This window comes from Inquilinus limosus DSM 16000, assembly GCF_000423185.1.
In the GTDB taxonomy this organism is placed as follows: Bacteria; Pseudomonadota; Alphaproteobacteria; order DSM-16000; family Inquilinaceae; genus Inquilinus; species Inquilinus limosus.
Map to the genome: position 1 here is coordinate 54,996 of NZ_AUHM01000014.1, position 55,250 is coordinate 110,245.

The 55,250-nt window shown below is 71.0% G+C and carries 54 protein-coding genes (2 of these 54 cut by a window edge); 25 read left to right on the plus strand and 29 right to left on the minus strand.

Annotated features, from left to right (window positions below; translation table 11 throughout):
* Positions 1–624: the 5' portion of a Bug family tripartite tricarboxylate transporter substrate binding protein gene (locus tag G537_RS0114635; RefSeq protein WP_034851761.1), read on the minus strand. The gene continues 372 nt to the left of window position 1, outside the view; the window shows 624 of its 996 coding nt (coding positions 1–624); its start codon is at positions 622–624; its stop codon lies off the left edge, out of view.
* Between the two features lie 225 nt (positions 625–849).
* Here G537_RS0114635 and G537_RS38055 point away from each other — a divergent pair, with 225 nt between their 5' ends.
* Positions 850–1,794, plus strand: coding sequence for a methylenetetrahydrofolate reductase (locus G537_RS38055; RefSeq protein ID WP_051248430.1), 945 nt, complete (start codon positions 850–852; stop codon positions 1,792–1,794).
* Positions 1,795–1,964: 170 nt separating this feature from the next.
* On the opposite strand, the gene G537_RS38060 is transcribed toward G537_RS38055, so the two are convergent.
* From G537_RS38060 to G537_RS38065, 6 genes are all read right to left on the minus strand, one after another.
* The gene (locus tag G537_RS38060) at positions 1,965–3,419 is read right to left on the minus strand and encodes an ABC transporter ATP-binding protein (protein WP_051248431.1); all 1,455 of its coding nucleotides are present in this window, start codon (positions 3,417–3,419) and stop codon (positions 1,965–1,967) included.
* The gene (locus G537_RS0114650) at positions 3,416–4,228 is read right to left on the minus strand and encodes an ABC transporter permease (protein WP_026870755.1); all 813 of its coding nucleotides are present in this window, start codon (positions 4,226–4,228) and stop codon (positions 3,416–3,418) included. The genes G537_RS38060 and G537_RS0114650 overlap by 4 nt, the downstream gene beginning before the upstream one ends.
* Complete coding sequence (locus tag G537_RS0114655) at positions 4,225–5,163, minus strand: ABC transporter permease (protein ID WP_026870756.1); 939 nt, start codon at positions 5,161–5,163, stop codon at positions 4,225–4,227. Before G537_RS0114655 ends, G537_RS0114650 begins: the two co-directional genes overlap by 4 nt.
* Before the next feature lie 5 nt (positions 5,164–5,168).
* Positions 5,169–6,692, minus strand: coding sequence for an ABC transporter substrate-binding protein (locus G537_RS0114660; protein ID WP_026870757.1), 1,524 nt, complete (start codon positions 6,690–6,692; stop codon positions 5,169–5,171).
* Positions 6,693–6,861: 169 nt separating this feature from the next.
* Positions 6,862–7,509 carry a dethiobiotin synthase gene (gene bioD, locus G537_RS0114665; protein ID WP_026870758.1) on the minus strand — a complete coding sequence of 216 codons (648 nt, stop codon included), beginning with the start codon at positions 7,507–7,509 and terminating at the stop codon, positions 6,862–6,864.
* Positions 7,510–7,682: 173 nt separating this feature from the next.
* A complete protein-coding gene (locus G537_RS38065; protein ID WP_051248432.1) occupies positions 7,683–8,720 on the minus strand; it encodes a GlxA family transcriptional regulator in 1,038 nt (345 codons plus the stop codon).
* A 225-nt stretch (positions 8,721–8,945) separates the two neighbouring features.
* On the opposite strand from G537_RS38065, the gene G537_RS0114675 reads away from it, so the two are divergent.
* From G537_RS0114675 to G537_RS0114700, 6 genes are all read left to right on the plus strand, one after another.
* Positions 8,946–10,622: a formate--tetrahydrofolate ligase gene (locus G537_RS0114675; protein ID WP_026870759.1), complete on the plus strand. Its 1,677-nt coding sequence runs from the start codon at positions 8,946–8,948 to the stop codon at positions 10,620–10,622.
* Between the two features lie 105 nt (positions 10,623–10,727).
* A complete protein-coding gene (locus tag G537_RS0114680; protein ID WP_026870760.1) occupies positions 10,728–11,294 on the plus strand; it encodes a tyrosine phosphatase family protein in 567 nt (188 codons plus the stop codon).
* A gap of 132 nt (positions 11,295–11,426) precedes the next feature.
* Positions 11,427–12,677 carry a sarcosine oxidase subunit beta family protein gene (locus tag G537_RS0114685; protein WP_026870761.1) on the plus strand — a complete coding sequence of 417 codons (1,251 nt, stop codon included), beginning with the start codon at positions 11,427–11,429 and terminating at the stop codon, positions 12,675–12,677.
* Between the two features lie 7 nt (positions 12,678–12,684).
* Positions 12,685–13,038: a sarcosine oxidase subunit delta gene (locus tag G537_RS0114690; protein WP_026870762.1), complete on the plus strand. Its 354-nt coding sequence runs from the start codon at positions 12,685–12,687 to the stop codon at positions 13,036–13,038.
* A gap of 178 nt (positions 13,039–13,216) precedes the next feature.
* Positions 13,217–16,258, plus strand: coding sequence for a sarcosine oxidase subunit alpha family protein (locus G537_RS0114695; protein WP_026870763.1), 3,042 nt, complete (start codon positions 13,217–13,219; stop codon positions 16,256–16,258).
* Entirely contained in the window at positions 16,251–16,889 is a 639-nt protein-coding gene (locus G537_RS0114700; RefSeq protein ID WP_026870764.1) for a sarcosine oxidase subunit gamma, read from the plus strand. The genes G537_RS0114695 and G537_RS0114700 overlap by 8 nt, the downstream gene beginning before the upstream one ends.
* 30 nt (positions 16,890–16,919) lie before the next feature.
* On the opposite strand, the gene G537_RS0114705 is transcribed toward G537_RS0114700, so the two are convergent.
* Positions 16,920–18,230 (minus strand): PQQ-dependent sugar dehydrogenase, encoded by a 1,311-nt coding sequence (locus tag G537_RS0114705; RefSeq protein ID WP_026870765.1) that lies wholly within the window; start codon positions 18,228–18,230, stop codon positions 16,920–16,922.
* 189 nt (positions 18,231–18,419) lie between these two features.
* On the opposite strand from G537_RS0114705, the gene G537_RS0114710 reads away from it, so the two are divergent.
* From G537_RS0114710 to G537_RS0114735, 6 genes are all read left to right on the plus strand, one after another.
* The gene (locus G537_RS0114710; RefSeq protein ID WP_026870766.1) at positions 18,420–18,779 is read left to right on the plus strand and encodes a GFA family protein; all 360 of its coding nucleotides are present in this window, start codon (positions 18,420–18,422) and stop codon (positions 18,777–18,779) included.
* Positions 18,780–18,810: 31 nt separating this feature from the next.
* The gene (locus G537_RS0114715) at positions 18,811–20,178 is read left to right on the plus strand and encodes an NAD(P)H-dependent oxidoreductase (protein ID WP_026870767.1); all 1,368 of its coding nucleotides are present in this window, start codon (positions 18,811–18,813) and stop codon (positions 20,176–20,178) included.
* Positions 20,179–20,306: 128 nt separating this feature from the next.
* Positions 20,307–20,774 carry a MarR family winged helix-turn-helix transcriptional regulator gene (locus G537_RS38070; RefSeq protein WP_034851764.1) on the plus strand — a complete coding sequence of 156 codons (468 nt, stop codon included), beginning with the start codon at positions 20,307–20,309 and terminating at the stop codon, positions 20,772–20,774.
* A 15-nt stretch (positions 20,775–20,789) separates the two neighbouring features.
* Positions 20,790–22,859: an FUSC family protein gene (locus G537_RS0114725; RefSeq protein WP_034851766.1), complete on the plus strand. Its 2,070-nt coding sequence runs from the start codon at positions 20,790–20,792 to the stop codon at positions 22,857–22,859.
* Entirely contained in the window at positions 22,856–23,053 is a 198-nt protein-coding gene (locus G537_RS0114730) for a DUF1656 domain-containing protein (RefSeq protein ID WP_026870769.1), read from the plus strand. Before G537_RS0114725 ends, G537_RS0114730 begins: the two co-directional genes overlap by 4 nt.
* 16 nt (positions 23,054–23,069) lie before the next feature.
* Positions 23,070–23,954 carry an efflux RND transporter periplasmic adaptor subunit gene (locus G537_RS0114735; RefSeq protein WP_026870770.1) on the plus strand — a complete coding sequence of 295 codons (885 nt, stop codon included), beginning with the start codon at positions 23,070–23,072 and terminating at the stop codon, positions 23,952–23,954.
* 46 nt (positions 23,955–24,000) lie between these two features.
* On the opposite strand, the gene G537_RS0114740 is transcribed toward G537_RS0114735, so the two are convergent.
* From G537_RS0114740 to G537_RS0114750, 3 genes are all read right to left on the minus strand, one after another.
* A complete protein-coding gene (locus G537_RS0114740) occupies positions 24,001–24,345 on the minus strand; it encodes a hypothetical protein (protein WP_026870771.1) in 345 nt (114 codons plus the stop codon).
* A 97-nt stretch (positions 24,346–24,442) separates the two neighbouring features.
* Entirely contained in the window at positions 24,443–26,284 is a 1,842-nt protein-coding gene (locus G537_RS0114745; RefSeq protein WP_026870772.1) for an ABC transporter ATP-binding protein, read from the minus strand.
* Positions 26,285–26,414: 130 nt separating this feature from the next.
* The gene (locus G537_RS0114750) at positions 26,415–28,016 is read right to left on the minus strand and encodes an OpgD/OpgG family glucan biosynthesis protein (RefSeq protein WP_026870773.1); all 1,602 of its coding nucleotides are present in this window, start codon (positions 28,014–28,016) and stop codon (positions 26,415–26,417) included.
* A 122-nt stretch (positions 28,017–28,138) separates the two neighbouring features.
* On the opposite strand from G537_RS0114750, the gene G537_RS0114755 reads away from it, so the two are divergent.
* The gene (locus G537_RS0114755; protein WP_026870774.1) at positions 28,139–29,125 is read left to right on the plus strand and encodes an isopenicillin N synthase family dioxygenase; all 987 of its coding nucleotides are present in this window, start codon (positions 28,139–28,141) and stop codon (positions 29,123–29,125) included.
* Between the two features lie 136 nt (positions 29,126–29,261).
* On the opposite strand, the gene G537_RS0114760 is transcribed toward G537_RS0114755, so the two are convergent.
* Entirely contained in the window at positions 29,262–29,450 is a 189-nt protein-coding gene (locus G537_RS0114760; RefSeq protein WP_026870775.1) for a DUF1674 domain-containing protein, read from the minus strand.
* Between the two features lie 93 nt (positions 29,451–29,543).
* Between G537_RS0114760 and htpX the strand changes: the two genes are divergently transcribed.
* The 4 genes from htpX to G537_RS0114780 all read left to right on the plus strand — a co-directional run bounded on the left by htpX (position 29,544) and on the right by G537_RS0114780 (position 34,120).
* The gene (gene htpX / locus G537_RS0114765) at positions 29,544–30,413 is read left to right on the plus strand and encodes a zinc metalloprotease HtpX (protein ID WP_026870776.1); all 870 of its coding nucleotides are present in this window, start codon (positions 29,544–29,546) and stop codon (positions 30,411–30,413) included.
* A 108-nt stretch (positions 30,414–30,521) separates the two neighbouring features.
* Positions 30,522–31,916, plus strand: coding sequence for an MFS transporter (locus G537_RS0114770; RefSeq protein WP_081688814.1), 1,395 nt, complete (start codon positions 30,522–30,524; stop codon positions 31,914–31,916).
* Positions 31,917–32,009: 93 nt separating this feature from the next.
* A complete protein-coding gene (locus G537_RS42070) occupies positions 32,010–33,074 on the plus strand; it encodes a DUF898 family protein (RefSeq protein ID WP_162146111.1) in 1,065 nt (354 codons plus the stop codon).
* Entirely contained in the window at positions 33,071–34,120 is a 1,050-nt protein-coding gene (locus G537_RS0114780; protein ID WP_026870778.1) for a M48 family metallopeptidase, read from the plus strand. The genes G537_RS42070 and G537_RS0114780 overlap by 4 nt, the downstream gene beginning before the upstream one ends.
* 6 nt (positions 34,121–34,126) lie before the next feature.
* Here the strand turns inward: G537_RS0114780 and purH are convergent, their stop codons facing one another.
* The 8 genes from purH to G537_RS0114820 form a co-directional block, all read right to left on the minus strand.
* Positions 34,127–35,707, minus strand: coding sequence for a bifunctional phosphoribosylaminoimidazolecarboxamide formyltransferase/IMP cyclohydrolase (gene purH / locus G537_RS0114785; RefSeq protein WP_026870779.1), 1,581 nt, complete (start codon positions 35,705–35,707; stop codon positions 34,127–34,129).
* Between the two features lie 60 nt (positions 35,708–35,767).
* Complete coding sequence (gene aac(3), locus G537_RS0114790; protein ID WP_026870780.1) at positions 35,768–36,601, minus strand: aminoglycoside 3-N-acetyltransferase; 834 nt, start codon at positions 36,599–36,601, stop codon at positions 35,768–35,770.
* A gap of 14 nt (positions 36,602–36,615) precedes the next feature.
* The gene (locus G537_RS0114795) at positions 36,616–38,280 is read right to left on the minus strand and encodes a heparinase II/III family protein (RefSeq protein WP_026870781.1); all 1,665 of its coding nucleotides are present in this window, start codon (positions 38,278–38,280) and stop codon (positions 36,616–36,618) included.
* A 3-nt stretch (positions 38,281–38,283) separates the two neighbouring features.
* A complete protein-coding gene (gene rpe / locus G537_RS0114800; RefSeq protein WP_026870782.1) occupies positions 38,284–38,949 on the minus strand; it encodes a ribulose-phosphate 3-epimerase in 666 nt (221 codons plus the stop codon).
* A gap of 104 nt (positions 38,950–39,053) precedes the next feature.
* Positions 39,054–40,001, minus strand: coding sequence for a sugar-binding protein (locus G537_RS0114805; protein WP_026870783.1), 948 nt, complete (start codon positions 39,999–40,001; stop codon positions 39,054–39,056).
* Between the two features lie 37 nt (positions 40,002–40,038).
* Entirely contained in the window at positions 40,039–41,079 is a 1,041-nt protein-coding gene (locus tag G537_RS0114810; protein ID WP_026870784.1) for an ABC transporter permease, read from the minus strand.
* On the minus strand, positions 41,079–41,819 hold the full coding sequence (locus G537_RS0114815; RefSeq protein WP_026870785.1) for an ATP-binding cassette domain-containing protein: 741 nt from the start codon (positions 41,817–41,819) through the stop codon (positions 41,079–41,081). The genes G537_RS0114810 and G537_RS0114815 overlap by 1 nt, the downstream gene beginning before the upstream one ends.
* A 117-nt stretch (positions 41,820–41,936) precedes the next feature.
* Entirely contained in the window at positions 41,937–43,274 is a 1,338-nt protein-coding gene (locus tag G537_RS0114820) for an RsmB/NOP family class I SAM-dependent RNA methyltransferase (RefSeq protein ID WP_342665209.1), read from the minus strand.
* A 60-nt stretch (positions 43,275–43,334) separates the two neighbouring features.
* Between G537_RS0114820 and G537_RS0114825 the strand changes: the two genes are divergently transcribed.
* On the plus strand, positions 43,335–43,805 hold the full coding sequence (locus G537_RS0114825; protein WP_026870787.1) for a MaoC family dehydratase: 471 nt from the start codon (positions 43,335–43,337) through the stop codon (positions 43,803–43,805).
* 139 nt (positions 43,806–43,944) lie between these two features.
* Here the strand turns inward: G537_RS0114825 and G537_RS0114830 are convergent, their stop codons facing one another.
* Complete coding sequence (locus G537_RS0114830; RefSeq protein ID WP_026870788.1) at positions 43,945–44,664, minus strand: HAD family hydrolase; 720 nt, start codon at positions 44,662–44,664, stop codon at positions 43,945–43,947.
* Positions 44,665–44,672: 8 nt separating this feature from the next.
* Complete coding sequence (locus tag G537_RS0114835; protein ID WP_026870789.1) at positions 44,673–45,311, minus strand: LysE family translocator; 639 nt, start codon at positions 45,309–45,311, stop codon at positions 44,673–44,675.
* 97 nt (positions 45,312–45,408) lie between these two features.
* On the opposite strand from G537_RS0114835, the gene G537_RS0114840 reads away from it, so the two are divergent.
* On the plus strand, positions 45,409–46,197 hold the full coding sequence (locus tag G537_RS0114840; protein ID WP_026870790.1) for a GNAT family N-acetyltransferase: 789 nt from the start codon (positions 45,409–45,411) through the stop codon (positions 46,195–46,197).
* A 148-nt stretch (positions 46,198–46,345) separates the two neighbouring features.
* Here the strand turns inward: G537_RS0114840 and G537_RS0114845 are convergent, their stop codons facing one another.
* Both G537_RS0114845 and G537_RS38080 read right to left on the minus strand, forming a co-directional pair.
* A complete protein-coding gene (locus tag G537_RS0114845) occupies positions 46,346–47,098 on the minus strand; it encodes an SDR family oxidoreductase (RefSeq protein WP_026870791.1) in 753 nt (250 codons plus the stop codon).
* Positions 47,099–47,215: 117 nt separating this feature from the next.
* Entirely contained in the window at positions 47,216–47,500 is a 285-nt protein-coding gene (locus G537_RS38080) for a hypothetical protein (RefSeq protein WP_034851770.1), read from the minus strand.
* 294 nt (positions 47,501–47,794) lie between these two features.
* On the opposite strand from G537_RS38080, the gene G537_RS0114855 reads away from it, so the two are divergent.
* Positions 47,795–48,808, plus strand: coding sequence for an ABC transporter substrate-binding protein (locus tag G537_RS0114855; RefSeq protein WP_026870792.1), 1,014 nt, complete (start codon positions 47,795–47,797; stop codon positions 48,806–48,808).
* Positions 48,809–48,820: 12 nt separating this feature from the next.
* Here G537_RS0114855 and G537_RS0114860 read toward each other — a convergent pair whose 3' ends face one another.
* Positions 48,821–49,105, minus strand: coding sequence for a hypothetical protein (locus tag G537_RS0114860; RefSeq protein ID WP_026870793.1), 285 nt, complete (start codon positions 49,103–49,105; stop codon positions 48,821–48,823).
* 242 nt (positions 49,106–49,347) lie between these two features.
* On the opposite strand from G537_RS0114860, the gene G537_RS0114865 reads away from it, so the two are divergent.
* Complete coding sequence (locus G537_RS0114865) at positions 49,348–49,758, plus strand: VOC family protein (RefSeq protein WP_026870794.1); 411 nt, start codon at positions 49,348–49,350, stop codon at positions 49,756–49,758.
* 9 nt (positions 49,759–49,767) lie between these two features.
* Here G537_RS0114865 and G537_RS0114870 read toward each other — a convergent pair whose 3' ends face one another.
* The 4 genes from G537_RS0114870 to G537_RS0114885 form a co-directional block, all read right to left on the minus strand.
* On the minus strand, positions 49,768–50,148 hold the full coding sequence (locus G537_RS0114870) for a DUF427 domain-containing protein (RefSeq protein ID WP_026870795.1): 381 nt from the start codon (positions 50,146–50,148) through the stop codon (positions 49,768–49,770).
* A gap of 68 nt (positions 50,149–50,216) precedes the next feature.
* Positions 50,217–50,864 carry an RraA family protein gene (locus tag G537_RS0114875; protein WP_026870796.1) on the minus strand — a complete coding sequence of 216 codons (648 nt, stop codon included), beginning with the start codon at positions 50,862–50,864 and terminating at the stop codon, positions 50,217–50,219.
* A 157-nt stretch (positions 50,865–51,021) separates the two neighbouring features.
* Positions 51,022–52,179: an NAD(P)/FAD-dependent oxidoreductase gene (locus G537_RS0114880; RefSeq protein ID WP_026870797.1), complete on the minus strand. Its 1,158-nt coding sequence runs from the start codon at positions 52,177–52,179 to the stop codon at positions 51,022–51,024.
* A 15-nt stretch (positions 52,180–52,194) separates the two neighbouring features.
* On the minus strand, positions 52,195–53,802 hold the full coding sequence (locus tag G537_RS0114885) for an FAD-dependent oxidoreductase (protein WP_026870798.1): 1,608 nt from the start codon (positions 53,800–53,802) through the stop codon (positions 52,195–52,197).
* A 141-nt stretch (positions 53,803–53,943) separates the two neighbouring features.
* On the opposite strand from G537_RS0114885, the gene G537_RS0114890 reads away from it, so the two are divergent.
* The 3 genes in view from G537_RS0114890 to G537_RS0114900 are tightly spaced (at most 16 nt apart) and all read left to right on the plus strand, a layout consistent with a single transcriptional unit that may run on beyond the window.
* Positions 53,944–54,564, plus strand: a complete 621-nt coding sequence (locus G537_RS0114890; RefSeq protein WP_026870799.1) for a TetR/AcrR family transcriptional regulator — start codon at positions 53,944–53,946, stop codon at positions 54,562–54,564.
* A complete protein-coding gene (locus G537_RS0114895) occupies positions 54,558–55,196 on the plus strand; it encodes a glutathione S-transferase family protein (RefSeq protein WP_026870800.1) in 639 nt (212 codons plus the stop codon). Before G537_RS0114890 ends, G537_RS0114895 begins: the two co-directional genes overlap by 7 nt.
* 16 nt (positions 55,197–55,212) lie before the next feature.
* Positions 55,213–55,250, plus strand: the 5' portion of a protein-coding gene (locus G537_RS0114900; protein WP_026870801.1) for a DUF1697 domain-containing protein. The gene runs 472 nt beyond the window's last position; only the first 38 of its 510 coding nucleotides appear in the window; the start codon lies at positions 55,213–55,215; its stop codon lies beyond the right edge, outside the window.

Here is a 55,250-nt window from a genome sequence, read left to right on the forward strand (position 1 = left end):
GACATGGCCGGCGACGACGTCGCCCAGCGCCTGGGCGCTGCCCTTGTAGGGCACATGCGTCATGCGCGAGCCGATCCGCTGCTCGAAGGCGGCGGCGGCGAGGTGGATCGAGGTGCCAAAGCCGGAGGAGGCATAGCTGTAGCGGTCCGGCTCGGCCTTCAGAAGGGCGATCAGCTCCGGCACCGACTTCGCCGGGAAGACCGGGTTGACCACCAGCAGGTTCGGCAGGGTGGCGGACAGGGAGACCGGCGCGAAGTCCTTCACCGGATCATAGGCCAGGTCCTTGTAGACCCACGGGTTGATCGCATGGGTGCTGACCGTGGCCATGCCCAGCGTGTAGCCGTCCGGCTCGGCCTTGGCCACGAGCTCGGCGCCGATGGCGCCGCCGGCGCCGGGCTTGTTCTCGACGATGAAGGGCTGGCCGAAGGTCTTGCTCATCTCGTCGGCCAGCAGGCGGCCGAACAGGTCGGTGTTCCCGCCGGGGGCGAAGGGCACGATGATGGTGACCGGCCGGCTCGGGTAGCCCGCCGCCGGATCCTGGGCGGAGGCCTGGCCGGCGGGCAGGAGGGCGGAGATCACGGCCAGGCCGGCGCACAGCGCCAGCCGCAGGGCTGTCTTGGACATGGTTTCCCCCTTCGATGATGGCGGCCTCGGGCACGGGTCCGCTTCCGCCTCCACTATGCCAAAGGACCACCATCCTGGCACGCGGGGCGGGCCGGCCTGTCGCAACGAGGCCGCGGTGTCGTCTTCCGGACAGTTCCGGTCGTCGGCGACGCAGCGCCGGGGGCCCGGCATCACCATCTTCTCTCCGAGCGCCGGTGATGGCGCCGTGCCCATGGAGGACGGTGGATGCTGGGATTCGATCGGTCGGCCGCCAAGGTTGTCTCGCTCCCGACGCCGAAGACGGCGGTCGTCGACCTGTTCCGCGATCTGTCGATCGAGACCGCGCCCGGCATCGCCGCCAAGACCGCCAGCTACGGCGCCCATCTGCCGGCCGGCACCCGGGTCTACGTCACCATGCTGCCCGGCGCCGATCTCGGCGAGATCGTGCAGACCGCGGCGCGGCTGCGCGGCGAAGGGCTGGTGCCGGTGCCGCATATCGCCGCCCGCAGCCTGCAGAGCCGAGCCCAGCTCGACGACTATCTCCGCCGCCTCGCCGGCGAGGCGGGGGTCGACCAGGCGCTGGTGATCGGCGGCGGCGTCTCCACCCCCGTCGGCCCGTTCGACCGCACCATGCAGGTGCTGGAGACGGGCCTGCTGCAGCAGCACGGCATCCGGACCATCGGCGTCGCCGGCCATCCCGAAGGCAGCAAGGACATCCCGGCGGAGGAAATCGCCCGGGCCGTGGCCGAGAAGAACGCCTATGCCAAGGCGACCGGCACGGAGATGTACATCGCCACCCAGTTCTGCTTCGACGCCGAGGCGATCATCGCCTGGGACCGTGAGCTGCGCCGCGCCGGCAACGCGCTGCCGATCCATCTCGGCCTCGCCGGCCCGGCCAAGCTGAAGAGCCTGATCCACTATGCCGCGATGTGCGGCGTCGGCCCGTCGATGCGGTTCCTGACCCGGCAGGCAATGAACATCGCCAAGCTGGCCTCGGTCTCGGTGCCGGACCGGCTGCTGACAGCGCTCGCCGACTATCGGGCCAAGGACCCAGCCTGCGACATCGCCCAGCTGCACCTCTTCGCCTTCGGCGGGCTGGAGCGGTCGGCCCGCTGGGTCAGGGCGATGCAGGAGGGCCGCTTCACCCTCGACGGCCGCGGCGGCTTCGCCACGGACGAGGCGCTGGACTAACACCAACGCCCGAAACTAACCGACCCGTCATGGCGAGCCCCGAAGGGGCGTGGCCATCCAGGGCCGCTCGCACCGGCCCCTGGATGGCCACGGCGCTGCGCGCCTCGCCATGACGGGGAAGGGATCGAAGAGTCGATCTCAAAGGCCATTGGTATAAGGCCGACCGGCCCCTAAACCGGCACCGCCAGCTCCGCCGCGCCGCGCGCCGGTACATCCTGATCCGGTCCCGCAAGCCTGAGCACCCGGGTCGAGAGCTTCTCCGCCAGGGCGAGGTCGTGGGTGACCAGGAGCACGCCCAGCCCGGTCTCGGCCACCACCTCGAGCAGCAGCTCCACCACCTCCTGCTGGCTCACCGGATCGAGGCGCGAGGTCGCCTCGTCCGCGAACAGGAACACCGGGTCCAGCAGCAGCGTCCGCAGCAGGGCGAAGCGCTGCAGCTCGCCGCCCGAGACCTGGCCCGGCAGGCGGTCGAGCAGCCCGTCCGAGAGGCGCAGCCGGGCCATCAGCCGCTCCACCCGGTCCCAGGGCTGCCGGTGCAGCCGGGCCAGGTCCTGCAGGCCCCGGCGGATCGGCTGATGCGGCGCGAAGGCGGCCGGCGGGTCCTGGTACAGCTTCTGGAACTTCAGCCGCGGCTGGCCGCCGGGCCGCTCGACCGCGCCGCCGTCCGGCTGGACCAGGCCGAGCAGGATGTTGCCGAGCGTGGTCTTGCCGCAGCCGCTGGGGCCGACCACGGCGACGATCTCGCCCGCCCGCACCTCGAGGTCGATCCCGGCGAACAGCCGGCGGCCGCCGAAGGCCTTGGCGAGGCCGCGGCCGCGCAGGACCGGGCGGCCCGAGGGCCGCGGCGCCCGGTCCGGCCAGCCCTGCGGGTCGGCGGCCAGCAGCGCCCGGCTGTAGGCGTGGCCCGGCGCCCGCAGCACCGTCTCCGCCGGGCCGGATTCGACGATCCGGCCATCCAGCATGACGCCGACGGTCCCGCCCAGCGCCCGGGCGACCGCGATGTCATGAGTGATGGTGAGCAGCAGGCGGCCGGCTTCCGCCTCATGCTTCAGCCGCGCCACGACGCTGTCGCGGAGCTGCGCGTCGAGGCCCTTGGTCGGCTCGTCGGCGATCAGCAGCGGGCTGCCGCCGGCATGGGCGATGGCGATCGCCGTGCGCTGGGCCATGCCGCCCGAGATCTGGAACGGGTAGAGCGCCTCGACACCGCCGAGCCCGACCTCCGCCAGATGCTCGCGGCCGCGCGCCTCGCTCTCCGCCCGGGGGCGCCGGTGGACGAAGCGGGGCACCTCCGATACCTGGGCGCCGATCCGCATCGTCGGGTCGAGGGCGAGCCAGGGCTCCTGCGGCAACAGCGAGATCGCGCGGCCCCAGAGCTTCCGTCGCTCAGAGGGCGACAGGGTCAGCAGGTCGGTGCCGCCGAGGCGGATCGAGCCCGTCGCCCGCAGCCCCGGCGGCAGCGTGCCCATGATCGCCTGGGCGACCAGGGATTTGCCGGACCCGCTTTCGCCCAGCAGGGTCAGCGGCCGAGCCGGGCGCAGCGACAGGTCGACCCCGGCGACGAGGGGGCCGGCGGCCGAGGCGATGCCGAGCCCGGAGACGGAGAGGCCGTGGTCGGGGGCGTTCATCGGGGGTCCTTCTGCGCGACGAGCTGCAGGCCAAGGACGAGCAGCACGATCAGGCCGGCGGGCAGCAGCGCATGCAGCGGCGCCTCGGCGTAGTAGGGCAGCAGCTCGACGATCATGCTGCCGAGCTCCGGCGTCGGCGGCTGCAGCCCGACGCTGATGGCGCTGAGGGTCGAGATCGCGATGATCGCCGTCGCCATGGCGAAGGCCGCGAGCGTGCCGATCAGCGGCGCGATCACCGGCAGGACGTGGCGGCGCAGCACATAGAAGGGGCCGAAGCCGAGCAGGGTCGCCGCCTCGACATGCGGCTGCTTCAGGACTGTCGCGGCGGTGGCGCGGGTGACGCGGTAGAATTCGACCCACAGCGTCAGGGCGAGGCCGAGATAGAGCGGCCCGAAATTGCCGGGGGCGAAGGCCAGCAGCAGCAGGACCAGCATCAGCCCGGGCAGCGCCAGGACGACGGTCGAGGCGAGGTCGGCCAGCCGTTCCACCCAGCCGCCGCGCCAGGCAGCGGCGAGGCCGAGCAGCACGCCGGGCACCGCCGCCGTCGCCATGGTCAGGACGGCCATGCCGCAGGACAGCCGGGCGCCATGGGCCAGCCGGGCCAGCAGGCTGCGGCCGTAATGGTCGGCGCCGAGCAGGTAGCCGCCGCCGACCGGCGCCAGGCTGGCGCCGAGATCCTGCGCGGCGGGGTCGGCCTCCACCAGCCAGGGTCCCAGGACGGCGAAGGCTGCCAGGGCCAGGAGGAGAGCGCCGCCGACGGTGCGCGGCCCGACCAGCCGCGGCGAGGGCGTTGGGAGGGCCATGGTCATCGCGGGCTCCTCGGGCGCGGGTCGAGCCAGGCGGTGGCGGCGTCGACCACGGCGGTGATGGCGACGAAGATCAGCCCCATGACCAGGGCCGTGCCCTGGACCATGGGAACGTCGCGCTCGATGATGGCGTGCACCAGGGCGTGGCCGATGCCGGGATAGGCGAAGATCGATTCGACCACGACGACGCCCTCGACCAGGTAGATCGCCTGCAGGCCGAGATAGGAGACGACGGGGATCGCCGCGTTGCGCAGGCCGTGGCGGCGCACCACCACCGCCTCGGGCAGCCCCTTGTGCCGGGCGAAGGCGAAGAAGGGCGATGCCGCCACGCCGGCGACCGCGTCCCGCGTCACCCGGCTCGACACGGCGGCGAGGCCGAGGCCGAGAGTCAGCGCCGGCAGCGCGAGCTCCCGCCAGGTGCCGAAGCCGGCCGGGGGCAGCCAGCCGAGCCGGATGGCGAAGACCAGCATCAGGACCAGGCCCAGCACGAAGGGCGGCAGGGCGCGCAAGGCGACGGAGCCGGCCAGCCCCAGCCGGTCGACCCAGCCCTGCGGCCGCAGGCCGGCGGCGACGCCGATCGCCGGGCCGATCAGCAGCGACAGCGCCAGCGCCGCGGCGGCGAGCCACAGGGAATAGCCGAGCTGGACCTCCAGCTCTTCGACCACGGGCGCGCCGGTGACGAGGGATCGCCCGAGGTCCAGCCGGGCCAGATCGGCGATCCATTCGGCGAACTGGGCGGGCCAGGGCCGGTCGAGGCCGAGCTCGGCCCGCACCTTCTCTGCCGCCTGCGCGTTCATGGCGTCGGGGCCGTAGCGGCCGGCGGCGATCCGCATGGCGGGGTCGCCGGGCAGGACGCGCATCAGCACGAAGCACAGGGCGCCGACGACCAGCGCCACCAGGGCGGCCTGGCCCAGACGGGGGAGGAGAAGCCGTTCCATCCGGCCTAGTCCGCCCAGCGGATGGAGGCGAGGCGGTAGTTCACCTCGAGCGGGTCGATCTCCACGCCGGTGATGCGCTTGTTGGCGACGATCGCGAGCTCCGACCAGGTGACCGGGATGCCCGGCAGCTGGTCCTGCAGGATCTCGGCGGCGCGCCGGCGCAGCGGCTGCTGCCGGTCCGGGTCGCTGGTCGCCATCAGCTGCCCGACGATGTCCAGCAGCTCCGGATCGGACCAGCCCATCGCGCCCCAGTCGCCGCCTTTCGGCCCATAGTCCTGCGTCAGCGCCCCGATCGGGTCGGGGACGACGGAGTAGAGGCGCGAGATCAGGCCGATCTCCAGCGTGCCGTCCTGGTGCCGGCTGACGATCTCCGAGCTGTTGCCGACCGACACCTTCAGGTCGATGCCGACCTCCTTGAGCTGCGCCTGCAGCGCGGTGGCGATCGGCGGCAGCTCCGGCCAATTGGCGTAGGTGACGAGGGTCGGGCTGAAACGACGGCCGTCCTGCTGCAGGATGCCGTCGCTTCCGGGTGTCCAGCCGGCCTCGGCCAGGAGGCGCCGCGCCTCCTCCAGGTCGCGCCGCAGCGGCGCCAGGTCGGGCACGTGCCAGCCGGCGAGGCCGGGCGGGAACAGCTGAGTGGCCGCCAGTTCGGGGTTGCGCAGGATCGCCTTGGCGATGCCGGCGCGGTCGACGGCGAGGCTCAGCGCCCGCCGCTCCCGGACGTCGTCGAAGAAGGGCGAGGCCGCGTTCAGCTTCAGGAGGCGCGTGCGGGGGATGGTCGCGGCGCGCACGTCGAGATCGGGGTCGCGCTTCAGCCGCGCCACCGAGACGGGCAGCATCGAGAAGGCGAGGTCGGCCTCGCCGCTCTCGGCCATCAGCGCCCGGGTCTCGCCCTGGCCGACGGCGAGATACTCGACCTCCCGGATACCCGGCTCGCCGCCCCACCAGCCGCCGGCCTCCTCGAGCTCGAGCTTCAGCGGCGGCGTCAGCGCCTTCACCCGGTACGGGCCCGAGCCGATGATCCGCGTGACCCGGCCGGCCTCGTCGTAGGAGGCCGGGGCCAGGACGATCGTGCTGAAGTTCACCAGGAAGGCGGGCAGGGCGGCGAAGGGGCGCTCCAGCCGGATGACGACGTCGCTGCCGTCATGGACGATCTCGGCGATCGGCGCCTGGGACAGGGGACCGACCCCGGCGCGGGCGCGGCGCAGGCTCGCCGCCGCCGCCTCGGCGGTGACGGGCGTGCCGTCGTGGAAGGCGGCGCCGCCGCGGATCCGGAAACGCCAAGTCAGCCCGTCGTCGGCGGCGGACCAGGACTCGGCCAGAGCCGGGGCGAGGATGCCCGTCGGATCGGCCGTGACCAGGGTCTCGGCCACCTGCATGCGGCTGAAGATGTAGCCCGACTGCGCCGGGTCGATGCCGGCGATCTCCCAGGGTCCGACGACCTTGAGCGGCCGATCCTGCGCCGAAGCGATCCCGGCCCAGAGGCCGAACGCCAGCCCGGCCGTGGCGAGAACACGCGCGATCCGCATCCCCCTTCTCCAGAATGTTATATCTTAACGTTTTCTGGAGAAGGACGAGACAAAGGTCAACAGCGGGATGCGGTCGGTATGCGGCTTGTAGGTTGGGTTCGTGCCCAGCGAACCCAACAGTATGGCCGGTGTTGCGGTGAGATGTTGGGTTCGCCAGGGCGAACCCAACCTACGCGGCCACGGCCTCCGAGACGATCTCGCCCAGCGGCGGCACGGCGTGGGCCAGCTCCTCGACCACGGCGCGGGTGACCTTCGGCAGCTCCGGAATCTCGAGGATCACCGGCACGCCGCCATGCGTCTCGATTGCGGCGCGGTTGCCGGCGTTGAGGGGGCCGTTCATCACCACCCCGGCGATCGGGATCTTGCGGTGGCGCAGCGCCTCGATGGTCAGAAGGGTGTGATTGATCGTGCCGCGGCCGCTGCGCACCACCACGATGGTGGGATAGCGCCACACCCCGAGCAGGTCGATCGCCAGGGTCGAACAGTCCAGCGGCACCATCAGCCCGCCGCCCGGCCCCTCGATCAGCAACGGCCGGGGCGAGAAGGGCGGCGTCAGCGAGGCCGGGTCGATCTCGCTCTCCTCCAGCGCCGCGGCGGCGACCGGGGCCAGCGGCGCCTGGAAGGCGTAGCGCGGGGCGTGCAGCCGGTCGGCCGACAGGCCGGTCAGGGAAGCGATGGTGGCGACGTCGCCCGGCTTCTCGGCCAAGCCGGTCTGCACCGGCTTCCAGTAGTCGGCGTCCCAGGCGGCAGCCAGGCAGGCGCAGGCGAGGGTCTTGCCGACACCGGTGTCGGTGCCGGTCACGTAGAATCGAGTCATGGGGTGCTAAGGGGCTCTGCGACGAGGCGGTCGGCGGCCAAAAGGGCCTGCCAGGTCCGGTCTACGGGCATTCGGATCCGGGATGCCGTTACGCGAAGTGACGGACTATGCACAGATCGGTCCTCCGAAGCGAGTCCCCAGTTACCGCAGCGCAGCAAAGCTGGATTGCGTCGTCAAGCGGGGACCTTCTGTCGCGCCGGCCTTTCCGGCATCGGCACCCCGCGCAGGATGGCGTTCGCCCGCTCCTCGCGCGGCGAGCGGCCGTAGAGCTGGCGGTAGCATTTCGAGAAATGCGAGGCCGAGACGAAGCCGCAGGCCAGCGCCAGGTCGACGATCGGCAGGTCGCTCTGGTTGATCAGGTGCTGGGCCCGTTCCAGCCGCAGCTCCAGGTAGTAATGCGCGGGGCTGTGGCCGAGCTGCTTGCGGAACAGCCGCTCCAGCTGCCGGCGCGACAGACCGACATGCGCCGCCAGCTCCTCCTGCGGCAGCGGCTCGGCGATGTTCGCCTCCATCAGCTCGATCGCCGCGACCAGCTTCGGGTTGTGCACGCCCAGCCGGGCGCGCAGCGGCAGGCGCTGACGGTCGTGCGGGCTGCGGATGCGGTCGACCAGGCACTGCTCCGACACTTTGGTCGCGAGATCCCGGCCCTGCCGGATCGCGATCAGATGCAGCATCATGTCGATCGCCGCGGTGCCGCCGGAACAGGTGTAGCGGTTGCGGTCGACCTCGAACAGGTCGCTCGACACCGGGATCTCCGGGAAGGTCTCGGCGAAGCCCGGCAGGTTCTCCCAATGGATGGCGCAGCGATAGCCGGCCAGGAGCCCGGCCCGGGCCAGCAGATGCGAGCCGGTGCAGAGCGCGCCGACGCCGACGCCTTGCCGTTCCGCCCGCCGCAGCCAGGCGAAGACCTCGTCATCGCGGTAGCGCTCGATGCCGAGGCCGGAGCAGGCGAAGATCATGTCGAGCGGCTTGGACACGCCGGCCTGACGGCTGAGCTCGGCCAGCGAGGTGTCGACGCCGACGCTGATGCCGTTGCTGGCCTTGACTGCCTGGCCGTCCTTGGACAGCACCATCCAGCGGTACAGCGGCTTGCCGGCCATGCGGTTGGCGATGCGCAGCGGCTCGACCGCCGAGGTGAAGGCGATCATCGAGAACTGCGGGATCAGGAGGAACCCGATGGTCTCGGTGTCGAAGGCTGGATCCTGGCCCATATATGACTGCCTCCCGGCGGGCGTTTGCGCCTTGTTGAGTGATTCGGTAGCACGGGTCGCAAATTCGACAAAGAGGCCGAATGCGACGGCTGAGGGCTGGTGCGATCCGCGCCGCGCATGGCTGGCGGCGGGAGTCGCAGCGAGGCCGGACCACGTCGCCGCAGACGCGGTCCCGCGCCGGATGCTATGGGACGATCGGCGCAAAAACTGCCTGGGGAGCACACCATGGGGGCACCGTCGGATATCGAGATCGCCCGGGCGGCGACGCTGCGGCCGATCGCCGAGGTCAGCGCGAAGCTCGGCATCCCCTCGGAAGCCCTCTACCCGTACGGCCCGCATATCGCCAAGCTGACGCCCGGCTTCGTCGACAGGCTCGACGGCCGGCTCGACGGCAAGCTGATCCTGGTCACCGCCATCACCCCGACCCCGGCGGGGGAGGGCAAGACCACCACCACGGTCGGGCTCGGCGACGGGCTGAACCGGATCGGCCGCAAGACCGCGATCTGCCTGCGCGAGCCCTCGCTCGGCCCCTGCTTCGGGGTCAAGGGCGGCGCCGCCGGCGGCGGCCGCGCCCAGGTGGTGCCGATGGAGCAGATCAACCTGCACTTCACCGGCGACTTCCACGCCATCGGCAGCGCCCACAATCTGCTGGCGGCGCTGCTGGACAACCACGTCTACTGGGGCAACGCGCTCGACATCGACACCCGCCGGGTGGCCTGGCGCCGGGTGATGGACATGAACGACCGGGCGCTGCGCTCGATCGTCACCAGCCTGGGCGGCGCGGCCAACGGCTTCCCGCGCGAGGACGGCTTCGACATCACCGTGGCGTCCGAGGTGATGGCGATCTTCTGCCTGTCGAAGGACCTGCAGGATCTGGAGCAGCGTCTGGGCCGGATCATCGTCGGCCAGAGCCGGGACCGCCGGCCGGTGACGGCGAAGGACCTGAAGGCGGACGGGCCGATGACCGTGCTGCTGAAGGACGCCTTCATGCCGAACCTGGTGCAGACGCTGGAGAACAACCCGGCCTTCGTCCATGGCGGGCCCTTCGCCAACATCGCCCATGGCTGCAACTCGGTGATCGCGACCAGGACGGCCCTGAAGCTGGCCGACTACGTCGTCACCGAGGCCGGCTTCGGCGCCGATCTCGGGGCCGAGAAGTTCTTCGACATCAAGTGCCGCAAGGCCGGGCTGAAGCCGGCGGTGGCGGTGATCGTCGCCACCGTGAGGGCGCTGAAGATGCATGGCGGCGTGGCCAAGGAGGACCTCGGGCAGGAGAATGTGGCGGCGCTGAAGAAGGGCCTGGCCAATCTCGGCCGCCACATCCGCAATGTCGGCCAGTTCGGCGTGCCGGCGGTGGTCGCGGTCAACCGCTTCGTCGCCGACACCGAGGCCGAGCTGCAGGCGGTGCGCGACTATTGCGCCGAGCACGGGGTCGAGGCCCAGATCTGCACCCATTGGTCGGACGGCAGCGCCGGGACCGTCGAGCTTGCGCGCAAGGTCGCGGACCTGGCCGAGGACGGCCATTCCCAGTTCCGCACCCTCTATGACGACGACCTGCCGCTGTGGGAGAAGATGCGGACGATCGCGACCTCGCTGTACGGCGCCGACGACATCATCGCCGACAAGCGGGTGCGCGACCAGTTCGCCCAGTACCAGAAGGGCGGCTACGGCCACTTCCCGATCTGCGTCGCAAAGACCCAGTACAGCTTCTCCACCGACCCGGCACTGAAGGGCGCGCCGTCGCACCATGTGGTGCCGGTGCGCGAGCTGCGCCTGTCCGCGGGGGCGGAGTTCCTGGTCGCGATCTGCGGCGAGATCATGACCATGCCCGGCCTGCCCAAGACCCCCGCGGCCAACGCCATCCGGCTGGACGGAGACGGGCGGGTGGAAGGGCTGTTCTGAAGGTGAGAGCACATGCCTGCTCCGCACGGCTGAGGCCCGGCATCGGCGTTTGACCCGGCCGCGGCCGGGCGGGAGAGTGCCTCGCCCGATTCCGAGGACGACCCGATGCTGCTGCACCCCGATCGCCATCTCACCGTCTGCGGCCTGGAGGAGATCGCCGGCTTCCGCGCCGCCGGCGTCACCCATGTGCTGTCGATCGCCGATCCGGGCACCCCGGCCGAGAGCTATTTCGACGGCTTCGCCCCGCATCGCCGCCTGGACCTGCGTTTCCACGACATCATCGACGAGCGGCCGGGCGAGATCCTGCCGACGCCGCAGCATGTCGCGTCGATCCTGGAGTTCGGCGATGCGATGGCGCTGGAGGGTGAGAGCCTGCGCCACCTGCTGGTGCATTGCCATATGGGCGTGTCGCGCTCGACCGCCTCGATGCTGATGCTGATCGCCCAGCGCCATCCGGGCGACGAGGCGGCGGCGGTGGCCAAGCTGGCGGCGATCCGGCCGCAGGCCTGGCCGAACACGCTGATGATCGAATACGCCGAGGCGGCGTTGGGCACCAAGGGCCGGCTGCGCCAGGCCCTGCTGCCGCAATACCGCCGGGTGGCTGCCGAGCGGCCGGAGCTGATGGCCCTGCTGCGGCAGGTCGGGCGCGAGCGCGAGATCCCGGTCGACTGAGACGGCCCCCACACGTCATCGGCGCCGTGCGGCCTTGGCGCAGGGCGACGCCTGCGTGTCGCGCCTAAGCTGGCGCCGGCCCACGCGGCTCTGCACCATGCCCACGCTCACCCCGGACCGGCCATCGGATCGATGTCGCGTTATTCCATCTTCACCCTCGCGCGCAACGCGTTCTCGCACCACGAAGGCTGGCAGAAGGCCTGGCGCTCCCCCGACCCCAAGCCGGCCTACGACGTGGTCATCGTCGGCGGCGGCGGCCACGGCCTGGCCACCGCCTACTACCTGGCGAAGGAGCACGGCATCACCAATGTCGCGGTGCTGGAGAAGGGCTGGATCGGCGGCGGCAATACCGGCCGCAACACCACCATCGTCCGCTCCAACTACCTGTTCGACGCCTCCGCCTTCATCTACGAGCACGCGCTGAAGCTGTGGGAGGGCCTGTCGGCCGACCTCAACTACAACGTGATGTTCAGCCAGCGCGGCGTGATGAACATCTGCCACGACCCGCATGAGGCGCGCGAGCTGAAGCGGCGGCTGCACGCCAACCGGCTGAACGGCATCGACAGCGACTGGCTGGACCGCGAGCAGGTGCTGGAGTTCTGCCCGGTGCTGAACCCGGACCCGACCATCCGCTTCCCGGTCTATGGCGGCACGGTGCAGCGACGGGCCGGCACGGCGCGGCACGACGCGGTTGCCTGGGGCTATGCCCGCGGCGCCGACGCCCGCGGCGTCGACATCATCCAGAACTGCGAGGTCACGGGCTTCCGCACCGAGCACGGGCGCGTCGTCGGGGTCGAGACCACGCGCGGATACATCGGCGCCGGCAAGGTCGGGGTGGTGGCGGCCGGACACAGCTCGGTCCTCGCCAACCTCGCCGGCTTCCGCCTGCCGCTGGAGAGCCATCCGCTGCAGGCGCTGGTGTCGGAGCCGATCAAGCCGGTGATCGACTGCGTCGTGATGTCGAACGCGGTGCACGCCTATGTCAGCCAGTCCGACAAGGGCGAGCTGGTGATCGGCGCCGGCATCGACGGCTATGTCTCCTATTCCCAGCGCGGCGGCTTCGCGATCATCGAGGAGACGCTGGCGGCGATCGTCGAGATGTTCCCGATCTTCAGCCGCATGCGGATGCTGCGGCAGTGGGGCGGCATCGTCGACGTGGCGCCGGACGCCAGCCCGATCATCGGCAAGACCCCGGTCGAGAACCTGTTCATCAACTGCGGCTGGGGCACCGGCGGGTTCAAGGCCACGCCCGGTTCGGGCCATGTCTTCGCCCACACCATCGCCCGCGGCGAGCCGAACGAGATCGCCGCGCCCTTCGCGCTGGACCGCTTCGCCTCCGGCGCGCTGGTGGCCGAGCACGGCGCCGCCGCCGTGGCGCATTGAGGTAGCCATGTTCCTGATCGACTGCCCCTGGTGCGGACCGCGGGACCAACGCGAATTCCGCTGCGGCGGCGAGGCCCATATCCGCCGCCCGACGGCGCCGGCGGAGCTGAGCGACGCGGAATGGGCGGACTACGTCTTCATGCGCTCCAACCCCAAGGGGCTGCATTACGAGCGCTGGGTCCACATCCATGGCTGCCGGCGCTGGTTCAACGTCGCCCGCCACACCGCGACCGACGAGATCCTGGCGGTCTACGGCCCGGGCGAGCCGCCGCCGGCGATCGAGGGCCAGCCCGTCCCGACCCCGTCCGGCGAGCCGGCGCGGGGCACCGCCAACCTGCCGCTGGTGGATCCGGCGGGATGAGAGGGGTGTCGACATCGCGTGACCTCTCCCGCGAGCGGGAGAGGTCGGAACCGCGGCAGCGGTTCCGGGTGAGGGGAATTCCCTCCGCCTGTGCCAGCCCTCACCCGGACATCCTGGCGGATGTCCGACCTCTCCCGCCCCGCGGGAGAGGTAAAGCACATGAACGGCAGTCGTTACGATGACCCAACGCTACCGCCTGGTCGGCCGCGGCGCCGATATCGATCGCAGCCAGAGCGTCGCCTTCGCCTTCGACGGCAGGTCCTATCGCGGCTATGAGGGCGACACGCTGGCCTCGGCCCTGCTGGCCAACGGCGTCCACCTGCTGGGCCGCAGCTTCAAGTACCACCGGCCGCGCGGCGTGATCTCGGCCGGGCCGGAGGAGCCGAACGCCCTGGTCCAGCTGGGACCCGACGCGGCGCGGACCGACCCGAACACCCGCGCCACCCAGGTCGAGATCTTCGACGGCCTGGTGGCGCGCAGCCAGAACCGCTGGCCGTCGCTGCGCTTCGACCTGAACGCGGTCAACGACCTGTTCGCGCCGCTGATCCCGGCCGGCTTCTACTACAAGACCTTCATGTGGCCACGGTCGCCCAAGGCCTGGATGGTTTATGAGCGGTTCATCCGCAAGGCGGCCGGCCTCGGCGTCTCGCCGCGCCAGCCTGACCCCGACCGCTACGACCATGTGAACGCCCATTGCGACGTGCTGGTGGTCGGCGGCGGCATCGCCGGGCTCGGCGCCGCCCTGGCGGCAGCGCGCGCCGGTGCCCGGGTGATCCTGGCCGAGGACCAAGCCCGCTTCGGCGGCTGGCTCAGGGCCGAGCCGACGGCGTCGATCGGCGAGGCCGGCGCGCTCGACTGGGTCGAGGCGACGGTGGCCGAGCTGGCGTCGATGCCGGACGTTCGCGTCCTGCCGCGCACCACCGCCTTCGGCTATTACGGCCACAACTGGCTCGGCCTGCTGGAGCGGGTGACCGACCACATCGCGCCGCATGCGGTGCCGGTGGGCACGCCGCGGCAGCGGCTGTGGAAGGTGCGGGCCAAGCAGGTGGTGCTGGCCACCGGCACGATCGAGCGCAGCCTGGTCTTCGCCGAGAACGACCGGCCGGGCATCCTCCTGGCCGGTGCCGCCCGGGCCTATCTGCACCGCTGGGGCGTGAAGGTGGGCGAGCGCGTCGTGGTCGCGACCGCGGACGACAGCGCCTATGCCACCGCCCTCGACCTCGCCGCGGCCGGCGTCGCCGTGCCGGCGATCGTCGATGTCCGGCCGGATGCGGACGGGCCGCTGGTCCGCGCGGCGCGGGCCGCCGGCCTGCCGGTCTATGCCGGCCACGCCGTGGTCGGCACCTCCGGCCGTCTCAGGGTGAACGAGGTGCGGCTGATGCCGCTGGCCGCCGACGGTCGGTCGGTGCGGCGCGGGGCCGAGACCACCATCGCCTGCGACGCCGTCGCCATGTCCGGCGGCTGGAACCCGGTGCTGAACCTGCAGTCGCAGTCGCGCGGCCGGCTGCGCTGGGACGAGGCGCGGGCCACCTTCATGCCCGGCCAGTCCTTCCAGGCCGAGCGCTCGGCCGGGGGCTGCGCCGGCACCATCCGCTTCGCCGATGCGCTGCAGGAGGGCCTCGTCGCCGGCGCCGCCGCGGCCTCGGCCGCCGGGCTGACCGCGGTGGCGGTGCCGGTGCCGCCGGTCGAGACCGCGCAGGAGGAGCCGGAGGCGGGCGAGGGCCGGCCGCTGTGGTCGGTGCCGTCGGACCGCCCGGCGAATGCCGTGCGGGCCTTCGTCGATTTCCAGAACGACGTCACCGCCAAGGACCTGAAGCTGGCGCTGCGCGAGGGCTTCGTCTCGGTCGAGCACGTCAAGCGCTACACCACCACCGGCATGGCGACCGACCAGGGCAAGACAGGCAACGTCAACGCCCTCGGCATCGTCGCCGAGACCATGGGCAAAACGATCCCGGAGATCGGCGTCACCACCTTCCGCCCGCCCTACACCCCGGTCACCTTCGGCGCCATCGCCGGGCGCGGGGTCAAGGCCCTCTACGCCCCGATCCGCCGCACCCCGATGCATGGCTGGGCCGAGAAGCACGGCGCGGTGTTCGAGAATGTCGGCGGCGGCTGGAAGCGTGCCTGGTACTTCCCGAAGCCGGGCGAGGACATGCACGCCGCGGTGAACCGCGAGGTCAAGGCGGCGCGCACCTCGGTCGGCGTGATGGACGCGACCACCCTCGGCAAGATCGACGTCAAGGGGCCGGACGCGGCGGAGTTTCTGAACCGCGTCTACACCAACGCCTGGTCGAAGCTCGCCATCGGCGGCTGCCGCTACGGGCTGATGCTGGGCGAGGACGGGATGGTCAAGGACGACGGCGTCACCACGCGCCTCGCCGAGGACCATTTCCATATGACCACCACGACCGGCGGCGCCGCCACCATCCTCGCCTGGCTCGAGGAATGGCTGCAGACGGAGTGGCCGGACCTCAAGGTCTTCCTGACCTCGGTCACCGAGCAATGGGCGGTCGCCACCATCTCCGGCCCGAAGTGCCGGGAGCTGCTGTCGCGCCTGACCGATCTCGACCTGTCGAACGAGGCCTTCCCGCATCTGACCATGCGCGAGGGCACGGTGGCCGGGCTGCCGGCGCGGGTGTTCCGCATCTCCTTCACCGGCGAGCTGTCCTACGAGATCAACGTCCCGGCGGCCTATGGCCTGGCGCTGATGGAGGCGATCGAGGCGGCGGGGCAGGGGCTCGACCTCGTGCCCTACGGCACCGAGGCGATGCATGTGCTGCGCGCCGAGAAGGGCTTCATCATCGTCGGCCAGGAGACGGACGGCACCATCACCCCGGGCGACCTGGGCATGGACTGGATCGTCGGCAAGAAGAAGCCGGACTTCATCGGCAAGCGCTCGCTCGACCGCGCCGACACGGCACGGGCGGACCGCAAGCAGCTGGTCGGCCTGCTGACCGACGACCCGAAGCTGGTGCTGGAGGAGGGGGCGCAGATCGTCGATACGGCGACGCCCGGCGCCCCGCCGGTGCCGATGCTGGGCCATGTGACCTCGAGCTACTGGAGCCCGAACCTGGGCCGCTCGATCGCTCTTGCTTTGGTCAAGGGCGGGCTGGGGCGGTTCGACGGCACGGTCCACATCGCCATGCCCGACCGCACCATCCCGGCCAAGGTGGTGAAGCCGGTCTTCGTCGACCCCGAGGGAGGGCGCCTGCATGCCTGACACCGTGTCCCTTCAGGCCGGCGCCCCGGCCGCGGTCCCGGCCCGGCGTTCGGCGACGGCGGGGCTGGTCCGGCCGCTGGTGGCGCCGGCGAATCCGGGCGTGCGCCTGGCCGAGATCGCGCATGAGGCCAAGCTGAACCTGCGCGGCGACCTGTCCGACCCCGGCTTCGGCGCGGCCGTGGCCGGCGCCCTCGGGCTCGACCTGCCGGCGCGGCCCGGCATCGCCGCGGGCGACGGCGTCGCGGCGCTGTGGCTCGGCCCGACCGAATGGCTGGTGGTCGGCGGGGTGGACCGCGAGGCCGACCTCGCCGCCCGGCTGCGGGACGCGCTGGCCGGCCGGCATGCCGCTGTCACCAACGTCACCGACAACTGGACGGTGATCGCGCTGGCCGGGCCGAAGGCGCTGGACGTGCTCGCCAAGGGCTGCCCGCTGGACCTGCATCCACGATCCTTCCCGGCGGGGTCGGTGGCGCAGAGCATGATCGCCCAGGCCGACGTCATCCTGCACCGCACCGACGATGCCGACGGCGCGCCGCGGCTGCGGATCTATGTCCGCCGGTCTTTCGCCCAGTATCTCTGGGACTGGCTGGCCGATGCGGCGCTGGAATACGGGGTCGGCGAGGCCGGGTAGGGCGCCGCGCCCGGGTCATCGGCCTACCCCCTACCCTCCGGGCGCCCCCGTGACCCGCCAGATCACGTCGCCCACGTCGTCCGCCACCAGCAGCGAGCCGTCCGGGCCGATGGTCACCCCCACCGGCCGTCCGTAGGAGGCGCGCTCGTCGGGCGACAGGAAGCCGGTCAGGATATCGCGCACGGGCCCGACGGGACGTCCGTTGACGAACGGCACGAAGACGACCCTGTAGCCGCTCAGCTTGCTGCGGTTCCAGGAACCGTGCTGTCCGATCGCCATTCCATCGGGGAAGCCGGGCAGCGTGCCGGCCGGAAGCCAGCACAGGCCCAGCGACGCCGTGTGCCCGCCCAACGCGAAGTCCGGGGTGATGGCCGATGCGACCAGCGCCGGGTCCTGCGGCACCCGGTCGTCCACGATCCTGTCCCAATAGCAATAGGGCCAGCCGTAGAAGCCGCCGTCGCGCACCGATGTCAGATAGTCGGGGGGCGTCTCGTCACCCAGCCCGTCGCGCTCGTTCACCACCGTCCAGAGCGACCCCGTCGTCGGCTCCCACGCCATGCCGACAGGATTGCGCAGGCCGGAGGCGAAGATGCGGACATTGCCGCTCTCGAGGTCCAGCTCGTGGATGGCGGCCCGGCCCTCCTCTGCCGCCATCCCGTGTTCCGCGATGTTGCTGAGCGAGCCGACTCCGACATAGAGCTTCCGCCCGTCGGGGCTCGCCAGCAGGCTCCGCGTCCAGTGCCCGCCGCCCTTGAACTCCGCCAGCCTGCGCCCCGCTGCGCTGATCCGTGTGTCTCCGGGCGCGTACGGAAACGCCACCACGCCGTCGGTGTTGCCGACATAGAGCGTATCGCCGAGCTGCGCCATGCCGAACGGCTGGTTCAGCCCGTCGAGGAACACCTCGCGGGTTTCGGCGACGCCGTCGCCATCGGAATCGCGCAGCAGCGTGATGCGGTTCGGGCTGACCCCCACCGCGGCGGCACGCTTCATCGTGCTGACCATGGCGTAGTCGAAGACGGACCTGATGCCCCCCGGCGTGCTCAAGGCCTCGGCCACCAGCACGTCGCCATTCGACAGGACATGGATCCAGCGCGGATGCTTCAGGCCGGCCGCGAAGGCGTTCACCTGGAGCCCCGGCGCCGCGACCGGCGTCTGTCCCGCGGTCCATCCTCTCGCGGTCGGCATCTTCAGGGTCGGAATGCTGCCCTGGGGCTTCGCCGGCGGGATCGTCGGCATGCTGCCGAAGGCCGGCCCCTGCGGGCCGTCGTGCCGGTGCCGCAAATGGATCGCTCCGGCGCCGACCAGCGCGACCACTCGGGCAAAGATGCCGGACAAGCTCATGGCGTTCCCCTGCTTGCGTGAAACCGAGCGGCACGAAGGCGGACTCAAAAGTAGGATGAATTCGCCACCGCTTCAAATGACGGCTCGGCGGATCCGTGATCCCGGTGGACAGGACGGGGCTCCCGGGCGACTCTCTCGCCCGAACGCCGCCGTTTCCGGGCGGCGATCCAGAAGCCGGAGGAACGCCCCATGCCCGAGACGAAGACCTATGAGGGCGGCTGCCATTGCGGCGCCGTGCGCTATCGGGTCGAGACCGACCTGGCCCAGGTGATGAGCTGCAACTGCTCGCACTGTCAGAAGCGCGGCCTGATGCTGACCTTCGTCACGCCCGACCGCTTCACCATGGTCTCGGGCGGCGAGAACCTGGTCGACTACCAGTTCAACAAGAAGGTGATCCATCACCTGTTCTGCCCGGGATGCGGCATCGAATCCTTCGCCCGCGGCCGCAAGCCGGACGGCACCGAGATGGTCGCGGTCAATGTCCGCTGCCTCGACGACATCGATCTCTCGACCCTGAGCCCGATCCCGGTCGACGGCCGGAGCTTCTGAACCCAGAGGTTTCTCCAGCGGGAGCCCCGCCATGAATCTCGCGACCAAGCTGAGGCAGCGTGCCGCCGAGGGCCGTCCCGTCCGGGTCGGCCTCATCGGTGCCGGCAAGTTCGGCTCGATGTTCCTGGCGCAGCTGCGCACCACGACCGGCCTGCATCTGCTGGGCGTGGCCGACCTGTCGGCGGAGCGAGCGCGCAAGGCGATGGCGAACACCGGCTGGGACATCGACGCGGCCCAGGCCTCCTCCTTCGACGACGCGCGCAAGACCGGGCGAACCCATGTCACCGAGGATGCCGAGGCGCTGATCCGCGCCGACGGGCTGGACGTCGTGGTCGACGCCACCGGCAGCCCGGCGGCCGGCATCCGCCACGCGCTGCTGTCGGCCGAGAACGGCCGCCACATCGTCATGGTGAATGTCGAGGCCGACGTCCTGGCCGGCCCCTACCTGGCCGAGCGGTTCCGCAAGGCCGGTCTGGTCTACAGCCTGGCCTACGGCGATCAGCCGGCGCTGGTCTGCGAGATGGTGGACTGGGCGGAGACCTGCGGCTTCCGGGTGGTGGCCGCCGGCAAGGGCACGAAATACCTGCCCAGCTATCACCAGTCCACGCCCGACACGGTCTGGGGCCATTTCGGCATCACGGACGAGGAGGCGCGGCTCGGCGGCATGAATCCGCAGATGTTCAACTCCTTCATCGACGGCACGAAATCGGCGATCGAGATGGCGGCGATCGCCAACGCCACCGGGCTGGTGGCGCCGCGCGACGGCCTGCTGTTCCCGCCGGCGGGCGCGCACGATCTCGCCCGGGTGCTGCGGCCGCGCGAGGCGGGCGGCGTCCTCGAGCGCGCCGGCATGGTCGAGGTGGTGACCAGCCTGGAACGCGACGGACGGCAGGTCGTCAACGACCTGCGCTGGGGCGTCTATGTGGTGTTCGAGGCCGGCGACGACGATGCGCGCGCCGCCTATACGCGCCGCTGCTTCCACGAATACAACATCACCATCGACCCGTCGGGCCGCTACGCGGCGCTCTACCGGACGGTCCATTTCATCGGCCTCGAGCTCGGCGTCAGCGTCGCCTCGGCGGCGCTGCGGCAAGAGGCGACCGGAAGCCCGACCGGCTTCCGCGCGGATGCGGTCGCCGTCGCCAAGAGGCCGCTCGCCGTCGGCGAAATGCTGGACGGGGAGGGCGGCACCACGGTCTGGGGCCGGATCATGCGGGCGGAGGATTCGCTGGCGACGGGCGCCCTGCCGATCGGCCTCGCCCACAAGGTCAGGCTGGCGCGGCCGGTGGGGGCCGGAAGCGTGGTGCGCTGGGACGACGTCGCGATCGAGGAGACCGAGGCGGTGCGCATCCGCCGCGCCATGGAGGCCGGGGCTGCGGCGAAGCGCGCTGCGGAGTGACGTCCGAGGCGATCTCTGCCATCCCTCACCATCATTGCCAGGAGGTGAAGCCGACGAAGCAATGCGGTGTTGGCTGGCATGCGGCAAACGCGCTTCGGCCCTAATAGTTAGCATCCTAATAAATTCCCATGCCAAGCAGCTCCTCCACCGCGCGGGCCGATTTCGGCTTCCGTCTGTTCCTCGTCGCCCGGCTGTGGCGGCGCGAGGTTGACGAGGCGCTGGGCCGCTACGGGCTCAGCGCCGCCACCTGGCAGCCGCTGCTGCACGTCTCCCGGCTGGGCGATGGCATCCGGCAGCGCGACCTGGCGGAATCCCTCGGCATCGAGGGGCCGTCGCTGGTCCGGCTGCTCGACTCGCTCGAAAGCCAGGGGCTGATCGAGCGGCGCGAGGACGAGGCCGACCGCCGCGCCAAGGCGATCCACCTGACCGCCGACGGCCGGACGCTGGTGGAGGGGATCCAGGGCATTGCCGCGGAGATCCGCGAACGCCTGCTGGCCGGCATCTCCGACGAGGATATGATGCTCTGCCTCGGCCTTCTCGGCCGGATCGAGCGGAACATCGCGGCCGGCCGGCCCGAACCGGAGAGCGGCCGCTAGGCCATCGGGGGACGCATGGACTGGCCGACCTGGCGCGACGGCGTCTTCTCGCTGCGCACCTTCTGCGCCGCGATGCTCGCCGCCTGGATCTCGCTGCGCCTCAACCTGTCCTCGCCGGGCACGGCGGTGCTGACCGTCTACATCGTGTCGCAGCCGCTGACCGGGATGATGCTGTCGAAGAGCGTCTACCGCGTGCTCGGCACCTTCGCCGGCGGCCTCGCCACGCTGCTCTTCATCGGCCTGTTCGCCCAGGCGCGCGAGCTGTTCGTGCTGGCGGCGGCGCTGTGGTTCGGCATCTGCATCACCATCTCCGTCCTGCTGCGCGACGCTCCCGCGGCCTATGCGCCGATGCTGGCCGGCTACACCGCGGCGATCATCGGCTTTCCGGTGATCACGGCGCCGACCACGGTGTTCGACACCACCGTGACCCGCTGCACCGAGATCCTGATCGGCATCGGCTGCGCCGGGCTGCTCAGCGCCATCATCCTGCCGCGGCCGGTCGGCCCGATCCTGCAGGACCGGATCGAGGCGGTGCTGGCGGCGACCGCGAAATGGTCGGTCGACATCCTGCGCGGCCGCGGGGAGGAGGCGCCGGGCCAAGCCGACCGCGCCCGGATGATCGCCGATACGGTGGCCCTGGAGACGCTGCGCTCGCACGCCGTCTTCGACACAAGGGCGATCCGCCTGGTCAACGACGTGATCCGCCAGCTGCAGGGCCGGCTGTTCATGTTCCTCGCCGTGCTGGTGTCGGTGCAGGACCGGGCCTGGCTGCTGCGCCGCCAGGACCCGGCGCGCTGGCGGGCGATCGCGCCGGCTTTCGAGGCGGTGGCGCGGATCATGGATCGCGCGCTCGGCCCGGCCCAGCCGAAGGACGAGGAGAGCATCGCCGAGGCCCGGCGGCTGATCGACTCGCTGCAGCTTCGCGCGGAGGAGGTGCGTGAGGGCGGGCCGGCGATGATCGTGCGCATCCTGCTGGACCGGCTGCAGGACCTGCTGTCGCTGCGCAGCGAGTGCCTGGAGCTGCGCGACCATATCGCCACCGGCACCCGGCCGCGCCGCATGGGGCCGGCGCCGTCGATCCGCCGGCACCGCGACCAGGGCGTGGCCGTGATTGCGGGCGTCACCGCTTTCCTCACCCTCGCCATCGGCTGTGCCTTCTGGATCGAGACGGGCTGGAGCAACGGCGCCTCGGCCGCGACCATGATCGTGATCGCCTGCGGCTTCTTCTCGGCCGCGGACGAGCCGGCGGTGGCGGCGCTCGGCTTTCTGAAGATGACGGCGGTCGCGGTGGTGCTCAGCCTGATCTACGTCACGCTGGTGCTGCCTCGGCTCGACGGCTTCTTCATGCTGGCCGCCGCGCTCGCGCTCTATCTGATCCCGGCCGGGATGCTGATCTCGGCGCCGCGGGTCGGCCTCGCGGCGGTGCCGCTGGTGGTGAACTTCCTGTTCCTGCTGTCGCTCGGCAGCGCGCCCTCGCTCGACTTCGCGGCCTATGTGAACAACGCCCTCGCTGTCCTGGTCGGCATCGCCATCGCCGTGGCGCTGTTCCGCCTCCTGCGGCCGCTCGGCACGCAATGGGCGGCGCGCCGGCTGGTCACCGGGATCATGGACGACCTGGCCAGCCTGGCCGCCGGCGCGTCGCCGCAGCCGGACGAGTTCGCGAGCCGGATGTTCGACCGGATCAACGGCCTGTTCCTGCGCCTGGACCAGGCGTCGCCCGGCGACCGGCCGATCCTGCAGGGCAGCCTCGCCAGCCTGCGCATCGGCCACAACACCCTGCTGCTGCGCCGGCTCGACGGCCGGCTGCCGGCGCCTGCGGGCGAGGCGGTGACGGCGGCGCTGGCGGCCGTGGCCCGCCATTTCGCCCGCGCCTGGCGCCGGCCCGGCAACAGCGGCCGGGACGCGATGGCGGCGCTGGTCCGGGCCGAGGCGGCGCTGCGGGCGCTCGAGCCCGAAGCCGACATCGTCGCCGCCCTGATCTCGGTCTCCGCGATCCGCATCGCCCTGGAGCACCACTCGGATTTCTTCGCTCTGCCGCAGCCCGACGGCCCGCCGCTGATCCAGGATTTGATTGTGCCGACATGATCAAGGAAATCGACCTCGCCGGCGTGTACCTGTCGCCGATGCTCGGCTACCTCGTGGCCGCGCTGGCGCTCACCGGCATCCTGCGCTTCATCCTCGGCCGGATCGGCGCCTATCGCTGGATCTGGCATCCGGCGCTGTTCGACCTGTCCCTGCTGCTGATCATCCTGACCACCCTCGTCGTGCTGACGATGTGAGGGAAAGAAGACGACCATGAAACTCGCAGCCCTCGCGCTCCGAATCCTCATCACTCTCGTCGTGGCGGCCGGCGCCGCCGTCGCCGGCGTGCTGCTGTGGCAGTACTACATGGACAGCCCCTGGACCCGGGACGCCCGGGTGGCGGCCGAGATCGTGCAGGTGGCGCCCGACGTCTCCGGCGTCGTCGTCGACCTGCGCGTGGTCAACAACCAGCAGGTCCGGAAGGGCGACGTGCTGTTCGTGATCGACCCCGACCGCTATGCGCTGGCGGTGCAGCGGGCCCAGGCGGCGCTCGACAGCCAGCGGGCGCAGACCGAGGAGCTGGTGCTGGAGGCCGAGCGCCGCGCCAGGCTCGGCAGCAACGCCATCTCGATCGAGGCCCGGCAGCAGGCCGAGGCCGCGGCCCAGGCGGCGCGCGCGGCGGTGGAGCAGGACGAGGCGGCGCTGGCGACGGCCAAGCTGGACCTGGAGCGGACGACCGTGCGGTCGCCGGTCAACGGCTACGTCTCGACCCTGATCCTGCGGCAGGGCGCCTATGCCACCGCGGGCAAGCAGGTGATGGCGATCGTCGATGCCGACAGTTTCCACGTCCGCGGCTATTTCGAGGAGACGAAGATCCCTCGCATCCGGCCGGACGACAAGGTCGAGATCCGGCTGATGGGCGTGTCGACGCCGCTTCAGGGCCATGTCGAGAGCATCGACCGCGCCATTGCCGACCGCGAGGTGACGCTGAACTCGATCTACCAGATCGTCGACGTGAACCCGACCTTCAGCTGGGTCCGGCTGGCCCAGCGCATCCCCGTCCGGATCGCCATCGACACGATTCCGGACGGCGTGCTGCTGGCCTCGGGCATGACCGCCACGGTCGAGGTGCTGCCGGCGAAGGAGAAGGGGCCGTGAAGCTGAAGGCGGGTGGCAGAGGCGGCATGCTGCCTCTGCTCCGGTCTCAGGTGGCGAGTTGGGCGGCGCAGGCGGCAGCGAGTGCCCTGTTGCCTTCCGTCGTTCCCGGCATGGTCGCCCAGCCGGCCTTCAGGATGATGTCGCCGCGGCTGTAGCTCGATGCCTTCTTCAGTTCGACGAGCCGTTCGGCCAGCTGTGGATCGCGGGTCGACAGGTCGACGCAGATCGGGGTCAGCGCTGCGATCACGTCGACCTTGGATTGGTCGGCGGCCATTCGCTTGGCCGAACTGCCGGTGACCCAGCCACCCCAGGAAAAGCCGATAACAGCAAGCGCGACGGCACCGCAGACCGCTCCGTAGAGGCCTGGCTTCAGCCATGTGGGCGATTTCATGAAAATGACTTTCGTTCGGAAGCGATGTATTCGCTATCCTACAAGAAAAAATATACCACAGATTGAATTGTCTCGGTGATTATATTTTAAGAGCGGCCTACTCCGCCGCCTGCTCCTCGCCCAGGAAGCCGCCGGACTGGCGGCGCCACAGGGCGGCGTAGTGGCCGTTCGCCTTCAAGAGCTCGTCATGCGACCCCACCTCGACGATGCGGCCGCGGTCGAGGATCACCAGCCGGTCCATGCGGGCGATGGTGGACAGGCGGTGGGCGATGGCGATCACCGTCTTGCCCTCCATCAGGCTCTCGAGCTGCTCCTGGATCGCCGCCTCGACCTCGGAATCGAGCGCCGAGGTCGCCTCGTCCAGGACCAGGATCGGCGCGTTCTTCAGCACCACCCGGGCGATGGCGATGCGCTGGCGCTGGCCGCCGGACAGCTTCACCCCGCGCTCGCCGACATGGGCCTCGTAGCCGCGCCGGCCGCGCCAGTCCTCGAGGTTGAGGATGAAGTCGTGGGCATGCGCCTGCTTCGCCGCCGCGATCACCTCCTCCCGCGTCGCGCTCGGCCGGCCGTAATTCAGGTTCTCGAAGATCGAGCGGTGCAGCAGCGAGGTGTCCTGGGTCACGACCGAGATCTGCTCGCGCAGGCTCTCCTGCGTCACCCCGGCGATGTCCTGGCCGTCGATCAGGATATGGCCGCGCTCCAGGTCGAAGAAGCGTAGCAGCAGGTTGACCAGGGTCGATTTGCCGGCGCCGGAACGGCCGACCAGGCCGATCTTCTCGCCCGGGCGGATATCGAGGTTCAGGTTCTCGATCACCCCGCCCGGCCGGCCGTAGTTGAAGCTGACATTCTCGAAGCGGATCGCGCCTTTGGTCACCTTGAGCCGCCCGGCATCCGGCTTGTCGACCAGGCGCAGCGGCTTGGCGATCGAGATCATGCCCTCCTGCACCACGCCGATATTCTCGAAGATCGTGGTCACCTGCTGCGCCACCCAGCCGGCCATGCTGACGATCTGCCAGGTCAGCGGCAGCACCATGGCGACGGCGCCGAGCGCCACCTGTCCCTGGCGCCACAGGACGATGGCGATGGCGGCGGTCGACACCACCAGCAGCGCGTTGGTGGTGGACAGGCTCAGATTGAACAGGGTGATCAGCCGCAGCTGGCCACGGAAGATGGTGGTGTGGTCGTCCACCGCCTCGCGGACGTAGTCGTCCTCCTCCTTCGCCCGGGCGAACAGCTTCACCGTCAGAATGTTGGTGTAGCTGTCGACGATCCGGCCGGTCAGCAGCGACCGCGCCTCCGACATCTCGATCGAGCGCTGCTTCAGCCGCGGCACGAAGGTGACGAGGAGGGCGATGTAGATGCAGAACCAGAGCAGCGCCGGCAGCGCCAGCCACAGATCGGCGCTGGCCATCAGCACCAGCGCGCTGGTGCCGTAGACCACCAGGTACCAGGCCGCGGCGATCGACATCACCGTGCTGTCGCGCAGCGCCACGCCGGTCTGCATCACCCGGTTGGCGATGCGGCCGGCGAAGTCGTTCTGGAAGAAGGTCCAGCTCTGCCGGACGATGTGCCAGTGGCTCTGCCACCGGATCAGGTTGGTGAAGCCCGAGGCGATGATCTGATTGATCACCAGCGCCTGCAGGAACAGGACCGCCGGCCGGCACAGCAGCACCACCGCCGCCATGCCGGCCAGGACGTGCCAGTGGTCGGCCAGCAGCGATTCGGGCGGGGTGGTGCTCAGCAGGGTGACGACGCGGCCGATGAAGACCGGGATCAGCGAATCGAGCAGCGCGACGGCGAGGCCGACCGTCAGCAGCGCCACGTAGTACCAGCGCACCTGGCGCAGGAAGAACCAGTAGAAGCGCAGCAGCTTGCTCGGCGGCTGGCCGGGCATGCCCCTGGCGGTCGGGGACACGCGGGCCTCGAAGAAGCGGAACATGACGGGGCTTTCGGCGGCATTCCTGGGCAGGGTGACAGCCTGCGCCGGTAATGCGGCGTCGAAAAGGCCCGTCATCTTCGATGCAGGAATTCGCTCCGCGCGGGGCTCGCGAGACTGTCTTGCGCGTGGCTCAGGCCGGCGGCGGCTCCGGGTGGAGCTGGTACAGCCAGGTCTCGGTCAGCGGCTGGTCGTTCAGGCGCAGGAAGAGGCGCAGCTCGACCGGGTCGCCGCCGTCGACGGCCAGGTCGAAGGTGGCGCGCCAGACATTGCCGTTCGGCACCGGCTCGCTGAACGACCGCTGGATGGTGCCGCGCGAGGCGGTCGCCACCACCTCCGGGAACACGCCGTAGGGGATCTGCCGCATCACCGCCGGGTTGTCGAATTCCACGACGATCTTGAAGACCCCGGGCGGGCGCGGCCTGCCCGGCTCCCCGCCGCGGCCGATCCGGGTGGCGATGGTGCGGGCGATGCCGCGGTCGGGATAGGGCTCGTCCGCCAGCCAGTGCAGCCGGTACGTCAGGTCGTGGCGGTCGCCGGCCGCCGCCTGACCCTCCGGCACCCAGAAGGCGACGATGTTGTCGTGGATCTCGTCGTCGGTCGGGATCTCGACCAGCTGGATGGCGCCGCGGCCGAAGGGCTGCAGCGGCTCGACCCACAGGCTGGGGCGGCGGTCGTAGAACACGCCGTCGAGATAATGGTCGAAGGCGCGGTCGCGCTGCAGCAGGCCGAAGCCGCGCGGGCTGCCGCCGGCGAAGCTCGACACCGTGATCGCGCGCGGGTTGTTCAGGGGCCGCCAGATCCGCTCGCCATCGGCGGTCCAGATGGCGAGGCCGTCCGAATCATGCACCTCCGGCCGCCAGTCCAGCATCCGGCCGCGGCCGTATTCGCCGTACCAGAACATCGAGGTCAGCGGCGCCAGGCCGAGGCGGAACACCGGCTTCCGCAGGAACAATGACGCCTCGATCTCCATCACCACACCCTCGGTCCGGTGCAGGGTGAAGCGGTAGGCGCCGGCGATGCTGGGCCCGTCCAGCACGGCGCAGACAATGGCCGGCTGCGCCGGGTCCGGCGCCTCGGCGATGAAGAACTGGGTGAAGATCGGGAACTCCTCCGGCTTGCCGGGGGCGAAGACGTCGACCGCGACGCCGCGCGCCGACAGCCCGTACTGCCCCAGCGCTCCGATCGCCCGGAAATAGGAGGCGCCGAGGAAGGCGACCCAGTCCTGGGTGCGCCAGTCGTCGCGCCCGTGCCATTCCTGCAGGCGGAAGCCGGCGAAGCCGGAATCGGCCGGCAGCCGGCGGGCCGGGCTGTCCTGCGGCATGTCGAAATAGCCCGGCTGGTACAGGATCTCGCGGGCGCTGCCGCCGCCGACCAGATACATCTGGACCGAGTCGCCGAAATAGCGGCCGAGATGGAAGAAGGTGGCCGGATAGGCGCCGCTGCCGTCGGCGAAGGGGGCGAGGTCGGTCTTGAACCGGATCTTGCCGTGGGCGTCGTAGTCGATCGCCTGGACCACATCCGGCGCCGGCTTGTAGGGCGGTTGGTAGGGCTGCGCCGCCAGCGCCTGGGCCCGGGCGACCAGCACCTCGTAGGAGAAGGGCGCGGCCGGGCCGAGGGCCAGCCCCTGCTGCTGCGCCGCGGCGTCACGGGCGGCGGCCGGCAGCCCGGCCAGCAGCGCGGCCGATCCGGCGGCGCGGAGCAGGGCGCGGCGATGGAGCCGGGTGGTGATCATGCGTCCTCCATGGCCGGTGTCGAAGCCCACCTTACCTCAGGCCCGGCCGGCGGCACGAACAGGCTTTGACCGCGGCCGCACGGCGTCGTGAGATGGCGCCGGACAAAGAAGGGGAGGCGGGAATGAGCCTGGTGCCGGTGATCGATCTGGCGCCCGCGGCGGCGGGAGAGGCGGGGCGGCGGCAGGTGGCCGATATGGTGGCGGAGGCCTGCGAGCGCGTCGGCTTCCTGGTCGTGACCGGCCATGGCGTGCCGGCGGCGGTGATCGACCGGGCCTGGGCGGCGACGCAGGCCTTCTTCGACCTGCCCGAGGCGACGAAGCGGACCGTGGTGATGCCGCGCCCCGGCTATCCCTACGGCTATTCGCCGGTGGCGGGGGAGAGCCTGGCCCGGTCGCTCGGCGACCGGCGGCCGCCGGACCTGAAGGAGAGCTTCTCGATCGGCCCGGCCGACCTGACGCCCCCGCCCGAGTCGGAGGACGCAGTGGCCTTCGCCTGGGCCGCCAATCTCTGGCCGGCCGAGCCGCCCGGCTTCCGCGACGCCATGCTGGCCTACTACCGGGAGCTGTCCGGCCTGGCCGGCCGGCTGATGCGCCTTTTCGCCCTGGGCCTCGGCCTGCCGGAGAGCTTCTTCGACGGCCGGATCGACCGGGCGATCAGCGCGCTGCGCCTGCTGAACTATCCGGACCAGCCGGTGGCGCCGGAGCCGGGGCAGCTGCGCGCCGGCGCCCATACCGACTATGGTTCGCTCACCATCCTGCTGCCGCAGGACGCGCCGGGCGGGCTGGAGGTGCAAGGCCTGGACGGCACATGGCACGCCGTACCGACGGTGCCGGGCGGCTTCGTGATCAATCTCGGCGACCTGATGGCGCGCTGGACCAACGACCGCTGGCGGTCGACCCTGCATCGCGTCGTCAATCCGCCGCCGGATGCGGCGGGCTCGACCCGGCGCCAGTCGATCGCCTTCTTCCACCAGCCGAGCTGGGACGCGGAGATCGCCTGCCTGCCGACCTGCCTCGCGCCGGGCGAGACGCCCAGATATCCGCCGGTCCTGTCCGGCCCGCACCTGGCGTCGAAGTTCCGATCGACCGTGACTTTGACCGAGATCTAGCTCGATGGCCGAGCGGATCAGCCTCTCTCGTCATTGCGAGGAGGCGAAGCCGACGAAGCAATCCAGGGCCGGCTCGTGCGGCCCTGGATTGCTTCGCTGCGCTCGCAATGACGGTTTGGGTTTGGCGCTGCTAGCGTCAGAAATCGGAGCAGCGGCCGTTGACATCCCAGTCGCCGTAGCGGGTCGGCTCGGGTCCCTTCGGGCCGCCGATCTCGCCGGGCTTCTGCGGCACGATCTCGACCGGCGCGCCGGTGCGCGGGTCGATGCGCTCGGCCAGCTCCTGGGGCGACAGCGGCTTGGCGGCGGGGGTCTCGGTCTCGCTCATCCCCCCGATATGGCGAAGCGCGGCAACCGTGTCCAGGCTTGATCGAAGCGGCGCCGGGGCCATCTGATCCGGGACGAGACCGCGGAGGAACCGATGTCGGGCTATATCCGCACGGCGATGCTGCTGGCGGCCCTGACCGCGCTGTTCATGGCGGCGGGCTGGCTGCTGGGCGGGCAGGGCGGAATGATGATCGCGCTTCTGGTGGCGCTGGGCATGAACCTGTTCGCCTATTGGAACGCCGACAAGATGGTGCTGCGCATGCACAATGCGCGCGAGGTCGACGCCCGCACCGCGCCCGACTTCTACAACCTCGTCGCCCAGCTGGCCGAGCAGGCGCAGCTGCCGATGCCGCGGGTCTATCTGATCGACACCGACCAGCCGAACGCCTTCGCCACCGGCCGCAACCCGCAGAACGCCGCGGTCGCCGCCACCACCGGCCTCCTGCGCCGGCTATCGGCGGAGGAGGTGGCGGGCGTGATGGCGCATGAGCTGGCGCATGTGCGCAACCGCGACACGCTGATCATGACGATCACCGCGACGATCGCCGGCGCCCTGTCGATGCTGGCCAATTTCGGCCTGTTCTTCGGCGGCGGCGACAACCGCAACAACCCGCTCGGCTTCATCGGCGTGATCCTGACCGTGGTGCTGGCGCCGATCGCCGCCATGTTGGTGCAGATGGCGATCAGCCGCTCGCGCGAATACGAGGCCGACCGGATCGGGGCCGAGATCTGCGGCCGGCCGCTGTGGCTGGCCTCGGCGCTGGAAAAGATCGAAGCCTTCGCCAAGCGGATCGATTACGGTGCGGCAGAGCGGAATCCCGCCACCGCCCATATGTTCATCATCAATCCGCTCCACGCCCATGCGGTCGACAGCCTGTTCTCGACACACCCCTCGACCGCGAACCGCGTCGCCGCGCTGCGCCGCATGGCCGGCATGGCCCAGGCCAGCGGGCCGTGGGGGTGAAATTGAAAACCTGCCCCTCCCCTTGCGGGAGAGGGGCAGGGGGAGGGGGCTGTCGAGCGTAGAGCGCAGGCGCTTCCGGAGTGATCGGCAAATCGCTTCGCATCATCCCTGCGAGCACCGCTTCCCCGGCGTGAACCCCCTCCCCCTACCCCCTCCCGCGAGGGGAGGGGGAGAGTTCAAACCATCCGTTCTTATCCATCGGAGGCCCCGCCGGTGACCGCCGAGGCCGCCTCCGCCCCGCCCGCCGGCTCGCGGGCCGCGATCTTCGGCTGGTGCCTCTACGACTGGGCGATGAGCGCCTTCAACACGGTCATCGGCACCTTCGTCTTCTCGGTCTATTTCACCAAAGGCATCGTCGGCGACGCCGACCGCGGCGCGGCGCTGTGGGGCGTCGCGGCCGGCAGCGCGGGCATCGCCGTCGCCTTGCTCAGCCCGGTGCTGGGCGCGGTCGCCGATCACGGCGGCCGGCGCAAGGCCTGGCTCGCCGCCTGCGTCGCCGCGGCGGTGGTGCCGACGGCGCTGCTGTGGTTCGCGGCGCCGGAACCGTCCTGGATCCTGCCGGCGATGGTGCTGGTCGGCCTCGCCACCATCGCCTTCGAGCTGTCCTACGTCTTCTACAACGCCCTGCTGATCGACGTCGCGCCGCCCGGGAAGCTGGGCCGCGTCTCCGGCTGGGGCTGGGGGCTCGGCTATTTCGGCGGGCTGCTGTGCCTCGTCATCGCCCTGTTCGGCCTGATCGGCTTCGGCGGCGCCGCGCCGCTGCTGCCGCTGCCGGCGGTGGACTCGGCAGGCCCGCGCGCCACCGGGCCGCTGGTGGCCCTGTGGTGGCTGGTCTTCGCCCTGCCGCTGCTGCTGCTGGTCCGCGAACGGCCGGGCGGCGCCCCGATCAGGGCAGCGATCCGCCGCGGCCTCGACGATCTGTGGCGCACCCTCGAATCGCTGCCGGGCCGGGGCAACCTGGTGCGGTTCCTGGTCGGCAGCGCGATCTATCGCGAAGGCTTCAACATGCTGTTCGCCTTCGGCGGGATCTACGCCGCGGGCGCGCTGGGTCTCGATTTCGGCCAGCTGGTGCTGTTCGCGATCGGCCTCAACGTCACCTCCGGCGTCGGGTCGGTGCTGTTCGCCTGGGTCGACGACGCGATCGGGTCGAAGCCGACGATCCTGATCGCGATCGTCGGGCTCGTCGTCCTCGGCGTGCCGATCATCCTGGTCACCGACCCGGTGTGGTTCATCGGCCTGGCCCTGGTGCTGGGCCTGTTCCTGGGGCCGGCGCAGGCGGCCAGCCGCACCTTGATGGGCCGTCTCGCCCCCGTGGGCGGCGAGGCCGAGGCCTACGGTCTCTACGGCCTGACCGGTCGCGCCACCGGCTTCGTCGGCCCTTGGCTGTTCGCCGCCGCCACCGCCGCCTTCGCCACCCAGCGCGCCGGCGTGGCGGCGATCGTCGTGCTGTTCGCGCTCGGCGGCCTGATCGTGGCCACGGTGCGGGAGCCGGCGCGGGGCTGATATCAACAATTTGACAGATCTCCCCGCTTTCAGGAATGCTGTCCGCATTGGCGGGGGGAGACCTGCAAAATGGCGATTGCGGATATGGCGCCCGTGACCGGGCGCGTTCGTTACGACGGCAGCCGGTTCGGAATCGGCGGGCTGTTTCTGAAGACGATGCTGCTGTCCGTGGTGACGCTCGGCATCTACAATTTCTGGGGCCGGACGCAGATCCGGCGGGCGATCTGGGGCGCCGTCAGCGTCGACGGCGAGCCCTTCGAATACACCGGCACCGGCAAGGAGCTGTTCTTCGGCTTCCTCAAGGCCATCGCCGTCCTGATCGGCCTCGGCGTGGTGCTGGCCGGCATCGGTTTCATTCTGGGCAGGCTGCTTCAGTCCAGGGTGGCCCTGCCGGTGTCGATGGCGGCGTTCTACCTGATCGTGGCGGTGCTCGCGGTCGCCGCGGTGTATCTCGCCACGCGCTACCGCCTGTCGCGCACGCTGTGGCGCGGCATCCGATTCGGCCTCGACGGCACGGCGCGCCAATTCGTCCTCGGCACCATCGGCTATTCGCTGCTGACGGTGGTGACGCTCGGCATCTGCATGCCGCTGCTGCGGACCTGGCAGGCCCGGACGATCGTCAACAATGCGCGCTACGGCACCGTGCCCTTCCGCATGGAGGCGCGGGGGGCGAAGCTGATCTGGCCCTGGATCCTGACCATGCTGCTGGCGGGGCCGACCCTCGGCATCATGCTGGTGTGGTACCGGGTGCGTGAGTTCCGCTACTGGTCCTCCACGGTCAGCATCGCCGGGCTGAAGCTCGAGGGGCGTCTTCGTCTGGGCCAGGTGCTGGGGCCGACGATCCTGCTCGCCGTCATCACCATCGCCATCTTCGCCGCCCTCCTCGTGCCGACCATGCTCGATGTGATCGAAGCGGCCCGCACGCACACGCCGCCGCCGCCGTCCACATCCGCGCTGACGATCATCGGCATCTGGCTCTATGTGGCGCTGGCGCCGACGATCGGCTTCGTCGTCCTCGGCCATCCGGTGCTGAAGGCCAGCTGCGAGACCATGGCGATCGGCGGCGCGCTGGATCTGGAGGCGGTGGCGCAGTCCTCCGACGCCGGCCCGCGCACCGGCGAGGGGCTGTTCGCCCTGCTCGACGGCGGCGGGCTGTGACCGTCGGACCCTGGTCCGGCCGCTATTCGGACGGGAGGACGGCGCGGATAACGCCCGTCCGCGCCACGGTCGCGGCGGACAGGCTGGTGATCGCGGGCGAGGACGGCACGATCCTGGCCGAATGGCCGCTCGGTTCGCTGGATCTGGCGGGCCGGGCGGCGGCGCCGGTCCGGCTGCGGTCCGAGGAGGGCGGCGACGCCCGGCTGACCCTCGACGACCCCGCGGCCCTGCCGGGGCTGCGCGCGGCCGGCGCCCGCCTCGGCGGGCCTGAGGCCGGAAGCGGCCGGACCATCCTGTTCTGGACCCTGGGGCTGGCCGCGGTGATCGGCGCCGTGCTGCTGCTCCTGCCGCAGCTGTCCGCGTCGATCGCCACGCTGGTGCCGATCGAGGACGAGGCCTCGCTCGGCGACACGGTGGCGGACAGCATCGAGGCGATGCTCCGCCACCCGGATGCGTGCAACGGTGCGGAGGGCCGGGCGGCGGTGGATGCCCTGGCGCGGCGCCTGCTGGCGGGGCAGCAATCCCCGTACCGGTTCCGGGTCGAGGTGCTGGACAGCGACGTGCCCAACGCCCTGGCGGCGCCGGGCGGCCGGATCCTGGTGTTCCGCGGCCTGATCGACCGCATGGAAGACCCCGACGAGTTCGCCGGCGTCCTGGCGCACGAGATGGGGCATGTGCTGCACCGGCACGGGCTGCAGGGCATCATCCGCCAGCAGGGGCTCTCGATCCTGGCGATGCTGACCGGCGGGTCGGATCTCAGCCGGCTCGGCCAGGCCGGGTCGGAGCTGGTGGCCCTGTCCTATTCCCGCAGCTTCGAGCGCGAGGCGGACGAGACCGCGCTGCGGCTCCTGGCCGGGGCCGGGCTGCGCCGCGACGGGCTCTCAACGCTGTTCCATCGTCTCGCCGAGGACGCCGGCGGAGGACCGGCCTTCCTGGCCACCCACCCGCCGCTGGAGGAGCGCGCCCTGCTCGACACGCCGGACACGGCCGGCGCTTCGGCGATGAGCGACGCCGAATGGCGGGCGGTGCGGGAGATGTGCGACTGACGCCTGTCAGTGCCGGAAGTGCCGGCGCCCCGTGAACACCATGGCGATGCCGGCCTGGTCGGCGGCCTCGATGACCTCGAGGTCGCGCATCGAGCCGCCGGGCTGGATCACCGCCGTGGCGCCGGCCTCGACCAGGGCCAGGAGGCCGTCGGCGAAGGGGAAGAAGGCCTCCGACGCCGCCACCGAGCCGGCGATGCGCGAGCCGGTCTCGCCCGCGGCCTGGGCCGCCTCTGCCGACTTCGACACTGCGATCTTGACGCTGTCCACCCGGCTCATCTGCCCGGCGCCGATGCCGACCGTGGCGCGGCCCTTGGCGAAGACGATGGCGTTGGAGCGGACATGCTTCGCCACCTGGGTCGCGAACAGCAGGTCTTCGATCTGCTGCGGGGTCGGCGCCTTGCGGGTGACCAGCTTCAATTCCGACGCCTCCGGCGCCGCGTCGTCGCGGGTCTGGGTCAGGAAGCCGCCGGCGACGCTGCGCAGCACGCGGCGGCGCTGCTTCGGGTCCTGGACCCCGCCGGTCTTCAGCACGCGGAGATTGGCCTTGGCGGCGAAGGCGGCCGCGGCTTCCGGCTCGACATCCGGCGCGATCACCACCTCGGCGAACAGCGCGGTGATCGCCTGCGCCGTGGCGCCGTCGATCGGCCGGTTGGCGGCGATGATGCCGCCGAAGGCGCTGACCGGGTCGCAGGCCAGCGCTTTGGCATAGGCCTCGCTGAGCGTGGCGGCGACGGCGACGCCGCAGGGGTTGGCGTGCTTAACGATGACGACCGCGGGCTCGGTGAACTCCGACACCGCCTCGAAGGCCGCATCGGCGTCGAGGATGTTGTTGTAGCTCAGCTCCTTGCCCTGCAACTGGTCGGCCGTGGCAGGGCCGGGCACGGCCGGGCCGCTCAGATACAGCGCGGCGGCCTGGTGCGGGTTCTCGCCGTAGCGCAGCGTCTCCGCCAGCTTGCCGGACAGCGACAGGCGCGGCGGGAAGGTCTCGCCCTCGACCTCGGCGAACCAGCCGGCGATCGCCGCGTCATAGGCGGCGGTGCGGGCGAAGGCGGCGGCGGCCAGGCGGCGGCGGGTCGGGCCCAGGGTGCCACCGTTGGCGGCGATTTCCAGGCGCAGTGGCTCGTAGTCGACCGGCGAGGTGACGACCGCGACGAAGGCGTGGTTCTTGGCCGCGGCGCGGGTCATGGCCGGGCCGCCGATGTCGATGTTCTCGACGCAGTCGTCGAAATCGCCGCCGCGGGCCACCGTCGCCTCGAACGGGTAGAGGTTCGAGACCAGCAGGTCGATCGGCGCGATGCCGTAGTCGGTCATCGCCTCGAGATGCTCGTCGCTGTCGCGCCGGGCCAGGAGGCCGCCATGGATCTTCGGGTGCAGGGTCTTGACCCGCCCGTCCATGATCTCGGGGAAGCCGGTATGGGCCGAGACCTCCTTGACCGGGATCCCGGCCTCGGCCAGCGCCTTGAAGGAGCCGCCGGTCGACAGGATCTCGACCCCGCGTTCGGCCAGGAACCGGGCGAACTCGACGATGCCGGTCTTGTCGGAGACGGAGATCAGCGCGCGGCGGATCGGCAGGGCGGCTTCGGTCATGGCGGGCTCCCGGGCAAAAGTGGCCCGTCTTTAGACCCGCACGGACAGGTTGTCGACCGTCTAGACGGATGCCGCGCCGCTGCGCTGCGGATCGCCGAACCGGCTCTCCAGCCAGCGGACGGCGAAATCCGCCATCTCCGCCGCCGGGACCAGGACCGAGGGCGCGGCGCCGATGGTGCCGCGCGCTCCGCCGCCCGCGGCCAGGAAATCCTCGACCACGGTGGCGAAATAGCCCTCCGGCAGCCCGTCGACGATTGGGTCGGAGGTGTCGAACTCCTCGAACCGGCGCCAGACCGTCCGCCCATCCACCAGGATCGGCGCCTCGTAGCGCACCACCCGCTTGCCGGGGATCCGGGCCAGGTGCTCGGCATGGTGCAGCAGGCTCATGGCGTCGAGCGGGGCGCCGAGCATCAGCACCTTGCCGCGGGCCTGCACCAGCCTGGCGAAGGGCGATTGCTCGCCATAGCCGTAGTCGAGGGCGTGGCCGGCGGTGAACCAGTCGGCCCGGCCGCCGACGGCGGCGAAGGAGGCGCCGGGATTGGCGCTGCGCCGGGCGCCGGGCCGGGTGCGGACCAGCTCGGCGATGGCGCCGTTGAAGCGGCGGGCGCGGGACGAGGCCGGATCGAAGGGCGGGATGTCGTCGCGTAGCTCCGCCGGAACGTTGCCATCGTCGTCCAGCAGGTCGTGGTAGTCGTCGCTCCAGTCGGTGTAGACCAGGATCGTGCCGCCCGGGCCGATCACGTCGTGCAGGGCATCGATCAGGGCATCCGGCCCGCCGAGGATGCGCCCGACCGAGCGCAGCCCGGCATGCACCATCACCGAATCGTCGGCCCCGAGGCCGATCTCACGAAGCTGCGCGGCCAGCGTCCGCCGCGTGTGGATCTCCGCAGGCAATCGGGCCTCCGATCCTAAGCCAGCCGCCGCTCGCGGCGCAGGATCCACTGCACGCCGGTGCTCTCCGTCCCGACCTCGCCCCAGATCACCACCTGGGTGGTCTTGCGGCGCTCGGTGCCGCGGCCGAGATAGATGCCTTCCTCCAGCGCCACCTCGCCGCCATAGCCGCGCAGCCGCCAGCCGTCGCCGCTGGGCAGACGGATGATGACCGAGCTGCCGCCCTGCACCGGCGACAGCTGCAGCGCCGGATGCAGGTGGAAGCGGATGGCGAAGGGCAGGCCGCGCGCGGCGTCGGTCTCGGCGAACAGGATGTCCTCGCCGCGCAGCTCGTCGCCGCTGGCCGACAGCTCCAGCCGGCGGCGATGGACCAGCCCCAGCGCCTCGCGATAGCCGTCGTGCCAGGCGTCGATCAGCACCGAATGCGGCGTCTCCTGCCGGTCGACCTCGATGGTCCGCGGCCGCTTGCCGATGCCGGCATCGCGCAGGATCTCCGCCGAATCGCGGCCGGCGACGCAGAGCGTGGAATGGGCCGGCGTGCTGCGCAGGGCGGTGTGCCAGGCGCTGTCCTCGGCGCTGCCGCGACCGGGCCAGGCGCCGCAATTGACGATCATGCGCTCGCGCCCGACCGACAGCTCGAAGGAGAGCAGCCCGGCATGGGCGCCGTCGTCGACGCCGGCCGGCGGCGGCGCGCCGACATCCAGCAGCAGCAGGGTGCGGCCGGCCATGGCGCGCTCGAAGCCGCTGTGCCGCGCGCTCTTCGGCGCCCTGCCCTTGGAATCGGCCTGGGCCAGCACGGCGTCGATCAGCACCGGCTCGCCCTCCTGCGCGTCGTTGAACAGGGCGAAGCCGCCGTCGCCATGGCGGTACAGGCGCAGCGCCGGCGCCATCCTGTCGATCGCCAGGTGCAGCGCGTCCGGCACATGCGCCTGGGCGGCGCGGAAGGCGGCGCGGATGTCGATCAGGTGGCGCAGCACGGTCAGATGGATCGCCGGGTTGCGCTGGATGTGCCCGCCGTCGGGCAGGATCTGGCGCGGCAGGCACTTGCCGAGGATGCGCTGGGCCAGGTCCAGCCGTGGCCGGCCCTGGGGCAGGGCGACGGCGCCGTAGACCAGGCCGCGCACGGTCTGGATCTGGCGCGGGTCCATCGGATCGCCGTCGGCGACGCGGGTCAGGTGGCGCAGCTGCCGCGACAGGCTGGCGAAGACCCGGGCCCGGAAGTCGTCATCGGCGCTGGCGCAGAAGAAGTCGTGGGCGCCGAGCCAGCTGGCGATGCGCTGGCCCAGGATGTCCGGCCGCCAGGTCAGCGGGTGCCAGCGGTCGTAGCGCTCGATCCAGTGGTCGATCAGCCGCCGCGCCTGGCGCCGGGCCTGGTCGCCGCCGGCGGCGCGCAGGTCGCGCAGCCATTCGAAGCCGTGCAGCGCCTCGATGAACTCGGGGGCGGCGCCGAACGGCTCCCATGGCGCGGCGGCGGCGGCCTCGTAGGTCTGGCCGCCCAGCCGGTACTGGCCGGCGATCAGGGCGGCGCCGCGTTCGGCATCGCCCGGCCAGGGATCGGGCGGCACCATCAGCAGGTCGCGCGGACCCTTGCGCCCCAGCGCCACCGAGTAGAGCGGGTTCGAATAGGCGAACCGCGCCAGCTGGTCCTGGACGCTGCGGGTGAGGGCGCGCGGATCCCGCATCGCTCAGTTTTTGCCGCGCAGGGCGGCGAGGTTGGCGGCGTAGGCCTTGGGCCCGCCGCGGAAGGCGGCGGTGCCGGCGACCAGCGTGTCGGCGCCGGCGGCGATCACCCGCGGCGCCGTCTCCGGCGTGATACCGCCGTCGACCTCGAGCCGCACGTCGCGGCCGCCCTTGTCGATCATGGCGCGCAGCCGGGCGATCTTGTCGAGCTGGCTCTCGATGAAGCTCTGCCCGCCGAAGCCGGGATTGACGGTCATCACCAGCACGAGGTCGATGTCGCCCAGCAGCTCCTCGACCATGGCGACCGGCGTGCCGGGGCTCAGCACCACCCCCGGCGACTTGCCGAGGGAGCGGATCAGCTGGACGGTGCGGTGCGGGTGCGGTCCGGCCTCGGGGTGGAAGCTGATGCGGTCGACCCCCGCCTCGGCGAAGGCCGGGATATAGGGATCGGCCGGGCCGATCATCAGATGGGTGTCGAAGGGCAGGGCCGAGCAGGGGCGCAGCGCCTTCACCACGCTGGGGCCGAAGGTGATGTTGGGCACGAAATGCCCGTCCATGACGTCGAGGTGCAGCCAGTCGGCCCCGGCCTCGGTCATGGCGCGAGCCTCCTCGCCCAGGCGGGCGAAGTCGGCGGAGAGGATGGAGGGGGCGATCAGGACCGGCTTGACCATGATCGTCCTCATAACAAGGGACCGACCGCGTCACAACCGTGACGAAGCCGGCAAGGCCGAAGGACCGGCCGGGGCGCCGCGGCGCCCCGGCCGGTCCGCGGGTTTTACTTCGCCTTCGCCAGGAACTCCTGGACGTTGTCCGGGGTCACGGTGTCGAGGCCGACATAGGTGATCTCGTCCACCTTCTCGCCCTTCTTCAGCTTCTGCAGGATCTCCATCGCCAGCACGCCCATCTGGTAGGGCTGCTGCCCGATCAGGCCGTTGGCGTAGCCGTCGCGCAGCAGTTCCAGCTCCGGCTTCAGCGTGTCGGCCGAGACCAGGACGATCTCCTTCGACGCCAGCTTGGCCTTGATCGGTTCGGCGAAGTTGCGGAAGGCGTCGGGCACGAACAGCGGCCAGCCGCCGACCGGCAGCAGCGCGTCGATGTCGGGATGCGCGGTCAGCGTGTCCTGCAGCTGCTGCACCGCCAGGGCGGCGTCGTCGTTGCAGTACAGCGGCGATCCCTCGACCTGGGTCCAGCCCTGGCCCAGCCCGTCGATCACGCCGCGCACGCGGTCGTTCAGATTGGCCGCGGCCGGGCCGCCGGAGACCATGGCGAAGGTGCCGCCGTCGGGCTTCAGCTTGGCCGCCATCTCGCCGATCGCCTTGCCCATGGCGTAGTTGTCGGTGCCGACGAAGGCCTGGCGCTTGGAGCCCGGCGCGTCGGCGTCGAAGGTGATGGTCGGGATGCCGGCCTCGACCGCCTGGTTGATGACGTTGGTCATGGCGTCGACATCGGCCACCGAGATGGCGAGGCCGTCGATGCCCTGGGTGATCAGGTCCTGCACGATCTGCGCCTCGCTGGCCGGCTCGTGCTCCACCGGGCCGATATAGACGCATTCGACGCCCAGCTTCTGGGCGGCCTCCATGCAGCCGTCGCGCGACAGGTCGAAATAGGGGTTGTTCATGGCCTTCGGCACCAGGGCGAAGCGCAGCTTGTCCTGCGCGTTGGCGCCACCCGCCATGGCCAGGACCGCGCCGAGCGCGGCCGCGGCCAAAAGAAGCTTCCTCATAATGCTCGTCCTCCCTCGTTGAACTCTCTTGTGCGCCTCAGGCCGCCCGCTTGGACCGGATGCGGTCCAGCAGCACCGCCAGGATGATGAAAACGCCGACGAAGAAATCCTGCCAATAGGGCTGCACGCCGCCCAGGATCAGGCCGTTGCGGATCACCTCGATCAGCGCCGCGCCGGTGACGGCGCCGAGCGGGCCGCCGAGGCCGCCGGTCAGGTTGGCGCCGCCGATCACCGAGGCGGCGATCACCCGCAGCTCGTAGCCGACGGCGGTGTTGGCGGGGGCGGAGCCGAGCCAGGCCAGCAGCAGCACGCCGGTGAAGGCGGCGAGGGCGCTGCAGAACACGTAGACCGAGATCTTGATCCGCTCGACCGGCACGCCGGTCAGCGCCGCCGCCTTCTCGTTGCCGCCGATGGCGAAGACGTGCCGGCCCCACTGCATGTGCCGCAGCAGGAACCAGATCATCACGGCCAGCGCCGCCATGTAGATCAGCGACGGCGGCAGGATGCCGAAGATCGGGTCGGTGCCCAGCACCCGGAACAGGTCCTTGGCCGGGCCGGCGGTGGGCGAGCCGCGGCCCTGGGTGACGACATAGACCAGGCTGCGGCAGACGCTGAGCATGCCGAGCGTGGTGACGAAGGGCGACAGGCCGAGCCGGGCGATCAGGAGCCCATTGACCAGCCCGACCACGCCGCCGACGGCCACCCCCGCCAGCACGCCGAAGGCCAGCGCCAGGCCCGGCCAGTCGACGAAGATCGGCCAGTCGGCGGTCCAGGTCATTGCCAGGCTGGTGGCGACGGCGCCGAGCGCCATCACCGACCCGACCGACAGGTCGATGCCCGCCAGGATGATCACCAGCGTCTGCCCCAGCGCCGCGATGGCGATGTAGGAGAAGTTCTGGGCGACGTTCTGCAGGTTGCGCTCGGTCAGGAACTTGTCCGAGGCGATCGTCATGACCACCATCAGGATCACCAGCGCCGCCAGGACGTAGGTGATCTGGGACGACATGATCCGGTGCAGCGGGCCCTGCCGCCGGACATTGTCGAAATTCATCGTCGCGGAGTTGGCGGCCTGGGCCATTACGCCGCCTCCAGCGCGCCGGTGATCAGGCCCGTCACCTCCTCGGGCGAGCTCTCGGCGATGCGCTTGTCGGCGACCTTGCGGCCGCGGCGCATCACGATCACCCGGTCGCACACCTCGAACACGTCGGGCATGCGGTGGCTGATCAGGATCACGGCGATGCCGCTGTCTCGCAGCCGGCGGATCAGCTCCAGCACCTCGTGCACCTGGCGCACGCTGATCGCCGCGGTCGGCTCGTCCATCAGGATCAGCTTGGCGTTGGACAGGCGGGTGCGGGCGATGGCCACGGCCTGGCGCTGCCCGCCCGACATCAGCCGGACCAGGTCGCCGGCGCGGGTCTCCGACTTCAGCTCGGCGAACAGCTCCTGCGCCCGCCGGTTCATGGCGCCATGGTCCAGCCGCCGCAGCGGCCAGGCGCCCTTCTTCAGCTCGCGGCCCAGGAAGACATTGGCGGCGGCGGTCAGGTTGTCGGCCAGGGCCAGGTCCTGATAGACCACCTCGATCCCGGCCTCGCGGGCGTCGACCGGCTTGTGGAAATGCACCGGCTTGCCCTCCAGCAGCATCTCGCCGGAGGTCGGCGGGAAGTTGCCGGCCATGACCTTGACCAAGGTGGACTTGCCGGCGCCGTTGTCGCCCATCAGCCCAACCACCTCGCCGGGCTCGATCGACCAGCTGACGCCGGTCAGGGCGTGAATCGCCCCGAAATGCTTGGCAATGTCGCGCAGCTCCAGAAGCGCCATCCCGCTCCGTTCCTCCCTGGCCCCGGTGATCCCGGCCTCGTTCGGGCGGAACTGTGAAAGAGAGCGCGGCGAAGCGCAAATTGTTTTTGTCTGATTATTAGCGAAAGAGTGAGGGGATCAGGACCGCCGCTTCAGCCGGGCGATGTGGAAGCCGTCGAGGCCGCCGAGGTCCGGCCAGTGCGAGGGCAGGGTGCGGACGTCGCCGGCCGGGGTCAGGAACTCGGCCGACCCGCCGACCTCCGACGCCGCCACCGGCACGCGGATCAGGCGGTCGTCCTCGGCCAGCAGCCGGTCGATCTGCGCCTCGCCCTCCTCGGGCAGCAGCGAGCAGGTGCACCAGATCAGGATGCCGCCCGGCCGCACCAGCTCGACCGCGCGGCGCAGCATCCGCGCCTGCGCCGCGGCCAGCTTGGCCACGTCCTCCGGCCCCTTCAGCCGCGGCACGTCGGGGTGGCGGCGGATGGTGCCGGTGGCGCTGCAGGGCGCATCCAGCAGCACGCCGTCATAGGGGGCGCCGCCGGTGAAGGTCTCGGCCTCCGCAGTGTGCAGCTCGGCGGCGAGGCCGAGCCGGCCGAGATTCTCCGCCACCCGCTTCAGCCGCCGGGTCGAGCGGTCGAGCGCGGTCACCGCGGCGCCGGCGGCGGCCAGCTGCGCCGTCTTGCCGCCCGGTGCTGAGCAGAGGTCGAGGATGCGGCGGCCCGGGATCGGGCCGAACAGCCGGGCCGGCAGGGCGGCGGCGGCGTCCTGCACCCACCAGGCGCCCTCGGCGAATCCCGGCAGCTCCGGCACCAGGCCGCCGGCCTCGCGCCGCAGCGTCCCGGTCGGGAGCGGCCGGGCGTCGAGCTGCCCGGCCCAGAGATCGGGGTCGGCCTTGACCGAGAGGTCCAGCGGCGCCTCGTGCAGATGCGCCTCGGCGATGGCGGCGGCGGTGGCGGCGCCATAGGCCTCGGCCAGGCGCGACCACAGCCAGTCCGGCGTGTTCAGCCGGGCGGCGTCCTGACCGGCCAGAAGGGCCGGGCCGTCCTCGGCCAGCCGGCGCAGCACGGCGTTGACCAGGCCCTTCATGCCGGCGAAGCCGGTCAGCCCGGCCAGCTCGACCGAGGTGTCGACCGCGGCGTGCGACGGCGTCGCCAGGAACAGGCGCTGGGCCAGGCCCAGGCGCAGCACGTCGCGCACCGTGGCGGCGCCCCGCGGCAGCGGCGTGTTCAGCGCGCCGTCGATCAGCGCGTCGATCTGGCCCAGGCGGCGCAGCGTGGTGGTCAGCAGCAGGCGGGTGAAGGCGCGGTCGCGCGGTTCCATGCCCTGCAGGGCGAGATGGGAATCGAGGGCCTCGTCGATCGGGCGCCGCTGCGCCAGAACGGCCCGCAGCAGCTCGACGGCGGCCTTGCGCGTGGCCAATCCGGTGTCGGTCATGCGCGGGATGTAGACCATCGGCGCCGGGCGGACCAGTGCCAACGCGCACTTTCGCGTTCGGCCCCGCCGCGCCATGCTGGGGCAAAGAGGGAGAACACGCCGATGCCGCCGGACACCACCGCCGCCCGCCGCCTGTATCTGGAGGACCTCGAGGTCGGGCAGCGCTTCGGCTCGGGCACTGTCGCGGTCACGCCCGAGGCGATCAAGGCCTTTGCCGCCCAGTTCGACCCGCAGCCCTTCCATCTCGACGAGGAGGCGGCGAAGGCGACCTTCTTCGGCGGGCTCGCGGCCAGCGGCTGGCACACCGCGGCCCTGACCATGAAGCTCCTGGTCGGCGGCGAGTTCCTGCCGGTGGGAGGGCTGATCGGCGGCGGCACCGACGAGATGCGCTGGCCGCGCCCGGTGCGCCCGGGCGACGTGCTGCGGGTCGAGAGCGAGGTGCTGGAGATCCGGCCGTCCCGGTCGCGCCCCGACCGCGGCATGGTCAAGACCCGGATCACCACCCTGAACCAGGCCGGCGAGCCGGTGCAGGTGATGGTCGCGAACATGGTGGTTCCCAGGCGGCCGGCTTAGCTGGCTTGGCGGCCTTTCTCCTTCCCGTCATGGCGAGGAGCGAAGCGACGTGGCCATCCAGGGGCCGGTGCGAGCGGCCCTGGATGGCCACGCCCCTACGGGGCTCGCCATGACGGGTCAATACTTCAGACGACGGGCCCTATCCCAGCAGCCGCGCCACCAGCGCCGGCACCTCGCGGATCGAATCGAGGGTGTGGAAGCCGGGCGGCGCCACCTCCGGCCGGCTCACCGCCTCATGCGCCCAGGTGATGCGGTAGGGGATGTGCACCGCCTGGCCGCCGAGGTCGAGCACCGGCAGGATGTCCGAGCGCATCGAGTTGCCGATCATCAGGAACCGCTCCGGCGTCGCGCCGGCGCGCTGCAGGATCCGGCGATAGGTCGCCTCGTCCTTCTCGGCCACGATCTCGACGCTCTCGAACCGCTCGGCGAGGCCGGAGCGGGCGACCTTGCTCTCCTGGTGGAACAGGTCGCCCTTGGTGATCACGATCAGTCGGATCCGCCCCGCCTTCGCGTCCGGCGCCAGCGCGTCGAGCGTCTCGGCCACGCCGTCGATCAGCTCGACCGGATGGTCCATCATCGCCTTGCCGAGGTCGAGGATGGTGCGGATCTCGCCGGCGCCGATGCGGCCGCCGGTGATCTCGATCGCAGTCTCGATCGTCGACAGGGTGAAGCCCTTCACGCCGTAGCCGAAGCTCTTCAGGTTGCGTGCTTCGGTGTCGAGCAGGGTGCGTTCGAGCGTCTCGGCGTCGACCCAAGGGGCGAGGAGGGCGACCAGCCGGGCATGCGTCTCCTCGAACACGGATTCGCTGTGCCACAGCGTGTCGTCCGCGTCGAAGGCGACGGTCAGGGGGGCGGGCATCGGGACCGTCAGCTCCGACGGGCGACGAAGCCGGTGATCGACTCGGTCAGCGCGTGCAGGGCGAAGCCGAGGAACAGGACGCCGGAGGCGCGGACGAACCAGATCTCGTGCCGGCGGTAGAAGCCGCGCACCGCCGAAGCGCCGGCGACGGCGACCAGGATGACATAGGCGGCGACGGCGCCGAGGCAGGCGGCGCCGACCAGGGCCGGCAGCTCCGACCAGGTCAGGCTGGCGGCATAGCTGGTGAGCAGGGCGGTGAAGGTGGCGACGGCCACCGGATAGCCCTTCGGGTTGGTGACGCCGAACAGCAGGCCCCGCAGCAGCGGCCGCCGCACCGACGTGTCGATCGTTCCGTCGGAGCCGCGGCGCACGGTCAGCGCCGACCAGCCGAGCCACAGCAGATAGGCGCCGCAGATCAGCCCGAGCGCGTCGAACACCGCCGGGCCGATCACCTGGGCGCCGATGATCGCGGTCAGCGCCAGCGCCGACCACAGCGCGTCGCCGACCAGGTGGCCGCACAGGAAGGTGGCGCCGGCCTTTCGCCCCTGGCCGGCGGAGATGCCGAACAGGGCCAGCACCGCCGGCCCCGGCGAGATGCCGTAGGCGAAGCCGGCGAGGCCGGAAGCCAAAAGCAGGGTGCCGTTCACGATTCCTCCGAAACAGCGGGGCTGCGGTCGCAGCCGGCTCCAAAATCGGCCATAAGGGACGCCCGGGGCAAGCCCGGCGCATTGGGCGGAGGACGGGATGGACACGACGGAGATCCTGAGGCGCTTCGATACCGAATTGCGGCGCGCCCCGGTGCAGGCCGATCCGGCCTACCGGGTCGAGCCGCTGCCTGACGTCACCCGCATCATCGGCCCCGGGCTCGGGGTGCATGACAACTTCGTGCTGTGGAGCCGGCTCGACGCCGCCTCGGCCGACGCCGCGATCGCGCGGGAAGCCGCGTTCTTCGCGAGCGAGGGCCGGTCTGTCGAATGGAAGCTGTACGGCCATGACGCGCCGGCCGATCTCGGCCAGCGTCTGCAGGCTGCCGGCTTCGTGCCGGAGGAGCCGGAGACGCTGCTCGCGCTCGACCTCGACGGCCCGCTGCCTTCGCCGGTTGACCCGGAGGGCGTGACGGTCGAGCGGGTGGTCGACCCGGTGCGCTTCGGCGCCATCGACGACCTGATGGCCGCGGTCTACGGCGCCGACGACGACTGGCGGTCGGAGGTGCTGGGCGCCGAGATCGCGGCGGCGCCCGACCGGCTGTCGGTCTATCTCGCCATGGCCGACGGCCATTGCGTCTCGGCCGGCTGGATCCGGTTCCATCCCGGCACCGCCTTCGCCGATCTGTGGGGCGGCTCCACCCGGCCGCACTGGCGCGGCCGCGGCATCTACCGCGCCCTGGTGGCGAAGCGGGCCGCCGAGGCCAAGACCCGGGGCTTCCGCTTCCTCACCGTCGACGCCTCGCCCGACAGCCGGCCGATCCTGGAACGGCTCGGCTTCCGGGCCTTGACCACGACCACGCCCTATGTGCGGGACGCTGAAGGCTGAGCGTCTGTACCGGTGTGGCCTGGAGTAAATCGTCATGGCGAGCGAAGCGTGGCCATCCAGTCTTTCAGCCCCGCTGATAGTGGCGACAGACTGGATGGCCACGCCCCTTCGGGGCTCGCCATGACGGCTTGAGTTTCCCGTAATCCGCTCAACCGCGGCCGATATAGGGCATGTTCGTCGCCATCACCGTCACGAACTGGACGTTGGCGTCGAGCGGCAGCGACGCCATCATCAGCACGGTGGTGGCGACATGGGCCGCGTCCATCAGCGGCTCCGGCCTGATCGAGCCGTCGGCCTGGGGCACGCCCTTGGCCATCTTCGACGCCATGTCGGTGGCGGCGTTGCCGATGTCGACCTGGCCGCAGGCGATGTTGTACTTCCGCCCGTCCAGCGAGGTCGACCGGGTCAGGCCGGTGATGGCGTGCTTGGTCGCGGTGTAGGGGGCGGAGTTCGGCCGCGGCACATGGGCCGAGATCGAGCCGTTGTTGATGATCCGGCCGCCCTGCGGGTCCTGGTCCTTCATGATCCGGAACGCCTCCTGCGTACACAGGAACGGCCCGGTCAGGTTGGTGTCGACCACCGCCTTCCACTGCTCGAAGGTCAGCTCCTCCAGCGGCACGCCGGGGGCGCTGACGCCGGCATTGTTGAACAGCACGTCCAGGCGGCCGAAGCGGGCCTTGGCGGCGTCGAACAGGGCGCGGACGCTGTTCGGGTCGGTGACGTCGGTCGGCACCGCCAGGGCCTGATCCGCCGGCGCGCCCGACACGCGGATCGTCTCCTCCAGCGCGTCCTGCCGGCGGCCCGCCAGCACCACCCTGTAGCCCTCCTTCAGGAAGGCCAGCGTCACCGCCCGGCCGACGCCCGACCCGGCCCCCGTCACCAGCGCCACCTTGCTTGCCATCTGCGTCTCTCCCGTATCGATCCCGGGGTCGGCTGCATCCGCCCCGCGTCCAGACGGACCCTAGCGATTATGTCCGACTTAGTCAGCCGGATTGCGCGGCGAGGCGGCGGAACGGGTTCAGACCGCCGCCTGCAGCTCCGCCGCGCCGTCGGTAACCGAGGCCAGCACGCTCTTCACCACGAAGATCTGGCCCAGCTTACGGGCCACGGCCTCCCATTCCGGGCAGGCCTCGCGGCGGAGGGCGATGGTCACCCGCATCTCTTCGCCCTGGCGCTCGGCCGACACCTGGTCGGGCACCATGTCGCGCAGGCAGAACGGCTCGAGCAGGCGGGGCAGCAGGTTGGTGTCGGCCAGGCCGACCACGTGAAAAACGACCTGCGCATCGTCGCGGGTCATGGTCATCGTCTTCTCCCGGGGAAACGCGAACAGCAACGACGAAGACCCCGGGGGAGCCGGCACGGCCGGCCCGGGGCCTAGTGGCTAATTCGCAGGGAGCGCGTGGTGACCATGACTCATGGTTAGCCGGTGGATGTCGGATTGGCAAGTCTGCGGGACGCGGCGGCGTCGCTCAGGACCGTCGCTGTAGGAAAAGACACCGGGCATCGATTGACTCCGCGGACGGTCACTCTATGAATCCTCGCTTCACAAGAACAGCGTGGCCGGCCAGCGGCCGCGCCTCGGCGGTGAGGAAGGGCCATGAAGTCTGGCGGCGGGGCGCGCCGTGTCGTGCCGGCGATGCTGCTGGCGGCGGTGCTGGCCTGGGCCGGACCAGCCGCGGCGCAGGAGGTCCCGGCCCGGCCGGAGGCGGGCGGCTTCCGCCTGGGAATCCAGCCCTGGCTGGGCTACGGCCTCTGGCATGTCGCGGCGGCGAAGGGGCTGTTCCGGGCCGAGGGTCTGCCGGATGTCGAGATCGTGACCTTCGCCGAAGACCGGGAGATCAACGCGGCACTGGCCGACGGCTGGCTCGACGGTGCGGGCGTCGCCACCCATACCGCCCTGATGCTGGCGGCGGCGGGAACGCCGATCCGGATCGTCGCGCTGCTCGACGTCAGCATGACCGCCGACGCCATCATCGCCGGCCCGGGGATCGAGACCGTGGCCGACCTCAAGGGCAGGGAGGTGGCCTATGAGGCGGGCAGCACCAGCCACATGCTGCTCAGCTCCGCCCTGGACCGGAACGGCATGAGCCTCGCCGACATCACCTCGGTGGCGATGCCGGCCCTGGATGCCGCCGCCGCCGTGACGGTGGACCGCACCGCGGCGGCGGTGAGCTACGAGCCCTACCTGTCCCTCGCGCGGCTGGTCGATCCGTCGGTCCGGCTGCTGTACACGGCGGCCGAGGAGCCCGGCCTGATCTCCGACGTCTTCGTCGTGCGCGAGGAGGTGGCGGCCGGTCGCCCGGGCCAGGTCGCGGCGCTGCTCCGCGCCTGGCAGGCGGCGCATGACGATTACGAGAAGAACAGGGCGGACGACCGCGCCATCATCGCCAGGGCGGTGAAAGCGATGCCGGAACAGCTGTCGACCGCCTTCGACGGTATCACCTTCTATTCCCTGCCGGAGAGCAAGGCCCAACTGACCGGCACCTTCGCCCGGCAGGTCATCGCCGATGTGGAGGAAGCGGCCCGGGCCGCCGGGCTGCTGCGGGGCGAGGTCGATGCCGCAGCGCTGATCGATCCGCGCTTCGTCGGCGCCGTCGTCCCGGGCCTGTGACGGCCGGCCTGGTCAATGCAGGGTGATGTCGGTGTCCAGCGTTTCAACCTGCGCGACGCCCATCTCGGCGCCGACCCGCATATTGGCGGTCGCCCGCTCGATCAGGTGCGTGACGCCTTCGGCATCGACCGCGGCGGCGATCATCTGCCCGGTCAGGAAGGCGAGAGCACCGATCAGCGCGCCGCTGAGGGCATGGGGATCGCCGCCGACCTCGTCGGCGTAATCCTCGGACCGCTCGCCGATCAGCGCGAGAAGATCGCTGTGGATCTGTTGGGTCAGGGGACCGATGGTGTCCATGTCCATCCTCCTCGGCGGCGTTCCCGGGCAGGGCCGGCCACGCCGGCTATCGGGTCAATAGCGCCCGGGCAAAGCCGGTTCCGGCCGCGGCTGCGGCATCCGGGCCCTGTGCCGCCGAAAGAATTCGGGGTGTTGCCGCTTTGTTCAAGAGAGGGCGGGCGCTATGCTGGGCCATACCTATCGCGTCGGCTGGCGAGCCCGATGCACGGGACACAAAAGGCCATCGGCCGCGGGGGAGGGCCATGTTCAGCCACATCACGGTGGGCACCAACGACATCGATCGGGCCAAGCAGTTCTACGACCAGGTGCTGGCGGCGATCGGGCTGCGCTGCCAGCTCGACGACCGGGTCGCGGGCTGGCTGTGCTACGTGCCCGAGGGCGACAGCGGCCCGGAATTCCTGATCTGCCGCCCGATCAACGGCGAGAAGGCGACCTTCGGCAACGGCGTCACCATCGGCTTCAACGTGCGCGAGCGGACGCAGGTCGACGCCTTCCACCAAGCGGCGTTGGCCGCGGGCGGCGCCGACGAGGGCGCGCCCGGCGTCCGGCCGCACTACCACCCGAACTATTACGGCGCCTATGTCCGCGACCCGGACGGCAACAAGCTGTGCTGCGTCTGCCACCGGGCGGACGCGCCGGGGCTGTTTCCCTGACCGCCGTGTCTAGGCCGGCTGCTCCGTGATCGAATCGACGCGGTCCGGGTAGAAGGCCAGGTGGTCCTTGATCGCGGCGACGGCGTCGTAGGGCGCCTCGTAGCTCCACACCGCGTTCACCGCCTGCTCGCCGCCCGCCGGGATGCTGTAGTAGGCGGCGTCGCCCTTGTAGGGGCAGTGGGAGGCATGGTCGGTGCGCTGCAGCGCCGCCATGTCGACGTCCTGGCGCGGGATGTACTGCACCGGGGGATAGCTCGCCTCGCGCAGCGTCAGCGCGTTGCGGCTGTCGGCGATGACCCGGCCGCCGGCCGTGACCACGACCCGGCCCGGATTCGGCGCGATCGTGATCGGATGGTCGGGTCCGGGGATCTTCCTCGGCTTGTCGCTCATGGCGCGATCCTCGCTGCTGTGTCCGGATCTCCGATGTGGGGCCGGGGCCGCGGCGAGGGAAGGGGCGGTCAGAACTTGCCGTGGCGGAGATAGGCTTCCTGCGGCGAGACGCCCTCGAGGATCGCCTTCCGCACCAGGTTCTCCTGCCGCATCACGTCCTCGACCCGGCCGACCACCTCCTCGGCCAGGGCGTCGGGGATGACGACGATGCCGTCGATATCGGCCACCACCCAGTCGCCGGTGGCGATCCGCACCTGGCCGATGGTGATCGGCTCGCCATAGGCCTCGGGCACCCAGGCGGCAACGATGTCGCGCGGGGTGCGGAAACGGGCGAAGACCGGGAAGCCCAGCCTGCGGATGAAGGCGTTGTCGCGCGACCCGCCGTCGACGATATAGCCGCGCACGCCGCGCGACTGCAGCGCCTCCGCCGACAGCTCGCCCATCAGCGCCCGCACGTCGTCCTGCGGCTGGCAGATGGCGACATGGTCCTTCGGCACCACCGTCAGCAGCTCGGTCCAGGCTAGAAGGCTCTGATGCGCATCGACCGTGTCGTCCGGCCGGCCGCGGATGGTGAAGACGCGGCCGGAGACGCGGGTGTCCGGGTCGATCGCGACAATGGTCCGCGGCAGCACGCAGTTGGCGTGACCCAGGTCGCGCAGCACGTCGTAGACGGCCCCGGAATAGCAGGCCTCCAGCCGGGCGGTCAGGTCGGTCATGGTTGGTCCTCCCCAGGACGCAGCGTCACGTCATGATCTTGTTTTTGCTGTCATTGGGCTTGACCCGGCAATCCAGAGGATGTCGAGGCCTTCTGGATGCCCGGGTCAAGCCCGGGCATGACAATAAGGGGGGCCGCATCCCATCCTCGGGACCGTGTCACGCCGCGACCGGCGGCAGCCAGCCCTGGGCCTCGCGCCAGTCCTTCGGCAGGCCGGCGAAGCGGTCGAGGCGCATCGTCGACAGGTCGGCGAAGCTGCAGGCGCCGTCGATGATCAGGTCGCGGATGGCGTGGCCGCTGGCCGGCGACAGGCCGAAACCGACGCTCGACATGGTGGCGACGATGGCGTTGTCGAAGCCCGGCATCCGGTCGATCACCGCGCGCCCGTCCGGCGTGTTCTCGATCACGCCGGACCAGCTGCGGATCATCCGCACATGCGCGGCCTTCGGGAACAGCTCCATCAGCCGGCGGCCGATGTTGCGCAGCAACGGGCTGGACGGCTTCGGCGGCGTCGAGAGGTCGACCGGCGGCAGCCATTCATGCGGGCCGCCGCCATAGACCAGGTTGCCGCGCAGCGTCTGCCTTCCATAGAGGCCGTTGCCGTCGACCCCGCTCATCGGCATCGGCGGCAGGGGCTCGGTCACGATCATCTCGGCCCGGCCGGAGGCGACCGGCAGGTCGACGCCCAGCATCCCGGCCAACAGGCCGGTCTGCGGCCCGGCCGCGATCACCACATGGTCGCAGCCGAAATCGCCGCGGTCGGTGCGGATTCGAGTCACCTTGCCGCCGGCCGTCTCGAAGCCGGTCACCGTGCAGTGCTGCAGGATGCGGCCGCCATGGTCCTGCAGCGCCCAGGCATAGGCCTGGGAGGTGCGCTGCGGGTTGGCGTGGCCGCCATAGTTCAGCAGATAGCCGCGCTCGACGGTCTCGCCCACCAGCGGCGCCAGCTCGCGGATCTGCTTGCCGTCCAAGGTCTCGTAATGGAAGCCCTGCTTCTCGCCCATCCGGACCCAGCCCAGCATGAACTCGACGTCCGATTCATGCAGCACGATCTTCAGCCGGCGCGGCTGGTGCTCGGTCGGATAGCCCAGAAGCTCGTCCATCTGCGGCCACAGCCGCTGCTCCTCGGCGAACAACGGGCTCTGCGGATGAGTGCAGCCGCCGCCGTTGCGGCCCGAGGCCTCCCAGCCGACGATGCCCTTCTCCAGCACCAGCACGTCGACGCCGTCGCGCGCCAGCCACCATGCGGTGCTCAGCCCGGTGACGCCGCCGCCGATGACGACGACCGAGGCGCCGCTCTTCTCCGTTCCCGCCATGATCCGCCCTCCGCCTCAGCCCTGCTTCGCGTCGCCGGTGGGGATCTCCCACCAGGGCATCCACTGGCTCTCGATGCCGAACCAGGAATCCCATTCCTGCCGCACCACCTCGGCCTCGTCCTGCGGCCACAGCACCTTCAGCGGCAGCGGCCGCACCGGCGGGCGGTAGCTGGCCAGCGGCACTTGGCCGACATCGATGCGGGAGGACAGGGCCAGCAGCATCGCCACCTGCTCACGACAGCGGCGGCCCTGGCACAGCCCCATGCCGGCACGGGTCAGGCGTTTGACCTGGTCCTGGTTGACCGGCCCGTCCTCCAGCAGCGTGGTCAGCGACCGGGTGCCCATCTTGTTCGATTTGCGCTCGAGATAGCGCGGCGGGCTGACATCCAGCAGCTCGCCGCGGCTGACCTCCTCACACTGGCAGACCAGCACGTCGAGCCCGCCGGTGTTGAGCAGCGCCTTCAGCCAAGTCATCCGGTGGTCGGCCTGGCCGCAGACCGGCTGCGCCAGCCCGGCCCGGGCCGCCACTACATCGGCTTCGGCCGCCCTGCCCAGGGACGCGGCCGCGGCGATCGCCGCCACCCGCCCCTCCTGCCGCGCCACGGCGGCGTCGACCGACTTGGCGGCGTGGATGCCGGCGCAGTCGCCGACCGCATAGGCGAAGGGCAGGGCGGTGCGGCCGTCCGCCTCCGTCACCGGCACGTGGCCGCCGCGGTCCGGGTCGTGCACCAGCCTGGCGTCCAGCGCCGCCAGCAGCTCGATATTCGGCACCGTGCCGATGCCGAGCGCGATGGTGTCGCAGGCGATGTCGCGCTCGCTGCCCGGAACGGGCGAGAGCTGGTCGTCGATCCGCACCAGCGTCGCCGTGGTCACGCCCTCGACGTTGCCCGAGGCCACCTTGATCACATGGCCGGTCAGCACCGGCACGCCATGCGCCTGCACCGCCTCGACCAGCGCGGCGGGACCGACCGGTTCGGCCGCCACCTCGACGATGCCGGCCACCTCCAGCCCGCGGCCCAGCGCCGTCAGCGCCAGGTCCAGCGCCTCGGCGCCGGAGCCGAGGATCAAAAGGCGCCGGCCGGCGAAGGCGTCGTAGCCGGCGATCAGCCGGTGCGCCGCGGTCACGCCCATCACCCCCGGCAGGTCCCAGCCCGGGAAGGACATGCCGAGGTCGCGCCGGCCGGCCGCCACCACCACCCGGTCGAAGCCGACCAGCCAGGACCGCTCGGCATCGGCCAGCCCGGCCACGGGACCCGGCATCCACTGCACGCCGGGGCCATTGGCGAACAGGCCCCAGACGGTGGTCTGCAGCAGCACCTCGACGCCCTTGTCGAACAGCTCGGCCAGCTCCGGCGACGCCTCCAGGAACGGCTCCAGCAGGCGGCCGGGCGTGTTCACCGCCGCGGTGGCGCGGCCGCCGAAATGCAGCGGCACATCCATGCCGATCAGGGCGCCGTCAACCGGGTTCTCGTCGACCAGCAGCACCTCCAGCCCGCGCTCCGCCGCCTCCGCCGCCGCGGCGATGCCGGCCGGGCCGGCGCCGATCACGAGCAGCTGGACATGGCGTTCGACCGCCGGGGTCTTCCCGGCGACCGATTTCGGATCGATGGGGGGATGGGGCATGATGGCTTCGTTCTCCGACGCGGCGTCCGGGCCGGCTCCCCTCTTGCCTTGCAGGGCGTCGCCTGCTGCGGGCATACAGGATGGGTCGGCATCTGGCTGGTGACGCAAGGCTACCGCCGGCACCGATCGAGGACCGACGCATTGGCGACAACGAAGAACAGCAGAGCGACGGCGGAAGGCGGAAACGGGCGCCGGACGCTGAGCCGCGAAGACTGGGTCAGGGCCGCGCTGAAGGTTCTGGAGAAGGGCGGCGTCGCCAGCATCAAGGTCGACCGGCTGGCGAAGTCGCTGAAGGTGACGCGGGGCAGCTTCTATTTCCACTTCGGCGGCCGCAAGGACCTGCTGACGGCGCTGCTGGAGGAGTGGCGCCGCCGCAACTGCGCCCCGTTCGAGGCGCTGGAGGGCCGCGACGACCTGGCGGGGACGGCGCTGTTCCGCGCCTTCCGCAACGTCTGGGTCGACGAGAACCCGTTCAGCCCGGCGCTCGACATGGCGGTGCGCGACTGGGGCCGCGCCGCCAAGGAGGTGGCCCGGGCGGTGCAGGAGGCCGACCAGTTCCGCATGGGCCTGCTGCGCCGCGCCTTCGGGCAGATGGGCTATGCCCCGGACGAGGTCGAGATCCGCGCCCGGATCAGCTATTTCCACCAGATCGGCTACTACGCCATCCCCTTCCGCGAGCCGCGGCCGGAACGGCTGCGCTACGTGCCGATCTATGACGATGTATTGACCGGACGACCGTTCAGGGAATCGGAGCCATGCTGACGATCTGGGGCCGGCGCAACGCCTTCAACGTGCAGAAGGTGCTGTGGCTGGTGGGCGAGCTCGGCCTGCAGCACGAGCACATCCCGGCCGGCGGCGACTTCGGCGGGCTGGACGATCCGGCCTTCCGCGCCAGGAACCCGCATGGAAGGGTGCCGGTGATCGACGACAGCGGCACGGTGGTATGGGAATCGCACAGCATCCTGCGCTACCTCGCCGCCCGGCATGGCCGGTTCTGGCCGGCCGATCCGGCGGAACGGTCCTTCTCCGACCGCTGGATGGACTGGTCGCTGGCGACGCTGCAGCGCGACTTCATGGACCTGTTCTGGGGCCATTGGCGCACCCCCGAGGCCGAGCGCAACCGGGAGCTGATCACACGGAAGCAGGAGGCCTGCGCCGCGCATTTCCGGCTGCTCGACCAGCATCTGGCCGGCCGGCCCTTCCTGGCGGGCGAGGCGTTCGGCCTGGCCGACATCCCGGCCGGCACCGCGCTCTACCGCTATTTCGAGATGGGGCTGGAGACGCCGCCGGTGCCGAATGTCCGCGCCTGGTACCGCCGCCTGTCCGACCGGCCGGCCTATCGCGAGCATGTGATGATGCCCTTCGACGACATGTACGGCCGGCTGGCCTATTGATCCACGGAAGGCGGCTGTGACCAGCTTCGTCATCCTGCTGCGGGCGGTGAATGT

Bases quoted from the DNA above. Each gene is read 5' to 3' on its own strand.
- G537_RS38055 (WP_051248430.1), top strand. From the start codon at position 850: ATGCTGGGATTCGATCGGTCGGCCGCCAAGGTTGTCTCGCTCCCGACG.
- G537_RS38060 (WP_051248431.1), bottom strand. From the start codon at position 3,419: ATGAACGCCCCCGACCACGGCCTCTCCGTCTCCGGGCTCGGCATCGCC.
- G537_RS0114650 (WP_026870755.1), bottom strand. From the start codon at position 4,228: ATGACCATGGCCCTCCCAACGCCCTCGCCGCGGCTGGTCGGGCCGCGC.
- G537_RS0114655 (WP_026870756.1), bottom strand. From the start codon at position 5,163: ATGGAACGGCTTCTCCTCCCCCGTCTGGGCCAGGCCGCCCTGGTGGCG.
- G537_RS0114660 (WP_026870757.1), bottom strand. From the start codon at position 6,692: ATGCGGATCGCGCGTGTTCTCGCCACGGCCGGGCTGGCGTTCGGCCTC.
- bioD (WP_026870758.1), bottom strand. From the start codon at position 7,509: ATGACTCGATTCTACGTGACCGGCACCGACACCGGTGTCGGCAAGACC.
- G537_RS38065 (WP_051248432.1), bottom strand. From the start codon at position 8,720: ATGGGCCAGGATCCAGCCTTCGACACCGAGACCATCGGGTTCCTCCTG.
- G537_RS0114675 (WP_026870759.1), top strand. From the start codon at position 8,946: ATGGGGGCACCGTCGGATATCGAGATCGCCCGGGCGGCGACGCTGCGG.
- G537_RS0114680 (WP_026870760.1), top strand. From the start codon at position 10,728: ATGCTGCTGCACCCCGATCGCCATCTCACCGTCTGCGGCCTGGAGGAG.
- G537_RS0114685 (WP_026870761.1), top strand. From the start codon at position 11,427: ATGTCGCGTTATTCCATCTTCACCCTCGCGCGCAACGCGTTCTCGCAC.
- G537_RS0114690 (WP_026870762.1), top strand. From the start codon at position 12,685: ATGTTCCTGATCGACTGCCCCTGGTGCGGACCGCGGGACCAACGCGAA.
- G537_RS0114695 (WP_026870763.1), top strand. From the start codon at position 13,217: ATGACCCAACGCTACCGCCTGGTCGGCCGCGGCGCCGATATCGATCGC.
- G537_RS0114700 (WP_026870764.1), top strand. From the start codon at position 16,251: ATGCCTGACACCGTGTCCCTTCAGGCCGGCGCCCCGGCCGCGGTCCCG.
- G537_RS0114705 (WP_026870765.1), bottom strand. From the start codon at position 18,230: ATGAGCTTGTCCGGCATCTTTGCCCGAGTGGTCGCGCTGGTCGGCGCC.
- G537_RS0114710 (WP_026870766.1), top strand. From the start codon at position 18,420: ATGCCCGAGACGAAGACCTATGAGGGCGGCTGCCATTGCGGCGCCGTG.
- G537_RS0114715 (WP_026870767.1), top strand. From the start codon at position 18,811: ATGAATCTCGCGACCAAGCTGAGGCAGCGTGCCGCCGAGGGCCGTCCC.
- G537_RS38070 (WP_034851764.1), top strand. From the start codon at position 20,307: ATGCCAAGCAGCTCCTCCACCGCGCGGGCCGATTTCGGCTTCCGTCTG.
- G537_RS0114725 (WP_034851766.1), top strand. From the start codon at position 20,790: ATGGACTGGCCGACCTGGCGCGACGGCGTCTTCTCGCTGCGCACCTTC.
- G537_RS0114730 (WP_026870769.1), top strand. From the start codon at position 22,856: ATGATCAAGGAAATCGACCTCGCCGGCGTGTACCTGTCGCCGATGCTC.
- G537_RS0114735 (WP_026870770.1), top strand. From the start codon at position 23,070: ATGAAACTCGCAGCCCTCGCGCTCCGAATCCTCATCACTCTCGTCGTG.
- G537_RS0114740 (WP_026870771.1), bottom strand. From the start codon at position 24,345: ATGAAATCGCCCACATGGCTGAAGCCAGGCCTCTACGGAGCGGTCTGC.
- G537_RS0114745 (WP_026870772.1), bottom strand. From the start codon at position 26,284: ATGTTCCGCTTCTTCGAGGCCCGCGTGTCCCCGACCGCCAGGGGCATG.
- G537_RS0114750 (WP_026870773.1), bottom strand. From the start codon at position 28,016: ATGATCACCACCCGGCTCCATCGCCGCGCCCTGCTCCGCGCCGCCGGA.
- G537_RS0114755 (WP_026870774.1), top strand. From the start codon at position 28,139: ATGAGCCTGGTGCCGGTGATCGATCTGGCGCCCGCGGCGGCGGGAGAG.
- G537_RS0114760 (WP_026870775.1), bottom strand. From the start codon at position 29,450: ATGAGCGAGACCGAGACCCCCGCCGCCAAGCCGCTGTCGCCCCAGGAG.
- htpX (WP_026870776.1), top strand. From the start codon at position 29,544: ATGTCGGGCTATATCCGCACGGCGATGCTGCTGGCGGCCCTGACCGCG.
- purH (WP_026870779.1), bottom strand. From the start codon at position 35,707: ATGACCGAAGCCGCCCTGCCGATCCGCCGCGCGCTGATCTCCGTCTCC.
- G537_RS0114795 (WP_026870781.1), bottom strand. From the start codon at position 38,280: ATGCGGGATCCGCGCGCCCTCACCCGCAGCGTCCAGGACCAGCTGGCG.
- rpe (WP_026870782.1), bottom strand. From the start codon at position 38,949: ATGGTCAAGCCGGTCCTGATCGCCCCCTCCATCCTCTCCGCCGACTTC.
- G537_RS0114805 (WP_026870783.1), bottom strand. From the start codon at position 40,001: ATGAGGAAGCTTCTTTTGGCCGCGGCCGCGCTCGGCGCGGTCCTGGCC.
- G537_RS0114810 (WP_026870784.1), bottom strand. From the start codon at position 41,079: ATGGCCCAGGCCGCCAACTCCGCGACGATGAATTTCGACAATGTCCGG.
- G537_RS0114815 (WP_026870785.1), bottom strand. From the start codon at position 41,819: ATGGCGCTTCTGGAGCTGCGCGACATTGCCAAGCATTTCGGGGCGATT.
- G537_RS0114825 (WP_026870787.1), top strand. From the start codon at position 43,335: ATGCCGCCGGACACCACCGCCGCCCGCCGCCTGTATCTGGAGGACCTC.
- G537_RS0114830 (WP_026870788.1), bottom strand. From the start codon at position 44,664: ATGCCCGCCCCCCTGACCGTCGCCTTCGACGCGGACGACACGCTGTGG.
- G537_RS0114840 (WP_026870790.1), top strand. From the start codon at position 45,409: ATGGACACGACGGAGATCCTGAGGCGCTTCGATACCGAATTGCGGCGC.
- G537_RS0114845 (WP_026870791.1), bottom strand. From the start codon at position 47,098: ATGGCAAGCAAGGTGGCGCTGGTGACGGGGGCCGGGTCGGGCGTCGGC.
- G537_RS38080 (WP_034851770.1), bottom strand. From the start codon at position 47,500: ATGACCATGACCCGCGACGATGCGCAGGTCGTTTTTCACGTGGTCGGC.
- G537_RS0114855 (WP_026870792.1), top strand. From the start codon at position 47,795: ATGAAGTCTGGCGGCGGGGCGCGCCGTGTCGTGCCGGCGATGCTGCTG.
- G537_RS0114860 (WP_026870793.1), bottom strand. From the start codon at position 49,105: ATGGACACCATCGGTCCCCTGACCCAACAGATCCACAGCGATCTTCTC.
- G537_RS0114865 (WP_026870794.1), top strand. From the start codon at position 49,348: ATGTTCAGCCACATCACGGTGGGCACCAACGACATCGATCGGGCCAAG.
- G537_RS0114870 (WP_026870795.1), bottom strand. From the start codon at position 50,148: ATGAGCGACAAGCCGAGGAAGATCCCCGGACCCGACCATCCGATCACG.
- G537_RS0114875 (WP_026870796.1), bottom strand. From the start codon at position 50,864: ATGACCGACCTGACCGCCCGGCTGGAGGCCTGCTATTCCGGGGCCGTC.
- G537_RS0114880 (WP_026870797.1), bottom strand. From the start codon at position 52,179: ATGGCGGGAACGGAGAAGAGCGGCGCCTCGGTCGTCGTCATCGGCGGC.
- G537_RS0114885 (WP_026870798.1), bottom strand. From the start codon at position 53,802: ATGCCCCATCCCCCCATCGATCCGAAATCGGTCGCCGGGAAGACCCCG.
- G537_RS0114895 (WP_026870800.1), top strand. From the start codon at position 54,558: ATGCTGACGATCTGGGGCCGGCGCAACGCCTTCAACGTGCAGAAGGTG.